This window comes from Burkholderia sp. (assembly GCF_018375725.1).
GTDB lineage: Bacteria > Pseudomonadota > Gammaproteobacteria > Burkholderiales > Burkholderiaceae > Burkholderia.
Window position 1 is genome coordinate 1 of record NZ_JAHACR010000005.1, and the last position, 55,794, is coordinate 55,794.

Consider the following 55,794-nt stretch of genomic DNA (forward strand, 5'->3'; position numbering starts at 1 on the left):
GTCGGCGGCCACGGCTGCATCGGCGAACAGCGACGCGACGGCGATCGCCGCGAGCGCGCGGCGGCCGGACTGCGCGACTGTCATCGATTCAGCTTCCGGATGCGTTCGGACGGCGTGATGATGTCGGTCAGGCGGATGCCGAACTTGTCGTTGACGACGACCACTTCGCCCTGCGCGATCAGGCAGCCGTTGACGAGCACGTCCATCGGCTCGCCGGCCAGGCCGTCCAGCTCGACGACCGAGCCTTGCGCCAGCTGCAGCAGGTTGCGGATCGCGATCTTCGTGCGGCCGAGCTCCACGGTCATCTTGACCGGGATGTCGAGAATCATCTCGATGTCGTTGTGCGTCGACGCCGCCGCCGCCTTCGACAGCGGCTGGAACACGCCGGCGCTCGTCGCATTCGACGCGATCGGCTGTTCGTTCTGTTCGGCGAGCGCGGCCGCCCAGTCGTCCATCGCCGTGTCCGCCTCGGCTGCCGGGGCAGCGGCCGCGAGCGCGGCGTCGGCAAGCGCCTGCGGATCGTCGTCCGGCGTCTGATTCAGCTCAGTCATATCCACTTTCCTTCATCGTGTCGTTCGCGCCGAGCATCTTCTGCACACGCAGCGCATATTGACCATTGAAAATCCCGTAACCGCATTCCATGACCGGCACGCCGTCGACCTTGGCGGTGATCGTGTCCTCGATCGCAAGCGGCAGCACGTCGCCGGCGCGCAGGTTCAGGATCTGCTCGAACGTCGTCGGAATGTCGGCGAGATCCGCCGTCAGCTCGACCTCGGCCGCCTGCACCTGCTGGGACAGCACGCGCACCCAGCGGCGGTCGACTTCGAGCGCCTCGCCCTGGATCGGCGAGCTCAGCACGTCGCGGATCGGCTCGATCATCGAGTACGGCATGCAGATGTGCAGCGTGCCGCCCGTCGGCCCGAACTCGATCGAGAACTGCGTGACGATCACGATCTCGTTCGGCGTCGCGACGTTCGCGAACTGGGTGTGCATCTCCGAGCGCATGAACTCGAACTGCAGCGGCCGCACGCTCTTCCAGGCGGTCGTGTAGTGCTCGAACACGAGGTTCAGCAGCTTGCCGATGATGCGCTGCTCGGTCGCGGTGAAATCGCGCCCTTCGACGCGCGTGTGGAAGCGCCCGTCGCCGCCGAACAGGTTGTCGACGACGAAGAACACGAGGTTCGGATCGAACACGAACAGCGACGTGCCGCGCAGCGGCTTCACGTGCACGAGGTTCAGGTTCGTCGGGATCGGCAGGTTGCGGGTGAACTCGCTGTACTTCTGCACCTTCACCTGGCTGACGGAGATTTCCGCCGTGCGCCGCATGAAGTTGAAGATACCGATGCGCAACAGGCGCGCGAAGCGGTCGTTGATGATCTCGAGGCCGGGCATCCGGCCGCGGACGATCCGCTCCTGCGTCGCGATGTTGTACGGGCGCACGCCCGCCGCGTCGCGCTTTTCGTCGGTCGAGTCGGCTTCGCCCGTAACGCCCTTGAGGAGTGCATCGACCTCCTCCTGGGACATGAACTCTGAGTGGCCCATGCGCGTTCCTTTGCCGGCGGCGTTGCGGTTACTGGACGACGAATTCGGTAAACAGCACGTCGTCCACCTGCGCGCGCTGGTTGCCCGGCTGCGTCGGCTGCTCGATCAGGCCCTTCAGCTCGCCGGCGAGCGCGCGCTTGCCGTCGGGCGTCGCGAGTTCCTCCGGACGCTTGTTCGACAGCGCGAGCAGGACGCGGCTGCGGATTTCCGGCATCCGCGCGGTCAGCTGCTCCTGCGCCTTCGGATCGGTCAGCTTCAGCGACAGGCCGACGCGCAGGTAATGCTGGGCGCCGTCGTCGGACTGCAGGTTCACGGTCAGCGGATCGAGGGCGAAGAACGCGGGCGCGGCGAGCGGCGGCGGTTCGCTGGGCGCGGCGGCATGGCCCAGGCCCGCTCTCGTCAGGAACACATACATGCCGGCCGCGGCGGCGGCCGCCACCCCGAGCACGATGACGGCGAGCAGCGCGAGGCGCTTGGTCTTGCCGGACGATGCCGGCTTGTCGGCGGGATTTGCGGTCGTGGTGGCCATGTGAATGCGTGCGTGATGTCTCGTAGCATGCATTGTTCGGCATCCGGCCGTCAGCCGATGGGTGGAAAAGAGGGGGGAATTGCGGCTATCTCAGCCGATTGTCGAACGGGAATGACAGATGTCCGGCGCGTGCGGGCCGCTCCGGATGGCGGCCGGACGGAACGGGACCGGTGAAGCGGAGGATGTCATGCGGCGCACCGCCCGCCGTGCGCGCACCGGCCCGGTCAGATGGGCAGCAGGGTCAGGAGCGGCGCGATCAGAACCATCGCGACGCCCGCGATCATCATCGTGAGGCTCGACACGACGCCTTCCTCGCGGCCGATTTCGCGCGCCTTCGCGGTGCCGACGCCATGCGCGGCCGCACCGAACAGCGCGCCGCGCGCCAGCCGCGTGCGCATCGGCACGAGCGCGAGCACGATTTCGCCGAGCAGCATCCCGCAGATGCCGGTCGCGATCACGAACAGCGCGGTCAGATCCTTCGGCGCATGGATCTTGTCGGATACCGCGAGTGCGAACGGCGTCGACACCGAGCGGGTCATCAGCGAGCGCTGCAGCTCGGGCGACAGGTGCAGCAGCTTCGCCAGCAGCAGCGAGCCGCAGATCCCCGCGACGATGCCGACCGCGACGCCGACGGACAGCGACAGCCAGTGCCGGCGGATCAGGTCGCGATAGTCGTAGATCGGCACCGCGAATGCGATCGTCGCCGGGCCGAGCAGCCACATCAGCCAGCGCGTGTCGCGAAAGTAGACGGAATAGGGAATGCCCGTCGCCGCGACGAGCGCGACCAGCACGCCGGGCACGAATATGAGCGGCGAGAACAGCAGCGTCTTCTTGTACGCATAGAGGCGTTTCGACGCGAAATACAGCGCGACCGTCAGCACGAAGCAGCCGACGGAAATCGCGGCGTTGACCTGGTCGGCCGACAGATTCGACAGAGAAGCAAACATGAGGCGCGGCTCCGGATCGGGGGACGGGCGGGCGTCAGCCGCGCACGCGGCGGCGTCCGGCGAGCACGCGCTGCGCGGCGAGCTTGCGTTCGAGCTTCGCGGCGAGATCGACCGCGACGGCCACCGCGACCATCACGAACGCGGTGCCGGCCACGACGACGAGCGCGAGCCGCCAGCCGTCTTCGCGGAACAGGCCGCCGTACTGGACGGCAGCGACCGCGGCGGGCACGAAGAACAGCAGCATGTCGGACAGCAGCCAGTTCGCGCCGTCCTTGACCCAGGCCGGGGCGACGCCGCCGCTGAACAGCAGCACGAGCAGCACCGCGAGGCCGATCACGCCGGACGGAATCGGCAGCCCGACTGCGCGCACGGCCCAGTCGACCGCCAGCCACAACGCCGCGAGCGCGGTCGCCTGCAGCACGATCCGGCCGGCATGCGCGACATGCGCCGCGGGGACGGGACGAACGGCAATGGTCGCGATCGACTTGCTCATGGCGGGATTCCCCTACAGATATTTTTCTAACGACGCAAGTATAGGATTCCCTCATCCATAAATAAAATGACTTGTCTCTATCCTAGTCATTCCATTTAGGAATTCACCCCCAACACGCTGCACCAATTCAGGGAGGCGCGGATGGAACTGCGCGCGCTGCGCTATTTCGTCGAGGTGGTCCGCCAGCAGAGCTTCACCGCGGCGGCCGACAAGCTGTTCGTGACCCAGCCGACCATCAGCAAGATGGTGAAGTCGCTGGAAGAGGAGATCGGCTCGCCGTTGCTGCTGCGCGACGGCCGGCAGATGGTGCTGACCGATGCCGGACGGATCGTGTTCCAGCGCGGGCAGGATGTGCTCGCCGCGCAGGCGCAGCTGCAATCGGAGCTGAACGACCTCGGCACGCTCGGCCGCGGCGAACTGACGATCGGCATCCCGCCGCTCGGCGGCTCGCTGTTTACACCGATCATCGCCGCGTACAAGCAGCGCTATCCGAACATCGAGCTGAAGCTGTTCGAGCAGGGCTCGCGGATGATCGAGGCGGCGCTGATGTCGGGCGAACTGGAGCTGGGCGGCTTGCTGGAGCCGGTCGATCCGGACATGTTCGACGTGCTGCCGATGGTGCGCGCGCCGCTGTGGCTCGTCGCGCCGCGCGAATCGCGCTGGGACGAGGATCGCGCGGTGCCGCTCGCCGATCTCGCGCGCGAATCGTTCGTGTTCTACGCCGAAAGCCTCGCGCTGAACGACACCGTGCTCGATGCGTGCCGGAAGGTCGGCTTCACGCCGTCGATCGTGAGCCGCAGCGGACACTGGGATTTCATGGCGGCGCTGGTCCACGCGGGCGTCGGCATCGCGCTGTTGCCCGAGCCGTATTGCCGGCGGCTCGACGCCGGACAATTCACGTGCCGGCCGATCGTCGAGCCGGAAATCACGTGGGCAATCGTGCTCGGCTGGCTGAAGAAGGGCTACCTGTCGCACGCGGCGCGCGCATGGCTCGACGTCGCGCGCGCGACGCTGCCGATCGCGCCCGGCGACGATCTCGCGTTCGGCGCGTTGCGCGCGCGCTGAACCCGGTCAGTGACCGATCGCGGGGCCCGCGCCTTTCCTCGGCTTCGTGATCCAGACGAGCGCCGCGAGCACGACGAATACGATCGCCGACAGGTGGAAGAAGTCATTGGTCGCCATCATGAAGCCCTGCTGGGTGACGATCTGGTTGATCTGCGCGTTCGACATCTGGCCGGCGATGCCGAGTTGCGACAGCGCGCCCTGGTAATCGGCCGTGCTCTGCGCGTAGACGCTCACCGATTCCGACAGCCGCGCATGGTGATAGATCGCGTCGTTCTCCCAGAACGTCGAGCTGGCCGCGGTGCCGATCGCACCCGACAGCGTGCGCAGGAAGTTCGACAGCCCGGACGCGCTCGCGAGCCGGTCGTCGGAAATGCTCGACAGCGTGATCGTCGTCATCGGCACGAAGAAGCACGCGACGCCGATCCCCTGCACGAGCCGCGGCAGGATCACATGGTTGAACGGCACGTCGAGCGTAAACGTCGAGTTCCAGATCGACACGCCGGCGAACACGCAGAACGCGAAGCTCGCGACCATGCGCAGGTCGAGCCGGTGCATGTTGCGGCCGATCAGCGGCGACAGCACGAGCGCGAGCAGCCCGACCGGCGCGATCGCGAGCCCGGCGAGGCCCGCCGTGTAGCCCATCACCGTCTGCAGCCACAACGGGAAGATCACGACCGAGCCGAAGAACGCCATGAAGCCGAACGAGATGATCATCGCGCCCAGCGCGAAGTTGCGGTCCCGGAACAGCGACAGGTCGACGACCGGCTCCGCCTCGGTCGCCTCCCAGACCAGCATGAACGCGAGCGACACAACGGCGATCAGCGCGAGCGACACGATGAACATCGAGTTGAACCAGTCGCGGTCCTTGCCGAGGTCGAGCATCATCTGCAGGCACGACACGCCGATCACGAGCAGCGCCAGGCCGACCGCGTCGATCCGCTGCTTCGTCGTCTTCGTCTCGCGGCCGCGCAGCAGGACAAACGCGCAGGCCGCGGAGAAGAGGCCGATCGGCAGGTTGATATAGAAGATCCACGGCCACGTGTAGTTGTCGCTGATCCAGCCGCCAAGCAGCGGCCCGAAGATCGGCGCGACGATCACCGTCATCGCCCACAGCCCGAGCGCGAGACCGCGTTTCGCGGGCGGATAGCTGCGCATCAGGATCGTCTGCGACAGCGGCACCATCGGCCCCGACACGAGCCCCTGCAGCAGCCGGAACGCAATCAGCGTCTCGAAGTTGGACGCGAGGCCGCATAGTGCGGACGCAAGCGTGAATGCGAGCACCGACAGCGTGAAGAGCCGCACCTCACCGACGCGCCGCGCAAGCCAGCCGGTCAGCGGCACCGCGATCGCGGACGCGACCGAATACGACGAGATCACCCACGTGCCTTCGCTCGTCGCGACGCCGAGGCTGCCGGAGATCGTCGGCACCGCGACGTTCGCGATCGACGTGTCGAGCACTTCCATGAAGGTGCCGAGCGCGAGCCCGACCGTGAGCAGCGCGAGTACGCCGCCGGACAGCGGCGCCGGTTCGGCAGTGCGAGGCATGGTGGAAGTCGTGGTGACGGACATTCAGGTCTCCTGGACGGGGTGCGCGTGGCGCATGCGTCCGAAACGCCGGTACGCGGCGTGGCGCGTGCCGGCGATATCAAAAGCGGGCAGGGCGGGCATAAGAGCATGCCGCATCATCTTCTGCCCAGACAGATAAATAAGCGAGCGTTTAACCTGAACATCGCGGCGCCCGGCATGGTGTCAGGCCGCCGGATCGTGGTCCGGCGCGCCTGCGCCGGCGGGCTGGCAGCCGGGCGAACCCGGCCCGTTCGCGATGAAGCGTTGCAGCAGACCGGTCAGCACGAGGAGTTCGTCGGCCGAAAAGCCGGCCAGTTGCGCATTGAGCGCGTTGGCGATCAGCGCCGGCAGCGCGCGGGCGGCCTGCGCGCCACGTCCGGTCAGCGTCAGTTCGATCACCCGCCGGTCCTGCGCGCTGCGTGCGCGGGCGATCAGGCCCTTGCGCTCGAGGCGGTCGAGCATGCGTGTCATCGAGCCGCTGTCGTACGACAGCTTGCGGGACAGTTCGAACGGCGTGCGTGCGTAGCCGCGCGCGAGCAGCAGGATCACGCTGATCTGCTGCGCGGTCAGGTCGAGCGGCGCAAGCGCGCTGTCCAGCCGCTCGACCATCGCCTGACGCGCTTTCGTCAGGTAATAGCCGAGGCTCGTTTCCAGCTCGATGTGCTCGGGATCGTAAAGGCCGCTGTTCATGTGCTTGCGCGCAAGGGAACCGTTTCGGAAAAAACGCGCCCAGTATCTTGAAAATTGATTGCATAGTCAATCTTGCCTGACGCCTCGCGCGGGGCCCTTTGAACGTGCCCGCCGCAAGCGGGCCGTAATGGCCGGTAAACCGGCCAGCCGCGGCGGTAATACTCCCTGGCCGCCGCGCGGCTTACCCTAACGCCTGCGCGGCATTCCCGCCGTCAGTTACCATTCGGCCAGGCCTGCGGCACATCGGCCGCATCGCGCTCGCCCGGTCGCCGGGCCAGGCGCCCAGACAGGAAACACACCATGCCGTACGTCCCATCCCCGCGCGTTTGCCGACCGCTGAGCGCCGCCGTCGCCTTCGCGACCGCCGTGCTGCTCGCCGGCTGCGTCGGGCCGAACTATCACCGGCCTGCCACGCCGATGCCCGCCGCGTTCAAGGAAGCGCCCGCCGGCTGGAAGGTCGCGCAGCCGGCCGACGGCGTCGACCGCGGCGCGTGGTGGACCGTCTACAACGATCCGCAGCTGGTCACGCTGATCGACAAGCTCAACGCATCGAACCAGACCATCGCGCAATCGGCCGCCGCATACCGGCAGGCGCGCGCGCTCGTCGACGAGGCGCGCGCCGCGTATTTCCCGACCGTCGGCTTCTCGGGCACGAAGTCGCGATCGAGATCGCCGGGCACGACGCTGGCCTCGTCGGGCTCGACCGTCGGGCCGGGCAAGATCAACACCAGCTACAAGGTCGGCGTCGATGCGTCGTGGGAGCCCGACCTGTGGGGCAAGGTGACCCGCAACGTCACCTCGCAGCGCGCCGGCCAGGCGGCGGCGGCGGCCGATCTCGCGAATGCGCGGCTGTCGCAGCAGGCGACGCTCGCGCAGACCTACTTCCAGCTGCGCACCGCCGATGCGCTGCAGAAGCTGCTCGACGACACGGTCGCGTCGTACCAGCGCGCACTGCAACTCACGCAGAACCAGTATGCGCAGGGCACCGTCGCGCGCTCGGACGTGATCCAGGCGCAGACGCAGCTGCAAAGCGCGCAGGCGGCCGCGATCGACAACGGCGTCGCGCGCGCGCAATACGAACATGCGATTGCGACGCTGATCGGCGAACCCGCATCGACGTTCTCGCTGCCGCCGCTTCCGCTCACCGCCGAGCCGCCCGTCGTCCCGGTCGATGTGCCGTCCGCGCTGCTCGAGCGCCGGCCCGATATCGCGGCGGCCGAACGCCGCGCAGCGGCCGCGAACGAACAGATCGGCGTGGCGATCGCGGCGTTTTTCCCGACGCTCACGCTCTCGGCGAACGGAGGCGTGGAAAGTTCGATGTGGTCGCAGCTGTTCATGCTGCCGTCGCGCTTCTGGACGGTCGGCCCGCAGCTCGCGGCGACGCTGTTCGACGCGGGCCTGCGCGCCGCGCAGACCGAAGCGGCGCGCGCCACGTACGACCAGGATGTCGCCGCGTACCGGCTGTCGGTGCTGACGGCATTCCAGGACGTCGAGGACAATCTCGCATCGCAGCGCATCCTCGCGCAGGAAGTCGAGGTGCAGCGTCAGGCGGTGGACAGTGCGCAGCACGCGCTCGCGATCGTGACGAACCAGTACAAGGCCGGCACGGTCTCCTACCAGAACGTGCTGACCGCGCAGACAACCGCGTTCGCCGCGCAGCAGAAGCTCACGTCGATCTCGGGCCAGCGGATGGTGTCGTCGGTCGCGCTCGTGAAGGCGCTCGGCGGCGGCTGGGACGTCTCGCAGATCGCACGCGAGACGGGCGGCGCCGAAGCGCCCGCACCGGCTGGCGCGGCGCCCGAAAACGCGACACCGGTCGCGCAGAAGTAAAAAGCGATGCGGCGTGCGTATCAGCGCGCCGCGTCGCCATAGATCAGCGACACCGCGCCGTTCCCGATCGGGTGGCCGAGCAGGTTCAGCAAGCCGGCGAGATTCGCCTGCTGCTCGGGCGCGGCGTGCGCGGTGCCGCGAAACCCGGCATTGGCCGCGCCGAACGCGCCATGCCCATCGAGGAACAGCGGGCCCTGAATCGTCGTCAGGTCGAGATCCGCGCTCGCGCCCTTCGCCTGCAGCACCGCACGGTACGAACCGAGCGGCTTCACGCGCGACACGCGCGAACTCATCCCGTCGATCGTCACCGTCAGCTGGCCGAACGCATTCTTGCCGAGCAGCCGCCAGTCGCTCCAGCCGAGCCGGACATCGCCTTGCAGGTCGAGCGTATTGAACGGCGTGCCGAGCCCCGCGAGCAGCGACGCCGGCACCGCCATCGTGCCCGCGGACATCACCGCGCCGCGCCACGTCGCATCGAGCGTGACCGGCTCGGGCATCGCCTCGGTCTGCCGCATCCGCATCCGCACGCGGCCCGTCAGCAGCGGCCAGAACTGCGTGCGCCATTCGATCCGGCCCGGCAGCAGCGTTGCCGCGCTGCGTTCCACGCCCGGCGCGAGCATCAGCGTCGCCGAGCCTCGCCAGAGCGACCCTTCCGGATCGACGAGATTCACGTGGCCGTCCGTCGCGTTCGCGAATTGCGGCGCGACCCATGCGGCCGGTGCGAGCGACACGAGCGTGATCGCGCTCGCGAGCCCGCCAGCGGCCAGCCACGGCAATGCGGCGACGAGCCGCTTCGACCATGGTTTCATCGGCCCGCCCGCGGTGCGGTCTGCATCATCGCCGGCCTCACTTCTGCACCGCCGGCTGCATCACGGCCGTCAGGTCGACCTGGCCGTCGTCTTTCAGCGCGCTCACGTGCGCCTCGCCGACCTGCACCTTGAACTGCTTGCGCGCATCGTCGAGCCATTGCGTCCACGCGGGAAACGACACGTTCTTCATCTGGATCTGCACGCCGCTGCCGAGCACCTGCGTCTGCGCGGCAGGCATGCCGTGATCGGACAGCGACGCCGTCAGCGCATCTTTCAGTGCGCCGCCGGTCGGCGCGACGCCTTGCGCCGCCGCGGCGAGCGAACGTGCCTCGTTCGCCTGCGCGGTCATCTGCGCGAGTTCGCTGCGCATCGACGGCAGTTCGCGCGTGATCCGTGCGCGGCCTTCCTGCGCGGGCGCCCACAGCACCGAATAGGCGATCGCGGCCGCCAGCACGGCGCCGCCCCAGCCGAGCAGGGTTTTCTCGCGCGGGGTGCGCTCGCCCCAGAATTGCTTCAGCGTTTCATTCAGTTCAGCCTTCATGACCGGCTCCGGATCGTCCATTTGCCCGTGCTGCTGTCGACTTCGCCCGTCAGCCCGTTGCGCGCGAGACGCTGCGTGAAATCCGGATCGACCTTCACATCGGGCTTGAAGCCGACATCGAGACGCCGGTCGTGATAGTCGAGCGACGCGATGCCGTTTTGCGGCAGCGCGCCGAGCGAGCGCGACAGGCCGCTTGCGAGCGCGAGGAAATCGTTCGGCGACAGTTCGCCCGCCGCGACGCGCAGCTGGTCGAGCTGGCGCGTCATCTGCGCGGACGGATCGAGCACCGTCGTGGTCTTCGGGAACGCGGACAGCAGCGTTTCGGTGATCTGCGCGGACAGCGCATCGCGCTCGCGCGAGAGCTTCCACCACGACAGGTTCATGCCGATCACGGCGACGCCGAGCGTGGCCGCCGCGAGCGCGACCGGCACGCGCAGGCGCTTGACGGTCGCCTGGTCGAAACGCCAGGGCTTCGCCTCGAATTCGAACTGGCACAGGTCGAAGCGCTCGGCAAGCGCACGCCGCGCGAACGTATCGAACGGCAGGGCGGCCGCGTCCGGCATCGACGCGGCATCGCGCAACGCCGGATCGCCGGTCCGCCCGATCGACGCCAGCCGCGGCTCCGCGCCCGGCTCGCCGAGCGCGTACAACTCGACAGGCGCACCGCCCGTCAACGCGGCGAGGGTCGCGGCGGCGCGCTGCGCGGGCGCGGCGAACCCTTCGCCCAGCGCGCCGCGCGCCACCGCCAGTTCGAGACGCGACTCGCCGAGCACGTCCGCCTGCGCGTCCGCTTCGACGAGGACCGCCTCGACCGGCACCGCGACCCCCATCACCGCGGCGACCGCGGGCTGGCGCGGCACGGCCGCCGCAGATGCACCCGCCTCGCCTTCGGCCGGCGGCGCGGAATCGGCCGCCGCCGGCGCGACCGGTGAGGGCAGGCAACGCATCGCGGGCACCGCACGCAGGTTGCGGTGCCCCGCGGCGACGAACGCGTCGCAGATCGTGCGAAACCAGGCGCGATCGACGATTGCCAGCACACGGCGGCCGTCCGGCAGCACGGCCGGATCGAGTGCGATATGACAGGTCTGCGGGTCCTGGATCAGCTGATCCTCGACAATGTTGGGCAGCGCCTGGCGCAGCTTCGGCCCCTTGAGGGGCGGCACGGTCGCCGCCAGCAGCAGCACGTCGCGCGCGGCGACGACCAGCACCGTCGTGACCGCCCGCGGCAGGAGCGCGAGGGCGGCGCGGCCGGCGCGCTGCGTCTGGCCGGCCTTGTCGACGAGCACGAACGGCAGCTCGGGCCATTGCCATTCCTGCAACGGCACGGCGGGCTCGCGCGGCGGCAGTAAAACAATCAATGTGCTCAAGAGCTCCCCTCCCGAATGGCGTCGTTATAGTTGATCGCGGATGCGTACGACCCGCGTCGTGTGGGTGGTCGGATCACGATACACGAGCGAGGTGCGATCCACCTCGGCGCGGTCGTGCTGAATCCGGCCATGCACGATGAAATAGCTCGAATTGACGTCGATCTGGCTCGAGTCGACCGTCGCGTTCGGCGCGCCCGCGCCGCGCAGCGCAAGCTGCACGTCGCCGACATTGCGGAAAAAAACCGTCTCGCGGCGCGACACCAGCGCCTGCGCCGACGCCACGCTCATCCCCGGCACAAGCGACGCGATCACCTCGGCGGGCGCCGTGTTCATGTTCACCGGCGTCGTCGTCGGCAGCACCGTGACGAACGGGCGCAGCCGTTCGACCATGTCCGGCGTCACGCCTTCGATGTCGAGCAGGCTGTCGACGCTCGTCATCAGGAGCGGGGCCGGCCCGCGCTCGCCGCCCGCCAGGCCCGGATCGTCGGTGAACGCGGCGCTGCCCTGCGTGCCGGTGCCGGCTTCCTGCACGGCCGGCGTGCTGGCCGCGCCGGGCAATGCCGCCGTCTGGAAGCGCGTCGCCGAATGCGCGATGCCGGCGCGCACCTGCATCGCGATCCGCTTCGCGAGCGCGCCGTCGTAGCCGAGCGAGGTCAGCAGCCGCTGGAACGCCTGCAGTTGCGCGGCATTGATCTGCAGCGCGCCGGGCGCGGGCGACGCGACCAGGTTGCGGAGATTGAATTTGGCCTGCGCATCCTCGATCGAGCCGGACAGGGAGGTGTCGTCGCCGCCGCTCGGCCCGGCGATCTTGCCGAGAAACTCCGACAGCTTCGTCGTCGCGATCGGCACGGCCCAGATCCCGCCGAGATACGTGATGCCGGGCGCGGTATCGCCTTCGGAGCGCAATACCATGCGCGTCCAGTCGAGCGCGCCGCGCGCGATCCATTGCGCCTGCGCGATCACGCGCTGGTTCTCGATGCGGCGGATCTGCACTTGCTGGCGCCACAGCATGCCCGACACGAGGATCGCCGACAGCGCGACGACGAGCAGCGCGGTGATGATCGCCGCCCCGCGTTGCCGGCGCGCGGTGATGCGATGCAGGGAGCGGGGCGCGCGCATAGTCATTCCCCGACGAGGAAGATGCGCGAGACCGGCACGCGCAGCGACGTCGCGCCGATGCTGACCTGCAGGCCCGTCACCGCCCGCGGCGGCGGCGCGTTGCCGAGCTGCGGCACCTTGAGCGCCTCGTTGTTCTGCGCGAGCGCCGCCTCGGCCGCCGGCATATTGGCCGTCCAGCCGACGCGCGGCACGTACAGCTGCGCGTTGATCGCGCCGACGCCGTTCATCAGCGCCACCGCATGCCAGCCTTCGATGCTGCTGTTCTTGAGCACGTCGCGCAGCCGGTTCGCCTCGTCGATCGGCGGCGACGCGAAGCGCACCACGCGGCCGCCCGCGATCCGGTAGCGGATCACCTGCAAGCGCGGCGCCAGACCCGGCGCGTCGAACTCGCGGACAATCTGCAGCGTGTTGCCGGCGATGCCGATCGCGGGCTGGCCGGCCTCGTCGTCCGTTGCCGCGCGGCGGGCATCGATGCGCATCTGGTCGAACATCTGCGCGAACACGCGCTCGTCCTCCATCGCGGCGGCGACCTTGTCGCGACCGCGCACGATCTGGTCGAGCCCGCGCCACGACAGCACGGCGACCACCGCAAGAATCGCGATCGCGATCATCAGCTCGATCAGCGTGAAGCCGCGTGACCTGCAGGCCGCGCCCGTGGAATACGGCGCAGCAGCCGTCCCCGGAATCCGTCCCGACGAACGTGCGCCTGACGCGCGCGGCGCAGGCGCCCCGGCGCGACGCAGGGAAGCGCCGGTCGAATGCGGCGCGGATGCGTCAGAGTGAGCGGCTGGTTTCATTCGGGATCACCGTCACCATCTGCGCAAGTGAGCCGGGATTTCCCGGCGCGCTCACCGAAATCTCGACACGCCGGAACACCGGGTTCGGCGTGGTGCTGACGCGCTGCGTACAGACGAGCTGCACGTTGCCCTGCGAACAGTCGAAGCTTTGCTCGCCGAGCGGCGGCCACGCGTGCGCGAGGCGCAGCTGGGCAAGCGCATTGTCGGCGCTCCAGCCGGCCAGCAGCCGGCGATGCAGGTCGGATGTGCCGTTCGCCATCGAGCCGACCGCACGGATCGATGCCGCGAGCGCCACGGCGATGATCGCCAGGGCGACCAGCACCTCGATCATCGTGAAACCGCGCGGGACACGGCCTCGGGCCGGGCGCCGCGCGGCGAAAAGCGGGAAGGGCGGCCGCCGGCGCATCGTCATTGCACCTGATAGCGGCCGTTGCCGGTGCCGACGATCGTCGTGCTGCCGGCCGGCGAATGCAGCGTCACGCGCACCGGCGTGTCGATGCTCTCGGTGCCGAACACGACGCGGCTGGCGTGCAGGTCGGAACCCGGATAGTCGATGTCGGCACCGGTGACGCCGCCGTCCCAGTCGCGCGGACGCAGCAGATCGTCGCGCAGTGTGCGCCAGCCGTCGGCGGTGCTCACATCGAACCGGAAGCCGTGTGCGGTCGGCTGCCACGCGATCGGGCGGGCGCGCACCTGAGCCTCGTCGCCCGCGGTCTCGAACAGCAGCGCGAGCCGCTGCGCCTCTTCACGCAGGTCGGTGCGCGGATTGCGCGTCAGCGACAGCGACGCGAGCGACACCAGCAGGCCCGCGATCACCAGCACGACCAGCATCTCGAGCAGCGTGAAGCCGCGCGCCCCGCCGGCCGCGCCTTTCGGATACGGCGCGGCGGACCTGCCCGGAGCACGCGCCGAACGCGGCGCGCCGGGGGCGCGCCCGGAAGGCTGCGCTTCCGGACGGCGGGACGCCGCGAAGCGCTCCCCGAAGCGAAAGGTCATACGGATGGCGGGCATGATCGGAACGGGCGTCGCGCCTGGGAGATCAGCGTCCGGTTACTGCCACGAACCGATATCGGTATCGTTGCCTTCGCCGCCTTCCTTGCCGTCGGCGCCGTAGCTGAACACGTCGATTTCGCCGTGCACGCCCGGGTTCAGATACTTGTAGGCGTTGCCCCACGGGTCGTTCGGCAGACGCTCGAGATAGCCGCCTTCCTTCCAGTTGTTCGGGATCGGATCGGTGGCCGGCTTCTGGATCAGCGCGTTCAGGCCCTGTTCCTGCGACGGATAGCGGCCGTTGTCGAGACGGTACAGCTTGAGCGCCTGCATGACCGTGCCGATGTCCTGCTTCGCGGCGATGCGGCGCGCTTCGTCCGGCCGGCTCATGATCTTCGGCACGATCAGCGCCGCGAGAATGCCGAGGATCGCGATCACCACCATGATCTCGATCAGCGTGAAACCGCGCTGACGGCGGCCGGCCTCGGTGCGGCGAGTGATCCACGTTTGCATGACTGACTACCTCTTTCCAAAAAAATGTCGTCGATTGAGCGAGCGCCCGCCACGATCGAAGGCCGTCCCCGCGGGACGGCGCCCCCGATTGCTCCGGGCGCGGAGCACGCATTGTAAGGGGCGGCCCGACAAGGGCTTTCACTCAACGCAAATTTCACACACATCCGTACAATAACGCGCATGAACGCGCTCTCGATCCGGATCCTCTCCCTCGCACTCTTCGCTGCGTTGTGCGCGACGGCCACGTACTGGGTCGTCACGCTGTCGGCCCGCGAAGCGCCGCTGCCCGCCGCCGTCGCGCGGCCCCCGATCCGCACCGAGGACGCCGCGGCGCTGTTCGGCGGCAAGCTCGACCGCAATGCCGTGCAGGACATCCACCTGTTCGGCATCCTGGCGCTGCAGCGCGGCGCCGCCGCGATCGTCGGCGTCGGCGGCGAGCCGCCGCGCGCGGTGTCGCTCGGGGCCGAGGTCTCGCCCGGCGCGACGCTCGCCGAAGTCCGCGACCGCTCGATCATCGTCGACCGCAACGGCGCCCACGCCGAAATCTTCCTGCCCGTGAACACGCCGTCTCCGGCGATCTACGTCCGCTGAGCCCGCGTTTCGCGACGCCCCCGCGCGGGCCGCGGGTCACTGCACCATGTTGTTCAGCTCGATGATCGGCAGCATCACGGCCAGCACGATCACGAGCACGATGCCCCCCATCGCGAGGATCAGAAGCGGCTCGAGCAGGCTCGTCAGGAACATCGTGCGGCGCTCCAGCTCGCGTGCCTCGCCGTCCGCCGCACGATCGAGCATCGTCGTCACATCGCCGGTCGCCTCGCCCGACCGGATCAGATGCACGAGCACCGGCGGAAACGTCTTCACATTGTTCAGTGCGCGCGACAGCGCGGAGCCTTCGCGCACGCGCACGATCGCGTCGTCGATGTTCGCGCGCATCGCGCGGTTCGACAGCGTTTCGCCGGCCGCCTGCAGCGCGCGCAGGATCGGCACGCCCGCCGCGCTGAGGATGCCGAGCGTGCTCGCGAAACGCACCGTGTTGTAGCCGCGCACCAGCTTGCCGGCCAGCGGCGCGGTGAGCAGCCAGCGGTCGAACGCGAGGCGCGGCCCGTCGCGCGACAGCGTCGCGCGCACCAGATAGACGACGACCGCCGCCGCGATCAGGATCGCCCACCACCAGTGCCGCACGAAAGCCGACAGCGCCATCATCACGAGCGTCAGCACCGGCAGCTGCTGCTTGGTGCTCGCGAACACGTTGACGACCTGCGGCACCACGTAGCTCAACAGGAACGTGACGATGCCGAAGGCGATCAGGGTGACGATCGCCGGATAGGTGAAGGCGAGCAGGATCTTCTGCTTCAGCGCATTGCGCTGCTCGATGTAGTCGGCGAGCCGCGACAGCACGATGCCGAGCTTGCCGGTGTGCTCGCCCGCCGACACCAGCGCACGGTAGATGTCCGGAAAATCGCGCGGATGCTGGGCGAGCGCGTTCGCGAGCGAATGGCCGCCGAGCACCTCCGCGCGGATCTCCGCCATCAGTTCGCGGATGTAGTCGCGCTCGGCCTGTTCGGTCAGCACGCCGAGCGCTTCGTCGAGCGGCAATCCGGCGATCAGCAGGCTCGCGAGCTGGCGCGTGAGGATCGCCTGTTCGCGCTGCGACAGCCTGCGGCCGATCGCGAGACGCTGCGTCCGCGCGCCGCGGCTCGCGCTCGCGGCCGGCTCGACGACGAGCGGCGTCAGCCCCTGCGTGCGCAGCTGGCCGCGCGCGGCCCGCGCGCTGTCGGCTTCGACCACGCCTTTTTGCGCACGGCCCGCGGTATCGATCGCTTCGAAACGGAATGCCGGCATCGCGCTATGCGCCTCCCGTCACGCGCAGCACTTCCTCGAGCGAGGTCGCGCCGGACGCGAGCCAGCGCTCGGCGTCGTCGCGCAGCGTGCGCATCCCTTGCGCGCGGCCGGTCGCGAGGATTTCCGCGTCGGCCGCGTTGCGGTGGATCTGCGAACGGATCGCATCGTCGACCACCAGCAGTTCGTAGACGCCGCGCCGGCCCGTATAACCCGAATGCCCGCACTTGTCGCAGCCGACCGGATGCCAGACGGTGCGGCCGTCCTCGTGCCGAGCTTCCTTGCAGACCGGGCAGAGCTGCCGCACGAGCCGCTGCGCGAGCACGCCGAGCAGCGACGACGCGAGCAGGTACGGCTCGACGCCCATGTCGGTCAGGCGCGTGACCGCCGACGCCGCATCGTTCGTGTGCAGCGTCGCAAGCACGAGGTGGCCGGTCAGCGATGCCTGCACCGCGATCTGCGCGGTTTCGAGGTCGCGGATTTCGCCGATCATGATCACGTCCGGATCCTGGCGCAGGATCGAGCGCAGCGCCCGCGCGAAGGTCATGCCGATCCGCTCGTTCACCTGCGTCTGGCCGATGCCGGACAGGTCGTATTCGATCGGATCCTCGACGGTCATGATGTTGGTGGTCGCGGTTTCGAGCCGCGACAGCGACGCGTACAGCGTCGTCGTCTTGCCCGAACCGGTCGGGCCGGTCACGAGCACGATGCCGTGCGGCCGCGAGATCAGCTTGTCGAACTGCCCGAGCGTGTCCCGGCCCATGCCGAGCGCTTCGAGGTTCAGGCGCTGCGCGTCCTTTTCGAGCAGGCGCAGCACTGCGCGCTCGCCGTGCCCGGTCGGCAGCGTCGAGACCCGCACGTCGACCGGCCGGCCGCCGACGCGCAACGTGATGCGGCCGTCCTGCGGCAGGCGTTTCTCGGCGATGTCGAGCTGCGCCATGATCTTGATCCGCGAGATCAGCGCGCCGTGCAGCGCCTTCTTCGGCCGGACGACGTCGCGCAGCGTGCCGTCGACGCGAAAGCGCACGACCGACGCGTTCTCGAACGGCTCGATATGGATGTCGGACGCCTGCTCGCGCGCCGCTTGTGTCAGGAGCGCATTGATCATCCGGATGATCGGCGCGTCGTCCTCGGATTCGAGCAGATCCTCGACCTCGGGAATGTCCTGCATCAACCGCGACAGATCGACTTCGCCCTCGACCTCGCCGACCACCTGCGCCGCACTGCCGTCCTGGCGCGCGTAGGCCTGGTTGATCGCCTGCGCGAGCGCGTCGGCCGGCATGCGATGCACGGTGATCGCGCCGAAGTTGCGCGCAATCTCGGCGAGCGCCGCGTCGCTGGTGCGATCGCTGATCCACACTTCGAGCGTGTCGTCGTGCTGATGCGCGACGAGCACCTGTCCGCTCTTCGCGAAGCCGTACGGCAAGAGCCGCGCGGCGACGGGAGACGGCGCCGGCCGTTCGCCCGGCGCGCCGTCAGGGGAGGGCGCGAGCGCGTCGGTCACTGCGACGCTCCCGGCGTGGCCGTCAGCGGCAATTGCGGCACCGGCTGCTGCGGCACGGCCTGCGGTTGCGCACCCGGTTGCGCCTGCGCGGGCGAGGACGGTTGCGGCGCCGGCTGCTCCGGCATCCGGCGCATGTCGTCGAGGTTGAACAGGTTCATCGCCGGCACGCCGCCCTGGCTCGGACCCGCGGGCGCGGCCGGCAGCATCGGCGTATCCCTGTCGCGGATCAGCCGGTTGTCCGACTGGTACGCGCCCTGCATGCCGCGCGCATAGTCGTAACGGTTCGCCGCGATCGCTTCGCTCGTCGCGCCGTCGCGCACCACGACCGGCCGCAGGAACACCATCAGGTTGGTCTTCTGGCGGCTCTTGGATTCCGAACGGAACAGCTGGCCGAGCCACGGAATGTCGCCGAGCAGCGGCACCTTGTTCACGCCGGTCGAATAGCTGTCCTGCATCAAGCCGCCGAGCACGATGATCTGGCCGTCGTCGGCGAGCACGGTCGACTGGATCGAGCGCTTGTTGAAGGTCGGGCCGGTCAGGTTGTTCAGCGTGCCGGCCGCGACCGACGAGCTTTCCGTATACAGCTGGAGCTTCAGGATGCCGCCGTCGGTGATGGTCGGCTTCACGTGCAGCGTGATGCCGACGTCGCGCCGGTCGTACGTATTGAACGCCGTGCTGGTGTTGCCGGCCGTCAGGTTCGAGTACGAGCCGGTCGGGATCGGCACGTTCTGGCCGACGACGATCCGTGCTTCCTCGTTGTCGAGCGTGATCAGGTTCGGCGTCGACAGGATGTTCGCGTCGCTCGACTGCGACAGCGCCTGCAACAGGCCGCCCAGGCCCCAGATGTTGCCGAACTTGTGCAGCCAGCCGATGTTGACGCCGTTCTGCAACGCGCCGGTAAGCGCCGCGCCGACCGTACTGGTGCCCGTGTTCAGCGTGTTGCCGAGCACGGTCAGGTCGACGATGCTGTTGCCGTTGCCGACCGTGCCGACACCGAGCGCGGGGATGTTCGAGCCGGCATAGACGGCGTTGTTGCCGGACAGCAGCGCGCCTTGCCACTGGATGCCGAGGTTTGCGCCGGTGTTCGCGCTCAGTTCGACGATCAGCGCTTCGAGGTAGACCTGCGCGCGCCGCGCGTCGAGCTGGTCGATCACCGTGCGCAGATTGCGGTAGACGGGATCGGGCGCGGTGATGATCAGCGAATTCGTCGCCGCATCGGCCTGGATCATGCCGCCCGGCTGGTTGTCCTCGCCGCCCTTGTCCTTGTCGCCGCCGAGCAGGCCCGCGGTGCCGAGGCCGCCGCCTTGCGACGCACCGCCGCCGTACCCCGAGGACGAAGACGAACCGCTCATCGACGACGGCAGCGGCGGGGTGCCCGGCGTCCCGGTCGAGAAGCTGCTGCCCGACGAGGGATTCTGGTTGAATGCGCTCGCATCGTTCGACGTCGCCGATGCGCCGCTTTCGCTGCCGCCCCGTCCCATCATCGCGCGCAGGGTCTTCGCGAGCTTCACCGCATCCGCGTTGCGCAGCGTCACGACATGCATGTTGCCCGGCTTCCCGGTCGGCGCGTCGAGTTGCTGCGCGAGCCGCCTGGCGGCTGCGAGGCGCGACGGATTCGACGCGCGCAGCATCAGCGAGTTGGTGCGCGGATCGGCTGTCACCGAGACCTTGAGCGTCGCGTCGCTGTTGCCGATCGCGCCCGGGTCGAGCAGCTTCGACAGCTGCGTGGCGGTGTCGATCGCGTTCGCGTTCCTGAGCGGCACGACCGCCACCTGCGCGCCCGCCGCGCTGTCGACGCCGGCGATGATCTGCGCGATGCGGCGCACGTTGTCCGCGTAGTCGGTGACGACGATCGTGTTGTTCGCCGGATAGGCGGTGACGGTGTTGTTCGGCGAGATCAGCGGGCGCAGCACCGGCAACAGGTTGTTCGCCGATTCGTTGCGCAGCTCGAACACCTGCGTGACGATCTGGTCGCCGCGCGCCTGCGGCGCGTTGCCGATGTAGGTCGGCACGCCCTGCAGCTTCGCGTCGGCCTCCGGCACGACCTTCAGCACGCCGTGATCCTGCACGAGCGCGAAGCCCTGCATGCGCAGCGCCGACTGCAGCGTCTTCAATGCCTGATCCTGCGGCACCGGACGTTCCGCGACGAGGTTGAGCTGCCCCTTCACGCGGGGATCGACGATGATCGTCTTGCCGGTCGCAGCGCCGATCGCCTTGGCGACCTGATCGATGTCCGCGTTGACGAAATTGAGCGTGACCTGGGCATACGCGGCCTGCGAAATGACGATTCCGGCAACGACGAGCGTCGAGGCGATACGCCGCATAACGAAGCGAGTTCTTGTCATGGATGAATGAGTCGATGCCGGCTCAGGTCGCATCCGGCGGTATTGCAGGATCAATGTCGAAAATAGCGACATTAGCAGTTTTTCATGTCGAAAATGTCACGTCGAGCCGAGGAATGTCTCACTTGCGACATGGATCCAGCCGCGCGTAGGTCATCTGTAAGTTCCGGCGCGCGGGCCCGTTTGTTTATTGCCATCATTTCAGGATGAACCGAAACAGAAATGCGGTATAACCCGGCATTCGCACATCGCACCGGACGCACGATGCTGTCTGTATGATACGAGCCACGCGGTGCACGTCGCGCGAATTCTGGACACGGGTTTTCCCGCCCCCCGTTCACGCGAGTTTCCTTCATTCAGTCAATGAACAGACGGTTCGTTTCGATGGCGCTATTCGCAGCCGGCACGATGCTCGCCGGCGGAAACGCGCATGCCGATTGTTTTGACGAAGCCGCCCGATATCAGAAAGTCAATCCGCTGATCCTGCGCGCCATTGCGTGGCAGGAATCGCGCAACCGCCCCGATGCGCAGAACCGGAATGGGAACGGCTCGGTCGACTACGGGCTCATGCAGATCAATTCGATCCATCTGCCCACGCTGTCGCGGTACGGCATCGGCCGCGATACGCTGATGGAACCGTGCAAGAGCGTCTATATCGCGGCGTGGCACCTGCGCCGGAAAATGGACAAGTACGGCAACACCTGGCAGGCCGTCGGCGCCTATCATTCGGAGACGCCCGCCCTGCGCGACAAGTACGCGAAGCAGATCGCCGCGATCCTGACGCAATGGAAGCTGCTGCCGCCGCAATGACCGCGCGCGGGCAGGCCAGGACGCGTTTGATGCACAATGCGGGCTTACGCTGCGGATTTGCCCCGCGCCCGGCCTGAGCCGAGGCGCCCGATCGGGCAGCGCCGCGCCCGCTTCTCCCTATTTTCGTTGGTGCATAACGCAATGAACCCGCCGTTGCCCGTCACCGTGCTGTCCGGCTTCCTCGGCGCCGGCAAGACCACGCTGCTCAACCATATCCTCGCGAATCGCGCCGGCCTGAAGGTCGCCGTGATCGTCAACGACCTCGCATCGGTCAACATCGACGCGACGCTCGTGCGCGACGCGTCCGCGCTGTCGCATGTCGAGGAACGCCTCGTCGAGATGTCGAACGGCTGCATCTGCTGCACGCTGCGCGACGACCTGCTGGTCGAGATCCGCAAGCTCGCCGCGGAAGGCCGCTTCGACGCGATCCTGATCGAATCGACCGGCATCGCCGAGCCGATGCCGATCGCCGAAACCTTCACCTTCGTCGACGATCACGGCGCATCGCTCGCCGAAATCGCGCGTCTCGATACGCTGGTCACCGTGGTCGACGCGTTCAATTTCCTGCGCGACTACGGCTCGGACGACGCGCTCGCCGAGCGCGGTATCGCCGCGACCGACGAAGACGACCGCACGCTCGTCGAGCTGCTGATCGAGCAGATCGAATTCTGCGACGTCCTCGTGATCAACAAGGCCGACCTCGTCGGCGCGGAGGAACTGGCGCGCCTGCAGCACATCCTCGCGCGACTGAATCCGCGTGCGCACCAGATCGTGTCGACCTTCGGCAACGTGCCGCTCGGCGAAGTGCTGAACACCGGCCGCTTCGATTTCGACGCCGCGGCGAACGCGCCGGGCTGGCTCGCGTCGCTCGAGCACGCGCACGGCGACGGTCACGATCACGCCCATTCGCATGCGCATGGCGAAGCGGACGAGTTCGGCATCGGCAATTTCGTCTATCGCGCGCGCCGGCCGTTCCATCCGGTGCGGCTCTGGGCACTGCTGCATCAGGAATGGCCGGGCGTGCTGCGCAGCAAGGGATTCTTCTGGCTCGCGACGCGCAACGACATCGCCGGGTCGCTGTCGCAGGCGGGCGGCGTCTGCCGGCACGGACCGGCCGGCTTGTGGTGGGCGGCGCAGGATCGCGCGGAATGGCCGGACGACGACGAGCTGCTCGACGAGATCCGCGCGGAATGGCAGGGCGATCTCGACGATCGGTCGATCGGCGATCGACGGCAGGAACTGGTGCTGATCGGCATCGGGCTCGACGATGCCGCATGGCGCGCGAAACTCGACGCGTGTTTGCTGACCGATGCGGAATTCGCACTCGGCGCAGCGCAATGGACGCACTTCGACGATCCGTTCCCGGCATGGGACATCGATGCGCACGACGACGACCACGGCGACGCGCAGATCCTGCAACATTCGTGACAACCGTTAAAGCCTGCAAACGGGACGTTCGGCAGTGAAAAAACCGCGCGCCCACAAAAAACCCGCCAGACGGCGGGTTTTTTTCTGAACAGGCGCTGAATTAACGCTTGTTGACGGCGTCCTTGAACGCCTTGCCTGCGGTGAACTTGACCGTCTTGGCTGCCGGGATCTTGATGGTTTCGCCGGTCTTCGGGTTGCGGCCCGTACGTGCTGCGCGCTTGCCCGAACCGAAGCTGCCGAAGCCGATCAGCTGAACCGCGTCGCCCTTCGACACAGCCTTCTTGATGACTTCGAGCAGCGTGTCCAGCGTTTCGCCGGTTTGAGCCTTGCTGGCGCCCGTCTGAGCGGCGACGGCGTCGATCAGTTCCTGTTTGTTCATTAAGGTTCCTTTTTCAGGTTAGGTTGACACGAACAGCGCGAACGCGCCGATTATACGTGCGCGAACCGTGCCGTCGAGAGTCGATCTCCAACGACACAGCGCCGAATCCTGGCCCGCGCAGTTCGCTCTCCGGCATGCCGGCAGCCACCCCGCGGTACGGCGTTGCTATGATAGCGCAGCGCAAACCCAATAACGACAAGGGTTTCAAAGATTTTCATCGGTATTTCGCCGAATGAATCACTGATTGCGCGTTTTTTGACCCGTGCCGGCCGGACAGGATACGCAACCGGAACCGCCTATGCGCATCGCCGTTGGTTTTTGCCAACGGCCGGGGCGGGCGGTCTCGTGCAAACCCTTGCCAGGCTTGGCCGTCCCATATTTTGTTTCGCATGCCAGACCGACTCGTTCCCGCCACGCTCGCGTTCCGCGACGACGGCATCCTCGTCTCGCCGGAGCACGGCGACATTCGTTCCCGTGACGCCGACGCGCTCGCGCGGGCAAACCGTGTGTTTGTCCAGGGCAACGGCTTGCCGGGACGCTGGCAGGGCAGGCGCACGTTTACGGTCGTCGAGACGGGCTTCGGTGCCGGCAGCCATTTCCTTGCGACCTGGGCCGCGTGGCGCAACGATCCCGAGCGATGCGAACGGCTGCATGTCGTGTCGGTCGAGCAGCATCCGTTTACGCGCGACGACTTGCGCGTCGCCCTCGCGCATATCGTTGCAAACACAACCATATCGGCGGATGTCGATGCGCTCGTCGATACATGGCCGATGCTCGTGCCGGGCCTGCACCGCCTCGAATTCGACGAAGGGCGCGTCGTATTGACGCTCGTATTCGGCGATGCGCTCGCGATGCTGCCGAAGCTCGTCGTGCGCGCCGATGCGTTCTATCTTCACGACGTCGCGCCGACACAAAACGAGGACATGTCGTTGCCCGACGTGTTTCGCGCCATGGCGCGCATCGCCGACGATCACGCGACATTCGCGACCGATGCGAACGCCGACGCCGTCAAGCATGCGCTCGACGAAGCGGGCTTCGCGCATCGGGAAGTCGCCGGTTCAGGCGGCGAGTGCGCGATGCTTGCCGGCGAATTCGCGCCGCGCTGGCGGATGCGCAGGCACGATCCGCCACGCGCGATGAACGTCGGCGAACGCCACGCGATCGTGATCGGCGCGGGCATCGCAGGATGCGCGGTCGTCGAACGGCTCGCTGCACGCGGCTGGGACGTCACGCTGATCGAGCGCCACACGCAGATCGCCACCGAAGCGTCGGGCAATCCCGCCGGCGTATTCCATCCGTTGATGACGCGCGACGACAACGTCGCGAGCCGGCTCACGCGCAGCGGCTTTCTCCATGCGCTCACTCGCTGGCGCGCGCTTGAACGGGCCGGTCATCCGATCGGACGCAGCACGCACGGCATGATTCATCTTGCCGAATCGGACGACGACTTCGAACGGATGCGTGCCGCGTTCGATGCGCTCGGCGTACCGCCCGACTACGCGCAATTGCTCACCGTCGACGCGGCCCGCGCGCACCTGGCGCTGCCGGTGGCGCACGGCGGCCTGCTGTTTCCACACGGCGGATCGGTACAACCCGCCGCGCTGGCCCGCGCGCAATGCGCGGCGTCCGGTGAGCGCGTGACGGTATTGTCGGGCACCGAAGTCGCACGGCTCGAACGCCGCGGTGAACGCTGGCATGCGCTCGACGCGGAAGGCCGTTCGCTCGCCGACGCACCGGTCGTCGTGCTCGCGAATGCGGGCGACGCAGTCCGGCTTGCGGGCTTGCAGCACGTTCCGCTGCAGCCGGTGCGCGGGCAGCTGACGCTGCTGCCGCCCGGCAGCGCGTCGCCGCTCGTCTGTCCGGTGATCGGCGACGGCTATGCGGTGCCGCTCGAAGACGGCACGCTGCTCACGGGTGCAACATTCGAACCCGGCGATATCGATCCGGTCATGCGTGCCGCCGGCCACCAGGAAAATCTCGATCGTGTCGGCCGCTTGCTGCCTGGCCTGCTCGGCCACGTGCCCGACGCCGGGATATTGCACGGCCGCGTCGCATTCCGCTGGGTCGTGGCCGATCGACTGCCCATGATCGGACCGCTCGCCGACGAAGCGCAGGCGGTCGCGCAAGCGAAAGCGCTCAGCGGTGCGAAAGCGCGCGATCTTCCGCGCACCGCCGGTCTTTTTGGCGCTTTCGGCTATGGCTCGCGCGGGCTGACCTGGTCCGCGCTCGGCGCCGAACTGATCGCCTCCCAGCTCGAAGGCGAGCCGTGGCCGCTCGAACGCGAGCTTGCCGAAGCGATCGATCCCGCCCGATTCCTCATCCGTGCGCTGCGCGCCCGACGGGTGAACACCGCAAACTGACGTTTCTCACCTTGCCCGATCCTGCACCACACAGCGGCACAGCATGGTTATCCACGTCACTCTGTGGATAACCGCGCTGAATCCGCACGCATTCCGTGTGCAATCACAGTGGACGTAAACGGGGTAACTCTACACAGCTGTGAAACGCCCCAAAAGTTACTCATCGCAACCTGCTGTGCACAAACAGCCTGTGCAGCGGGTTATGGTTTCGCCAACGCATTGATCCATCGACGTAAACCACAGTTATCCACTGTGCTGTGCGCTGCTTGTTAACTTCTACTACGTATACATACAAGTAAACCTTTGAATTGAAAGGCAGACCGACCTGCCGGCAGGTCAGCCGACCGGACAATCGGCTTTCGTCCCGAAAACCTGTGGCACAATCGGTTTCCTTCGCGTTCGTCCGGACATGCACCGGACATGCTTCAACGGAACGGTCGGCACGATTTCGAATCTGAATCTTCGAGATTGCGCAGTCCATTCACACACCAGGCCGACAATCCAGATCGGCGTATCTGAGCGACATTTCCGCCCGACGGCGGTGCAGGCAGTTCCCATGTCCTGCAGTCGTGCACAACAAACACACTCGGGGCGACCCAGCCGACGCGCAACTCCATCCCCACGCTTGACCGCGCATCGCTGTTGGTTTGCTTCCAAAGGAGAATTCACCACGATGAAGTCGGCGTTCTCATTTCTGCCCAACTGGCCGCTCGCGCCGGATGCCGTGTTCTGGGCCGGCCTCGCGCTGTTCGCCGCAGGCCTGTGCGGCGAACTCTGCTATCGCGCATGGCGGCTGCCGCGCATTACCGGTTATGCGGTGATCGGCCTGATCGCCGGCTCGTTCGGTTTCGGCGTGATCGACGCCAAGACTGACGAAACGTCGCGCCTGCTGATCGATGTCGCGCTCGGTCTGCTGCTGTTCGAACTCGGCAGCCGGCTCGACTTGCGCTGGATTCGCCGCAATCCGTGGCTGATCGCGTCGAGCCTCGCCGAAGCCACGCTCACATTCGTGATCGTACTGTTCGTGCTCCTCGGACTCGGTGTGTCGGGCATGGTCGCGCTCGTGGTGGCGGCCATCGCGATCGCGACGTCGCCTTCGATGGTGATCCAGCTGAAGACCGAATTGCGCGCGGAAGGGCAGGTGTCGCAACGCCTCATCACGCTGACCGCGCTCAACAGCGTCTACGCGGTCGTGCTGACCAAGCTCGTGACGAGCTGGCTGCACCAGGAAGCCTACGGCAACGTGTTCGCGACGATCCTGCAGCCGGTCTACCTGTTGTCGGGTTCGTTCATCGTCGCCTACATCGTCGCGCGCGCCTGCAATTTCCTGTTTCGCCACATGACTGCGACGATGCGCAACGAGCATTCGTTCGTTGCGCTGTTCGGGCTCGTGATGATCGCGATCGCGGTCGCGCAGGCGCTGAAACTGTCGACGCTGCTGACGCTGCTGCTCGCCGGCATCATCGTGAAGAACCTCGAAGTGCGCCCGCAGCTCTGGCCCGAACATTTCGGCACGGCGGGCTGGCTGCTCACGGTGACGCTGTTCGTCCTGACGCTGACGTCGTTTACGTGGGGCGACATCGCGCTCGGCGGCCTGTTCGCGATCGTGCTGATCGTCGCGCGGCTGGTCGCGAAGCTGGCCGGCGCCGTCGCGTTCGCGAAGCCGAGCGGCATCGGGCTCAGGCAGGGCATCGCGCTCGGCGTTGCACTGTCGCCGATGTCCGCGCTCGCATATGTGCTCGTCGACGACACCTACCAGCTGTACCCGAATTTCGATCCGCACCTGCGTGCGATCGTGATGTGCGCGATTGTCGTGCTGCAACTCGTCGGCCCGTTCGTCGTCTACCGCTGTCTGTCGGCGGTCGGTGAGCGCAGCGACAGTAACTGACGCACCGATCTCAACGCGCCTACTATCCGGAAACTGCCATGTCACTCGAAACATTCGTCAATTCCGAGCCGTTCACGTTCGGCGTCGAGCTGGAGATCCAGGTCGTCAACACGCACAACTACGATCTGACGAAAGCGGCGTCCGACCTGATGCGGCTGATTCAGGGCGAAACCTTCCCGGGCAACATCACGCCGGAAATCACCGAAAGCATGATCGAGCTGTCGACCGGCATCTGCCACACGCACGAGCAGGCGGTCGGTGAATTGCGGGCGATTCGCGACGTGCTCGTCAAGGCGGCCGACCAGCTCAACGTCGGTCTGTGCGGCGGCGGCACGCATGCGTTCCAGCAATGGAGCGAGCGGCAGATCTACGATGCGCCGCGCTTCCAGTACATCTCCGAGTTGTACGGCTATCTGGCGAAACAGTTCACCGTGTTCGGCCAGCACGTGCACATCGGCTGTCCGGATCCGGACAGCGCGCTGTTCCTGCTGCATTCGATGTCGCGTTTCATTCCGCACTTCATTGCGCTGTCGGCATCGTCGCCGTTCGTGCAGAACGTCGATACCGGCTTCCAGTCGGCGCGGCTCAATTCGGTGTTCGCGTTCCCGCTGTCCGGACGCGCGCCGTTCGTGCTGACCTGGAGCGGCTTCGAAGAGTACTTCATGAAGATGGTGAACACCGGCGTCGTCAATTCGATGAAGGACTTCTACTGGGATATCCGGCCGAAGCCCGGCTACGGGACGATCGAGGTGCGCGTGATGGACACGCCGCTGTCCGTCGACCGCGCGGCGGCCATCGCGTGCTACATCCAGACGCTCGCACGCTACCTGCTGACCGAACGGCCGCTGAAGCTGTCCGAAGACGACTATCTCGTCTACACGTTCAACCGCTTCGAAGCATGCCGCTTCGGTCTCGAAGGCACGTGCGTGAATCCTCAGACGGGTGAGCGTCGCACGATTGGCGAGGACATCCTCGATACGCTCGACCGGATCGCCCCGCATGCGGCGGCACTCGGTTCGCGCGCGGCGCTCGACGAGATCGGTGCGCTCGCGAAGGCGCGCGTCAACGACGCATCGTGGCTACGCACGGTTTTCAAGCACGAAAAATCGCTGAACGAGACCGTCCGCCAGCAGTGCTTGCGTTGGCGGGAATGAAAATCTGTTTTGCAAATAAAATGCTCGACCGTTTCGTTTTCCGGGCGGCATCGGATTGCCGCATGCCGGCGCCGTCATGGCCGTCTTGGGCTGCGGAATACTGTGGATAACCCGATATTCCGCTGAAAAGTCAACGGCATGCCGACCGGATAACCCGGTGGATTTCAACGCCGCGCCGGTCGGCCGCGCAGGACGGAATAGCGATCGTTCGATTGGTGTGCCGTTGCCCGGTGAATCGGACACAGGCGATTCCTGGGGTTGTTCAGCGGTTTTCCACAGATTCGGGTGAATAACTTAGCTGTACGATTTTCTGCTGTCGCTTAGAATGTCGCCTTTGCGGACACCGGCGGATACGCCCCGTGTCTCACCGGTCGCCGCGATTGTGCGACCGCCGCGCGTGCCTCGCGACGGCCGTGCCGGGTGCGCTCGATCATGCGCATCCGTTCCGAGATGGAAATTCGATCTCCACACTACCGGCTGTCCTCGCGCAGGGCGACGGCAAAGCGAAAAACACTATGAGCGAAGGCGTTTACGGGAATCAGGCTGCAGGGCGTGTCACCCACAGTCTGTTGCGGTTGAGTACGGCCATGCGAAGCCAGGCATGGGATTGGGCGGAAGGTGCAGGCCTGACGCCGACGCAGGGCGAAATCCTGGTGCTGCTGCTTCAGCGCAAGGGCCCGATGCGGCTCGGCGAGATCGCACGCGAGACCCAGCTGACCGCCGCGACGACGAGCGATGCGGTCAGTACGCTCGAAACGAAGGGCCTGGTCGAAAAACGCCGGGCGCTCGACGACGGTCGCGCGCTGGCGGTGCGTCTTTCCGCTCGAGGCCGCACCGCCGCGAAGAAGGCGCTGCAATGGCCGGCGTTTCTGACGAAGGCGGTCGGCACGCTCGGCGCGGACGAGCAGGGCACGTTGTATCGCGCGCTGCTGAAGACGCTGCGCGAACTGCAGGTGTCGGGCACGATCCCGCCGCAGCGCATGTGCCTGACCTGCGCGCATTTTCAGCCGTCGAAGGCGTCGAAGAAGCCCGCGCACTTTTGCACCGCGCTCGACCTGACGCTCACCGATGCGGATCTGCGTCTCGATTGTTCGGTGCACGAAGAAGCCGACGCGGCGACGCAAAAGAAGATCTGGAAGATTTTTGCGTAAGCCTGACGTCCGTCGATCGACCGGGAGGCCGATGATGAACGCTGAAGTCGTGGCGATCCGCCACGTCCATTTCGAAGACCTCGGGAGTTTCGAGCAAGTGCTCGGCGAACGGGGCAGGCGGGTGCGTTACGTCGATGTCGGCGCATCCCGGATCGAGGCGCTCGATGCGTCGGTGCCCGCACTGCTCGTCGTGCTCGGCGGCCCGATCAGCGTCTATGACGACGCGCAGTATCCGACGACCGCGCCGCTCGCGGCGCTCGTCAGGCAGCGCATCGATGCCGGCCTGCCGATCCTCGGCATTTGCCTGGGCGCGCAGTTCATCGCCCGTGCGCTCGGCGCGCGGGTCTATCCCGGCGCGCACAAGGAACTGGGCTGGACGCCGCTGACGCTGACCGATGCGGGCCGCGCGTCCGCACTGCGCCATCTCGACGGCGCGGCCACGTCGATGCTGCATTGGCACGGCGATACGTTCGACCTGCCGGGCGGCGCGATCCATCTCGCGTCGACGCCCGCCTGCCGCAATCAGGCGTTTGCGTGGGGGCAGCACGTGCTGGCGCTGCAATGCCATCCGGAAATCCGTGCCGACCGTTTCGAACCCTGGCTGATCGGCAACGCAGGCGAGATCGCCGAGACGCCGGGCATCGACGCCCGCCAGCTGCGCGACGACACCGCGCGTCACGGTCCGGCGCTCGAAACGGCGGCACGCCGGATGTTCGCCGAATGGCTCGACGGCGTCGGGCTCTGACGCCGACGCATTGTCGGGAGCGGCTTGCCCGGTTTGTTGCGATCCGGGATCCGGGCCGCCGGCCGCACCTCGCCGGCCGCACCTCGCCGGCCGCACCCGACCCGCACCCGACCCGCACCCGACCCGCACCCGACCCGCACCTTTGCATCCATTCCGCTCCCAGCACGCTCTTCAGGCGCATGCTACGCTCGTCCGCTCCTCCCTCTTTTGCGGCGAGCCTCCATGACAACGCTGTTTTCCCCATTCACGCTGCGCGGCGTGACCCTTCCGAACCGGATCGTCGTCTCCCCGATGTGCCAGTATTCCGCCGAGCGCGGCGAGGCAACCGACTGGCACATGATTCATCTCGGCCATCTCGCGCTGTCCGGTGCGGGATTGTTGTGCATCGAGGCGACGGCGGTGGAGCCGGATGGCCGCATTTCGCCCGGCGATCTGGGTCTTTGGGACGACGCGACCGAAGCCGCGCTGCGACCGGTGCTCGATTCAATTCGCAAGTACTCACCGATCCGCATCGCGATGCAGCTGTCGCATGCCGGACGCAAGGCGTCGAGCCGCGCGCCGTGGGACGGCGGCCAGCTGATGGCGGTGGCGGATGGCGGCTGGCTTCCGCACGCGCCGTCGGCGGTGCCGCACAAGGACGGCGAAACGCCGCCGCTCGCGCTCGATACCGCGGGGCTCAACCGGATTCGCGAGGCGTTCGGCGCCGCCGCGAAGCGCGCGGCGCGGCTCGGCATCGACGCAATCGAAGTGCATGCGGCGCACGGCTACCTGCTGCACCAGTTTCTGTCGCCGATCGCGAACCGGCGCACCGACGAATATGGCGGCTCGCGCGAGAACCGGATGCGCTTTCCGCTCGAGATCTTCGAGATCGTGCGGGCCGCGTTTCCAGACGATCGGCCGGTCGGTGTGCGCGTATCGGCGACCGACTGGGTCGAAGGCGGCTGGGAACTCGACGATACGATTGCGTTTGCGCACGAACTGAAGCGGCGCGGCTGCGACTGGATCGACGTATCGTCGGGCGGCGTGTCGCCGCTGCAGAAGATTCCGCTGTCGCCCGGTTATCAGGTGCCGTTCGCGCGGGCAGTGAAGCGTGCGGTCGGGATGCCGACGATGGCGGTCGGCCTCATCGACGATCCCGAGTATGCGAACCGGCTGATCGAAGCGGGCGATGCCGATTTCGTCGCGATGGCGCGCGCGATCCTGTACGACCCGCGCTGGCCGTGGCATGCGGCAGCGCAGCTTGGCGCGCAGGTGACGGCGCCGCCGCAGTACTGGCGCTCGCAGCCGCGCGAACACAAGTCGCTGTTCGGCGACACCGCCTTCGGCCAGCGCTGAACACACGGCGCGCGATGTTGAACGAAACAATCGCGACCGTGTAGGATGCGGATGGTTCGCTGCATGTCCGGGCGCGGCGCCGATCGGCGCCGCGTTTTCATTTGGATTGCCGTTTCAGGTCGTATTCACAAGGATTCGTTCGATGAGTTCACGCAGGATCGCGGTACGCCGCTCGGGAGTACATGGCCGGGGTGTGTTTGCCGCGGCGCCGCTCAAGGCCGGCGAGCGCGTCGTGGAATACAAGGGCGAGCGAATTTCGTGGAAGGAAGCGCTGCGCCGCCATCCGCACGATCCGAACGACCCGAATCACACGTTCTATTTCGCGCTTGAAGAAGGCGGGGTGATCGACGGCAAGGTCGACGGCAACAGCGCGCGCTGGATCAATCATTCATGCGCGCCGAACTGCGAAGCCGAGGAGGTCGAGGGGCGCGTGTTCATCCATGCGCTGCGCGACATCGAGGCGGGCGAGGAACTGTTCTACGACTACGGCCTCGTGATCGACGCGAAGCTGACGAAGAAGCTCAAGCGCGAATATGCGTGCCATTGCGGTGCGCAGACCTGTCGCGGCACGCTGCTCGCGACGTCGTCCGACGGCGATTCGAAAAAGAAGAAAAAGAAGAAGGACGCGTCGAAGGACGCCTCCAAAGACAAGAAGAAAAAGAAGAAATGAGCGCGGCGGCATCCGCCGCCCGCTGCATGACTTCCTCAGTGCGTCGACGCCGTTGCCGGCGCGGCGCTTGCCGGCTTCGCTGCGTCAGCGGCGAGCGGCACCCACACGATGAAGCGCGAGCCGCCGTCCGGCGCGTCCGCATACGACACGCTGCCACCGTGCATCGCGATGATGTCGTGCACGATCGCGAGGCCGAGGCCCGCGCCCGTCTCGACGCCGTTGCCGCTTTGCGCATCGCCGCGGAAGAACCGCTTGAACAGATCTGCCTGCTGGCTTGCCGGCACGCCCGGGCCATTGTCCTCGACGACGATCTGGGCGCCCGGCGCGCCCGATTCGCGGGCCACGCGCGCGACGTTCACCGTGATCCGCGCGCCGTGCGGCCGCCCGAGCGGCACGTACTTCAGCGCGTTGTCGAGCAGGTTCGCGATGACCTCGCGCAGCAGGACAGGATTGCCGCGCACGAGCAGCGGGGACTCGTCGTCCGAAGCATCGCAGCGCTGGAAGCCCAGGTCGACGTGCGCGGCGAGCGCGCGCGGCACCCATTCGGCGCCGGTCTCGAACGCGAGCGCGGCCAGATCGACGTCGACGAAGCGCGCAGCCTGCTCGCCCGGCTCCGCGCGGGCGAGCGACAGCAGCTGGTTCGACAGCCGCACCGCGCGATCGGCGGCGTCGCGCAACTCATGCACCGCGGTGAGCGTCTGTTGCGCATCGCGTGCGACGGCGGCCTGTTCCGCGTGCAGCTTCACCGCGGTGAGCGGTGTCCGCAGCTGATGGGCCGCATCGGCGATGAACTTGCGCTGGGAGTCGAGCGCGGTCTTGAGGCGCCCGAGCAGTGCGTTCATCGCGCTCGTGAGCGGACGGATTTCGAGCGGGACGTCGGTTTCGTCGACCGGCTCGAGCGACGTGTGAGTTTGCCGGTTCAGCGAATCGGCGAGATGCGTGAGCGGGCCGAGCTGCTGGTTCACGACCCGCCAGACGATGCCCCAGCCGGCGAGCAGCAGCAGCAGCAGCGGCATCATGATCGCAACGAGGAATTCGGCGGCGATCCGATAGCGGTGCCGCACCGGCTGCGCAACCTCGACGACCATCGGCTTGGCGCCGTCGATTTCCTCGACGCGCACCTGCGCGACCCGCACCGCGCGGTTGTCGTATTCGGCTTCGAACACGTAGGCGTGGTGCATGCGCCGCACGTTGGTGCCGCGCAGCGGCAACTTGGGATCGCCGGCGATTTCCTGCTCGCCGTCGCTGATCCGGTAGATCAGCGCTTCGGTGGGATCGGAGAACATGGCCTGCGCGAGCGGCGGCACGGTGAACGGCGCGTCGGGGCCGGCGATCTGGATCTGTTTCGAGATCGCCGTTGCGAGATCGGCGAGCGAGCGGTCGATCACATGCTGCGTGTATTGCCACGCGAGCCAGTACGCAATCAGCCCGCTCATCAGCGCGAGCATCGACAGCGGCGCGGCAAGGCGCCGCAACAGCGAGCGGCGCAGGCTGGTCACAGCCGGATCAGAGGACATGTCACGCAAGCAATGAATAAGCGCCGCTCACGGGGAGCGGCGCGGTCGGGCGGGGCAGGCCTGGCGGGCGAAGCGGGCAGGCCCGCGCGCCGGTCACGCGTTCGCCGTCTGGCGGATTTCCTGCAGCAGGTAGCCGAAGCCGCGCACGGTGACGATCTCGACACGGCACTGCTCGAGCTTCTTGCGCACGCGATGCACATAGACTTCGATCGCGGTATCGCCGAGATCGCCGCCGAAGTGCGTCAGGTGATCCTGCAGCTGCGCCTTGCTGACGACGCGGCCGTGACGCATCAGCAGCATTTCGAGCACCGCGAATTCGCGCGGCGACAGTTCGAGCGGCTTGTCGTCGTTGAAGATGCGGCGGTCGACGCCGGACAGGCGCACGCCGCCGAGGGACACTTCCGGACGCGGCATGTCGCTGTGCGGGCCGCTGCGGCGCATGACCGCGCGGATCCGCGCTTCCAGCTCGGCCGGCTCGAACGGCTTCAGAATGTAGTCGTCGGCGCCGGAGTTCAGGCCCTGAATCCGGTCGTTCAGTTCGTCGCGCGCGGTCAGTACGATGACGGGCGTGTGGCGGTTGGTCTGGCGGAAGCGGGTCAGGAGCGTCATGCCGTCGATGCCCGGCAAGCCGAGATCAAGGATGACGAGCTCGTGGCGGTTCTGCGCGAGCGCCTGTTCGGCAAAAATGCCGTCGTGGACCATATCGACGGTAAAGCCAGCCTGTTCGAGGCTGCTCTGGATGCCGCGTGCGATGGGGCGGTCGTCTTCGATCAGAAGGAGTCGCATGAGATTCGCTCAAGTACAATGGGTTGGCGGTTCAGGCACGCGGACAGCACGACACCATTTCCACAGGGGTGCCGCAAAGCATGACGTCAAGCAAGGCGGCCAGCGAACGAATCCATCCAATCATGTCCGATATTTCGATCCACGACCTTGAAGCCGCGATCAATTTCTGGCGCGCCCGCTCGCCGTCCAGCGGCGACGAACTCAAACTCTGCGAAGAGGCTAGCGCGCTATCCAAGCCGTATGCGCTGCTGATTGTACAGCGCGGAAGCGTCCTGCAACTGGAAGGTTTGGACCCCAGGGCGCGGAAAGCGTATGACACTTACATGCGCCTTAAGGATGGCTTGGAAAGCTGAAGGCTTTCGCTGAGTTCATCCTAGGAAACGTTCAGCGAAATGAAAAGTTGACGCGCCGCACGCGGGAACGCGCGCGGCGGTGACGGTCAGGCGGCGGGCTTTGCGTGCGCGCCGGCCTGGTCGATGAATTGAGCGAGCTTGATGTCGCGCTCGGTCAGGCCGTCCGCATCGTGCGTCGAGAGCGTGACGTCGACGCGGTTGTAGACGTTGAACCATTCCGGATGGTGATTCATTTCCTGCGCCTTGATTGCGACGCGCGTCATGAAACCGAATGCCTCGTTGAAATCGGCGAAGCGCAGGCTGCGCTGGATCGCGTCGCGGCCCGGCACGGCAGACCATTGCGGCAGGCGTTCGAGCTGAGTTTTACGTTCTTCTGATGTGAGTTTGTGAATCATCGTGGACCTCGTTTGGAAACGCGGGCCGCGCAATACGAACCGCGCGGCGCCGGCACCGATCATTCTTTCATAGTTGTGTGTCAGACGTCGGCGTCGTCGGGCCAGCCTTCCCCGCTGCCGCGATGCAGGACGCGGTCGGTGCCGAGCACCGCGCCGGCCGGATGCTCGGGGAGGCCGGCGAGACGGTCGGCGAGGGCGCGCGTGTCGACGTGCGCGAGGGCGAACAGCTGCGCGAAGTCGTCGATCACGAAGTAGGTCTTCTGGAACGTGTCGATCCGGTACTTCGTGCGCATCACGCGTTCGAGATCGAAGCCGAGCCGGTTCGGCGCTGCGCTTTCGAGGCTGTACAGGCTTTCGCCCTTGCTCGACACGATGCCCGCACCGTAGATCGACAGGCCGTTCGTGCCGCGTTCGTCGCGGATCAGCCCGAATTCCACCGTGTACCAGTAAAGCCGGGCGAGACGGGCGAGCGCCTGCGGATCGTCGGCGACTGCGAGCGCGGCACGGCCGTACGCGTGCATGTAATCGGCGAAGACGGGGTTGATCAGGAGCGGCACGTGACCGAACAGGTCGTGGAAGCAGTCCGGTTCCTGCAGGTAGTCGAGCTGGTCGGGACGGCGCATCCACCATGTGACCGGGAAGCGTCGGTTCGCCAGATGCTCGAAGAACACGCGGTCCGGCACAAGGCCCGGCACAGCGACGATTTCCCAGCCGGTCGCCGGTTTCAGCTGGCGGTTGACGTCGGCGAACGACGGGACGCGATCCGCGCTGAGCTCGATCTTCGCGAGGCCGGCGACGAAGGCGTCGCACGCGCGGCCCTGCAACAGGGCCGACTGGCGCGCGTAGAGCTGGTTCCACACCGCGTGATCGACCTGGCCGTACTGTTCGAGCGGCTGGTCGATGGTGAAATCGGCGCGGGTTTCGAGGCCCGCGTCGAACTGTTCCTTCAGTTTCGCGGTGACGACGGTGGACATGTTCGGCTCGACGCAAGAGGGGTTGCAATACATGCAAGTGTAGAGCGGCCGATACGCGGATTGGGCGCAAAATTGTCGATGATTCACGTTGTGATGCGATAATCGCGCACCGATATATCAATTCACGCGGAGAATCTTCATGTTGGAACTCGATCACTTCGATCTGGCGCTTCTGGACGTGCTGCAGCGCTTCGGCCGCGCGACCCATCAGCAACTGGGCGAAGAGGTGCCGCTGTCGCCATCGCAGATCGGCCGGCGCCTGCAGCGCCTCGAGGCCGCGGGCGTGATCGAGGGCTACCGGGTGATGCTGCGGCCGGAGAAGCTCGGGCTCGGCGTCACCGCGTTCACGAGCCTGAAGCTCAAGCATCATGGCGATTCGATCATCGAGCAGTTCCAGCAGCAGATCGACGTGCTGCCTGAGGTGCTCGAATGCCATGCGGTCGTCGGCGATGCCGATTATCTGCTGCGCATCGTCGCGCCGGATCTGAACGCGCTGTCGCAGTTCGTGATGAAGAAGCTGATGCGTGTGCCGGGTGTCGACAGCGTGCGGTCGAACATCGTGCTGACGACCTTCAAGCGCAACGGTGCGCTGCCGCTCGCGCACCTTGCGCCGGGCGCGGCTTGAAAAGAAGTGCGGCGCATCGAAAGGTGAGGCAAGCGGCCAGCCGGGACGAACCGCCGCGACGCGCATGCCGGATCAGGTGACGGATCCGGGCCATTGCGCATCGATCAGCCGCAACGCTGCCGCGATCGCCGGCTCGTCGCGGCGCGCCGCGAGCGTCACGAATGTCAGCGTGGTCGGTACCGTCACGCGTTCGACGGTCGTCAGCGCATGCGCGTGTGCTTCGGCCAGCGCGACCGCGTCGCGCGCGAGCGTGAGTCCGATCCCCGATTTGACGAGGTCGAGCATCGACTGCTCCTGATCGACCTCGGCGACCTTGACCGGCTGCGCGTGCGCATCGGCGAAGCGGCGCGACAGCAGCCGGTGATGCGCGGATTCCGGCGGCGTCCAGATCCAGGGCAGCGCGGCGAGCGCGCGCCAGTCGTGCGCCCGCTGCACGCGCTCGTTCCAGCCCGCCGGCGCCAGCACCCGATATTGGAAATGGGTGAGCGTGACGGTATGGAACAACGCACCGTCGCGCGGATCGTCGTCGCCCGGCTGGCCGATGTAGTAGCCGACGTCGAGCGCCTGCGCGCGCACCTGCTCGAGCACCCAGCCCGACATGCCGTGCCGCAGTGCGGGCTCGATCTGCGGATGCGTCTCGACGAGCGTGCGCAGGAAGCCGCCGAGGCGCAGGAAACCCGGATCGAGGATCGTGCCGATCCGCAGCCGTCCGCGCACCTCGTGCCGCAGAGCGGCAGCGGCGCGCAGCACGTCGGCAGCCGATGCGAGCGCGCGTTGCGCATGCGGCAGCAGTGTCTGTCCGTCGCGCGTCAATGCAAGCCCGTGCGACAGGCGCGTAAACAGCACGACGCCGAGCGTGGCCTGAAGATGCTTGATCTGCAGGCTGACGGCAGGCTGCGTCAGGTGCAGCTGCTCGGCGGCGCGTGTCAGGTTGCCTTCGCGGGCCACCGCGACGAATGCGCGGAGCAGGGTGAGATCCATCGTCGTGATATGAGCGCGGCTTATAACGCGCTTCAGCATATCTCATTGGATTGCTGCCGGGCAGTGGAGGTACGCTTCATCGGCGCGGGATCGCCGCAGCGACCGCTATCGTCGGCGGCACGCGGTCGGCGGCGAAGGCGAACGGTGAGTTCGTGAAATTATTCTGACGCACCATGCCGGATGCGCGTCGCACGATGCACAACGGACAACAACCAAGGGGACACGCCGTGAACAGCGAACGGACGCTCGAAGGCGAATTCGATTACGTGATCGTCGGCGCGGGCACGGCGGGCTGCGTGCTCGCGAACCGTCTGACCGAAGATCAGGACGTCAGCGTGCTGCTGCTCGAAGCGGGCGGCAAGGACGACTATCACTGGATCCATATCCCGGTCGGCTATCTGTATTGCATCGGCAATCCGCGCACCGACTGGCGCTACAAGACGCAGCCGGAGGCGGGGCTGAACGGCCGCGCGCTTGCGTATCCGCGCGGCCGCGTGCTCGGCGGCTCGTCGTCGATCAACGGGATGATCTACATGCGCGGCCAGCGCGAGGACTATGACGGCTGGGCGCGCGAGACGGGCGACCCGGGCTGGTCATGGGACAGCGTGCTGCCGATCTTCAAGCGCAGCGAGGATCATCACGCGGGCGCAAGCGACGCGCATGGCGCGGGCGGCTACTGGCGCGTGGAAAAGCAGCGGCTGCGCTGGGAGATTCTCGAATCGTTCGCGCAGGCGGCGCAGGAAACCGGAATCCCGGCGACCGACGATTTCAACCGGGGCGACAATGCCGGCGTCGGCTATTTCGAGGTCAACCAGAAGCGCGGCGTGCGCTGGAATACGTCGAAGGCGTTCCTGCGCCCGGCGTTCGCGCGGCCGAACCTCACGGTGATCACCGGCGCCCAGGCGGAGCACGTGATCTTCGACGGCAAGCGCGCGGCGGGTGTCGCGTATCGCGGCAACGGCACCGCGTTCGTCGCGCGGGCGCGTGCCGAGGTGCTGCTGACGTCGGGCGCGGTCAATTCGCCGCAATTGCTCGAATTGTCCGGCATCGGCGACGGGCGCCGGCTGCAGGCGCTCGGCATCGATGTCGTGCACGACCTGCGCGGCGTCGGCGAAAACCTGCAGGATCACCTGCAGTTGCGCATGACGTTTCGCGTGCAGGGGGTGCGCACGCTCAATACGCTGGCTGCGCACTGGTGGGGCAAGCTCGCGATCGGCGCCGAATATGCATTGCTGCAACGCGGACCGATGTCGATGGCGCCGTCGCAGCTCGGCGCGTTCGCGAAATCCGATCCGGACGATCCGGCACTGACGCGTCCCGATCTCGAATACCACGTGCAGCCGCTGTCGCTCGACCGCTTCGGCGAACCGCTGCACAACTTCAATGCATTCACCGCATCGGTCTGCCATCTGCGCCCGACATCGCGCGGCAGCATCCATATCGCGAGCGCCGACGCGGGCGCGGCGCCCTCGATCGCGCCGAACTATCTGTCGACCGATCATGATCGCCACGTCGCTGCGAACGCGTTGCGACTCACGCGCCGGATCGCGTCCGCGCCGGCACTCGCGCGCTACCGCCCGGAGGAAATCCTGCCGGGCACACGTTACCGGAGCGAAGCGGAACTGATCGAAGCGGCCGGCGCGATCGGCACGACGATCTTTCATCCGGTCGGCACCTGCCGGATGGGACGCGCGGACGATCCCGCTGCCGTCGTCGACAGCCGGCTGCGGGTGCGTGGCATCGCGGGGCTGCGGGTGGTCGATGCATCGGTGATGCCGTTCATTACATCGGGCAACACCAATTCGCCGACGATCATGATTGCGGAGCGCGCAAGCGACATGATTCGTGCGGACCGGCGTGCGACGCGCGATGCGACGCACGCGCAAAGCGACACGACCGTGCCGGCCGCATGACACGCGTATGTCGACATCCATTTGCATCGTTTGCTTGATTGATCAATCAAGCGAACCGATCGCCGATTATTTCGATTCAACCGATATTCGGCGGTTTGCATCGCACTGCAATAGCACGCCCTTTTTGCGTCGCGTGATGACGCGCAAATGGAATGCGTCATTCATCGCGCCATATATCACGCCGCGTTGCGGATGCGCCCGCGCACACTGCGAACCGGCGCGCATTCCGCCTGAAAATGCCTGCGCTAAAGGGATGATTCGATTGCCGATATAGCGGCCAGCCCTATAAGTGCAAATCCCGATGATTGCACTGCACCAATGGCGAGACAATGTCCCGCAGTGTGAATACGCGTCGGCGCGGGAGACCACCCTCGATGCGCGCGACACCAAGCCTTGGGGGGCAGCCCACTCATCCGCTGAACATTTCGTGGCCGCATGCGCGAATCCTCCCGGTGCTTCGCCTGACTTCGTAACGGAAGGGAACATGATTCTCGGCGACACGATTCTCGAAACACGCGGATTGACGAAGGAATTCAAGGGATTCACCGCGGTGAACGGCGTCAATCTGCGCGTGCGGCGCGGTTCGATCCATGCGTTGATCGGGCCGAACGGAGCGGGCAAGACGACCTGCTTCAACCTCCTGACCAAATTCCTGACGCCGACCGCCGGCCAGATCGTCTTCAACGGCATCGACATCACCGACGAGCGCCCCGCGCAGGTTGCGCGCCGCGGCATCATCCGGTCGTTCCAGATCTCGGCGGTCTTCCCGCACCTGACGGCATTGCAGAACGTGCGCATCGGCCTGCAGCGCGCGCTCGGCACCGAATTCCAGTTCTGGCGCAGCGAGCGCACGCTGAAGGTGCTCGACGATCGCGCGATGGATCTGCTGACGCAGGTCGGCCTCACCGATTTCGCGCATGTGCCGACCGTCGAGCTGGCCTACGGACGCAAGCGCGCGCTCGAGATCGCCACGACGCTCGCGATGGAGCCGGAACTGATGCTGCTCGACGAGCCGACGCAGGGCATGGGCCACGAAGACGTCGATCGCGTGACCGCGCTGATCAAGAAGGTGGCGAGCGGCCGCACGATCCTGATGGTCGAGCACAACATGAACGTGATCGCGGGCATCTCCGACACGATTACCGTCCTGCAGCGCGGCGAGGTGCTGGCCGAAGGTTCGTATGCGGAGGTGTCGAAGAATCCGCTCGTCGTCGAGGCCTATATGGGCAGCGCCGACGCGGCGCTCGCGGGAGCGCACGCATGAAGCACAGCGAACGGGAGGAACGCGAATTGAGCGGTATCGAAAGCGGCACGCCCGCGCTGGCGATTTCGGGACTCGAAGCCTGGTATGGCGAATCGCACATCCTGCACGGTGTCGACCTGACCGTGCACCGCGGCGAAGTCGTCACGCTGCTCGGCCGCAACGGCGCGGGCCGCACGACGACGCTGCGCGCGATCATGGGCCTGACGGGCCGGCGCAGCGGCTCGATCAAGGTCGCGGGGAACGAAACGATCGGCCTGCCGACGCATCGCATCGCGCATTTCGGCGTCGGTTATTGCCCGGAGGAGCGGGGCATCTTCTCGAGCCTGTCGTGCGAGGAAAACCTGATGCTGCCGCCCGTGATCGGCGCGAGCGCGAACGCGATGTCGCTCGACGACATCTACACGATGTTCCCGAACCTGGCGTCGCGCCGGCAAAGCCAGGGCACGCGGCTGTCCGGCGGCGAGCAGCAGATGCTGGCCGTCGCGCGGATCCTCCGCACCGGCGCGAACCTGCTGCTGCTCGACGAGATATCCGAGGGCCTCGCACCCGTCATCGTCCAGACCCTCGCGAAGATGATCGTCACGCTCAAGGCGCGTGGCTACACGATCGTGATGGTCGAACAGAATTTCCGCTTTGCCGCGCCGCTGGCCGACCGCTTCTACGTGATGGAGCATGGCCGGCTCGTCGAGCATTTCGGCGCGCGCGAACTCGACAGCAAGATGCCGGTGCTGCACGACCTGCTCGGCGTCTGACGCCATCCCGGGCCGCCTGCCGTGCGGCCGCATAACCACAACGCAGTGAAACAGGAGACGTCAATGAAAATGAAGACCCTCGCACACGCCTGTCTCGCGCTCGCGACCGCCGCGTTTTCCGCCGGCGCCGCGCAGGCCGCGGATGCCGTGAAGATCGGTTTTGTCACCGACATGTCGGGGCTTTATGCGGACATCGACGGCCAGGGCGGTCTCGAGGCGATCCGCATGGCGGTGGCGGACTTCGGCGGCAAGGTGCTCGGCAAGCCGATCGAAGTGATGTACGCGGATCACCAGAACAAGGCGGACATCGCCGCGTCGAAGGCGCGCGAGTGGATGGACCGCGGCGGGCTCGACCTGCTCGTCGGCGGCACGAACTCGGCGACCGCGCTGTCGATGAACCAGGTCGCGGCAGAGAAGAAGAAGGTCTACATCAATAACGGCGCGGGTGCGGACACGCTGACGAACGAGCAGTGCACGCCCTATACCGTCCACTACGCGTACGACACGATGGCGCTCGCGAAGGGCACGGGCTCGGCGGTGGTGAAGCAGGGCGGCAAGACGTGGTTCTTCCTGACTGCCGACTACGCGTTCGGCAAGGCGCTCGAGAAGAACACGTCGGATGTCGTGAAGGCGAACGGCGGTCAGGTGCTCGGCTACGTGCGCCATCCGCTGTCCGCGTCGGACTTCTCGTCGTTCCTGCTGCAGGCGCAATCGTCGAAGGCGCAGATCCTCGGCCTCGCGAACGCGGGCGGCGACACGATCAACTCGATCAAGGCCGCGAAGGAATTCGGCATCACCAAGTCGATGAAGATCGCCGCGCTGCTGATGTTCATCAACGACGTGCACAGCCTCGGCCTCGAGACGACGCAGGGTCTCGTGCTGACCGACAGCTGGTACTGGAACCGTGATGCGGCGTCGCGTCAGTGGGCGCAGCGCTACTTCGGCAAGATGAAGAAGATGCCGTCGAGCCTGCAGGCGGCCGACTATTCGTCGGTGATGACGTACCTGAAGGCGGTGCAGGCCGCAGGCACGACGGATTCCGACAAGGTGATGGCCGAACTGAAGAAGATGAAGATCAACGACTTCTACGCGAAGGGCTATATCCGCGCCGACGGCAGCATGATCCACGACATGTATCTGATGGAGGTGAAGAAGCCGTCCGAATCGAAGGAGCCGTGGGATTACTACAAGGTGCTCGCGACGATTCCGGGCGAGCAGGCGTTCACGACCAAGAAGGAGACGCGCTGCGCGTTGTGGAAGTAAGCAGGGCATGACGGACGGCGCGCACGACGATGCGCGCCGTGCCGGCGGACGGAGCGGGGCGGCATCGCCGCAGGGCCTATCTGCCGCACTCGTCCGTGCCGCACATTTGTTGCGCACGCAACGAACCTCACTCTGACGGCAGAATCGATGGAAATCTTTGGCATTCCGTTGCCGGCGATGCTGAGCCAGCTGTTGCTCGGGCTCGTCAACGGCTCGTTCTACGCGATCCTGAGCCTCGGGCTCGCGGTGATCTTCGGGCTGCTCAACGTGATCAACTTTGCGCACGGCGCGCTGTTCATGCTGGGCGCGATGCTCGCGTGGATGGGGCTGTCGTATTTCGGGTTGCCCTACTGGGCGATGCTCGTGCTCGCACCCGTGGTCGTCGGCCTGTTCGGCGTGCTCGTCGAGCGCACGATGCTGCGCTGGCTGTACAAGCTCGACCACCTGTACGGGCTGCTGCTGACGTTCGGGCTCACGCTCGTCGTCGAAGGCGTGTTCCGCTCGATCTATGGCGCATCCGGCCAGCCGTACGACGTGCCGTCGCAACTCGCGGGCGCAACCAATCTCGGCTTCATGTTCCTGCCGAACTATCGCGCGTGGGTCGTCGTGGCGTCGCTCGCCGTGTGTCTCGCGACCTGGTTCGTGATCGAAAAGACCCGCCTCGGCGCCTATCTGCGCGCCGGCACCGAGAACCCCAAGCTCGTCGAGGCATTCGGGGTGAACGTGCCGATGATGATCACGCTCACCTACGGCTTCGGCGTCGCGCTCGCCGCATTCGCGGGCGTGCTGGCCGCACCGGTGATCCAGGTGTCGCCGCTGATGGGTCAGTCGATGATCATCACCGTGTTCGCGGTGGTCGTGATCGGCGGCATGGGCTCGATCCTCGGCTCGATCATCACCGGCCTGCTGCTCGGCGTGGTCGAGGGCTTGACGCGCGTGTTCTATCCGGAGGCGTCGGCGACGGTCGTATTCGTGATCATGGCGATCGTGCTGCTGATCCGCCCGGCAGGTCTCTTCGGCAAGGAAAAATGATGCAGAGAAAAGTGCTTTATGGCGTGCTGCTCGCCGCACTGCTCGTCGCGCCGTTCGTCGGCGCGTATCCGGTGTTCGTGATGAAGGTGCTGTGTTTCGCGCTCTTTGCCGCGGCATTCAACCTGTTGATCGGCTATACGGGGCTGCTGTCGTTCGGCCACGCGATGTTTCTCGCGACGGCCGGCTACCTGACGGGCTACTCGCTGCAGACGCTCGGCTTTACGCCCGAACTCGGCGTGCTCGCGGGCACGGCGGCCGCGACGCTGCTCGGCCTGATCGTCGGCCTGTTCGCGATCCGCCGGCAGGGGATCTACTTCGCGATGATCACGCTCGCGTTTGCGCAGATGGTCTACTTCATCTACCTGCAGGCGCCGTTCACGCACGGCGAGGACGGCCTGCAGGGCGTGCCGCGCGGCAAGCTGTTCGGCGTGATCGACCTGTCGTCGGATCTCACGCTCTATTACGTCGTGCTCGCGGTCATCGTCGCCGCTTGCGCGTTTATCGTGCGGATCGTCCATTCGCCGTTCGGACAGGTGCTCGTCGCGATCAAGGAGAACGAGGCGCGCGCGATCTCGCTCGGTTACGACACCGATCGCTTCAAGCTGCTCGCGTTCATCCTGTCGGCGGGCCTCGCCGGGCTGGCCGGGTCGCTGAAGGTGCTGGTGCTCGGCTTCGAGACGCTGAGCGACGCGTACTGGACGATGTCCGGCCTCGTCGTGCTGATGACGCTGGTGGGCGGGATGGGGACGCTGTTCGGGCCGCTGCTCGGCGCGGCGCTGATCGTCGCGCTCGAGGACCGGCTCGGCGACATCGGCGAATGGATCGCATCGCTGACCGGCGTGGGCTGGTTCCGCTCGCTCGGCGAATCGGCGACGATCGTGACCGGGCTGATCTTCATTGCCTGCGTGCTTGCATTCCGGCGCGGGATCGTCGGCGAGATGGTGGCGCGGGTCAAACCGCTGCGGGCGTCCTGACGGCGTGCCGGCGGGGTGATGCGCCGCGCCGTCGGTGCGCCGGCATGTTCCGGATCGATTGGGGGCCGGCGTGATACGGCATGCCTGATGCCCCATTTTCGTGCGGCGATGCACCATAGGGGTAAATGCTAGGTTGCCGTGACACATAAGGTTCTTTAATCTTCGTAGCAGTTCTGATGCACCGCGAAACGAATTTTGCAGGTGGAGAACGAGGAGACAATCGAGGCACAAAGTGCCCGAACCCAAAGCGCTGTTGGATGGAATCCAACAGCGCTTTTTCATTGGTGCATCCGGTTCTTCTCGGTGGTGCATCGCCGGAACCTTCCTTTCGTGCGTCCGCCGTCCGGTTCGTGCGCATTTCCCCCGCATCCTCCAGCATTCCCGCGCAGTCATGCGTGGTGCGTTTCCGCGTCCGCGTTCTCCGGGCTTTCCCGGCTGTGGAGCGGCGAACGCGTCCGTTACACTCAGCTTTCACCGACCGATCGGTCGGGAAATATGGCCGGCAGTCCTCGAATAAACAGAATGCAGTCGACGGAGAACGGTTTGATGAGAAGTGCACGGCAAAGCGCCGGACAACGGCGGCTCCATCCTTCGGCTATCCATCTGGATCACGCAAGCGGGCGCCACGCATTCACGCGTACGACATGTTCACGATGCATCCGCTGCGTTGCGGGCGAAACGGTTCGCCTGAACGGTCGCGTCGGCGGTGGATTCTCCGCGAAACCTGTTGTCGAATCGGCCGGACGACAGACGGTGTTCATCCGGGTAACAGGGCGGATCGCCGCCGGTCAGCCTCTGCCGGTGCATGCGAATCGACCTGCCGGCGCGTGGGCTGCCCCGGACGTTTCACGGGAAAACCAGCGTAGGCGCTGCAGTGCGGCATAGATAAATTCTTAAGATGTTTTGGGGTACGGGAGTCGCATGGGCGATTCACGGATTTTTCGAGCAGCGTTTGGAGACACGTAATGAAAATGAATCGATGGATGGAGGCCGTGCTTGCGGCGAGCCTGGTGTGTGCCGCGACGGCGGCGTCGGCGCAGGTGAAGATCGGCGTGACGCTGTCGGCCACCGGGCCGGCCGCGTCGCTCGGTATCCCCGAAAAGAACACGATCGCGCTGCTGCCGAAGGAAATCGCGGGCAAGAGCGTGCAGTACATCGTGCTCGACGATGCGTCCGACACGAGCCGCGCAGTGCAGAACGTGCGCAAGCTGATCGACGAGGATCACGTCGATGCAATCATCGGTTCATCCGTGACGCCGAATTCGCTGGCGATGCTCGACCCGGTCTCGCAGGGCAAGACGCCGACCGTCTCGCTCGCCGCAAGCGCGCAGATCATCTCGCCGATGGATGCCAAGCGCGCATGGATGTTCAAGGCGCCGCAGAACGACCGCCTGATGGCCGATGCGATCGCCGGCTACATGGCCAGGCATGGCGTGAAGACGGTCGGCTTCATCGGCTTCGCCGACGCATACGGCGACAGCTGGTACAACGCATTCAGCGCAGCCGCGGCGGCGAATGGCCTCAAGCTCGTGTCGAACGAGCGCTACGCCCGCACCGACGCTTCGGTGACGGGGCAGGTACTGAAGCTGCTCGGCTCGAATCCCGACGCGGTGCTGATCGCCGGTTCCGGCACGCCGGCGGCATTGCCGGCCAAGACGTTGAAGGAGCGCGGCTACAAGGGCAAGGTGTACCAGACGCACGGCGTCGCGAACAACGATTTCCTGCGCGTATGCGGCAAGGATTGCGACGGCGAGATCCTGCCGGCCGGCCCGGTGCTCGTCACCGACCAGCTGCCTGATTCGAACCCGGTGAAGAAGTCGTCGCAGGCCTACAAGGCCGCCTACGAGAAGGCATACGGCGCGGGCTCGCTGTCGACGTTCGGCGCCCATGCGTGGGACGCGGGGATGCTGCTGCAACGTGCGATTCCCGAGGCGCTGAAGAAGGGCCAGCCGGGCACCGAAGCATTCCGCGATGCGCTGCGCACATCGCTCGAGAATGTGAAGGATCTGTCCGTGTCGCAGGGCGTGATCAACATGACGCCGACCGATCACAACGGCTTTGACTCGCGTGCGCGCGTGATGGTGCAGATCGCCGACGGCAAGTGGAAGCTGCTGGCTGACTGAGTTTCACACGGCGGCGGGTGCGGCCGCACGTGCGCTGGCTTGAGGCTGCGATGGGCGTGACGGCCCGCGCAGCGTCTGGCGCAACGGCGCGCGTGATGGCCCGCGTCGTGACGCAGCCGCCGCGCGCGCCGTCGTCGGGCTGCTGAATGCTCGATCGCACGGTGCCAATCGTCAAAGCACATGCGTGCGCCGCCGCGTGATGTCCGGGCCACACATCGTCGCACCGATCCACGGCCGCAGTTTTCCTCGCAGTCTCTCGATACAAGAAACATATGGATCTCTCTATTGCGGCGATCCTCGCGCAAGACGGCATCACGACGGGCGCAATCTATGCATTGCTGTCGCTGGCGCTCGTGCTGGTGTTTTCCGTCACGCGGGTGATCTTCATTCCCCAGGGCGAGTTCGTCGCCTATGGCGCACTGACGCTCGCTGCGTTGCAGGCGCAGAAATTCCCCGCCACCTGCTGGCTGCTGTTCGTGCTGGGCATCGCGTGCTTCATGCTCGAAGTCGGCGGACTGATCCGCCATCGCGAGCGGCGCCATCAGCTCGGCCGAACGCTTACGACGCTCGGCAGCCGCTATGTGCTGCTGCCGCTCGCGGTATTCGCCATCACGCGCAGCTTTGCCGCGCAGCCGATGCCGATGCTCGCGCAGATCGCATTGACACTCGCGATCGTGGTGCCGATGGGGCCGTTCGTCTACCGGCTCGCCTACCAGCCGATTGCGGAGGCGACGACGTTGCTGCTCCTGATCGTATCCGTCGCCGTGCATTTCGCGATGGTCGGCCTCGGGCTCGTGATGTTCGGCGCCGAAGGCTCGCGCACGGCGGCGTTCTCCGATGCGTCGCTGTCGGTCGGCAGCCTCACGATCTCGATGCAGAGCGTCTGGGTGGTCGTCACGGCGCTCGTGATGATTGCGGCGCTGTACATGTATTTCGGCCGGACGATCGCCGGCAAGGCGCTGCGCGCGACGTCGGTGAACCGGCTCGGTGCGCGTCTCGTCGGTATCGGGACGACGGAAGCAGGGCGGCTCGCGTTCACGCTCGCCGCAGGGCTTGGCGTCCTGTCCGGCATTCTCGTCGGGCCGCTGACGACGATCTACTACGACTCCGGCTTCCTGATCGGGCTGAAGGGTTTCGTCGGCGCGATCATCGGCGGCCTCGTCAGTTATCCGCTCGCGGCGGCCGGGTCGCTGCTCGTCGGGGTGCTCGAATCGTATTCGTCGTTCTGGGCGAGTTCGTACAAGGAAGTGATCGTGTTCACGATGATCATTCCGGTGCTCCTGTGGCGCAGCTTCGCGACGCCGCATGCGGAAGAGGACGAGGAGTGACGCGATGAAGACAATACTGCGCAACAAGGCATTCTGGCTGTTTCTCTTGGTGCTGTTCGCGCTGCCGGTGCTGCCCGGCGCGCTGCGCGTGCCGGAGTACTGGATCACGCTGCTGAACTATATCGGGCTGTACTCGATCGTCGCGATCGGACTCGTGCTGCTGACGGGCATAGGCGGGATGACGAGCTTCGGTCAGGCGGCGTTCGTCGGCGTCGGTGCGTACGCGACCGCTTATCTGACGACGCGCTACGGCGTGTCGCCGTGGCTCGCGCTGCCCGTCGGCGTCGCGCTGACGGCGCTCGTCGCACTCGTGCTGGGTGCGGTCACGATGCGCCTGTCCGGGCATTTTCTGCCGCTCGGCACCATCGCGTGGGGGCTCGCGCTGTTTTATCTGTTCGGCAATCTCGAGTGGCTCGGCAAGTACGACGGGATCAACGGCATTCCCGCGCTGAACCTGTTCGGCGTCGTGCTGGACAGCGGGCGGAGCCTGTATTTCCTGATCTGGGTGGTCGTGTTCGGGGCGGTGGTGTCGGTTCAGAATCTGTTGAACAGCCGGCCGGGCCGCGCGATCCGCGCGCTGCGCGGCGGCGGTGTGATGGCCGAGGCGATGGGCGTGAATACCGCCTGGATGCGCGTCGTGATCTTCGTCTACGCGGCCGTGCTCGCGGCGATTTCCGGCTTCCTGTACGCGCATTTGCAGCGCGCAGTGAATCCGACGCCGTTTGGTCTGAACCACGGAATCGAGTTCCTGTTCATGGCGGTGGTCGGCGGCGTCGCGCACGTGTGGGGCGCGGTGCTTGGCGCGGCGATCCTCACCGTGCTGCAGGACTACCTGCAGACATTGCTGCCGAAGCTGCTCGGCTCGGACGGCAACTTCGAGATCATCGTGTTCGGCGTGCTGATGGTGCTCCTGCTGCAGTACGCGCGGCAGGGCGTATGGCCATTCGTCGCCAGGCTGTTCCCGCGCGGCCCGCGCGCACACGTGCCGCACCACGCGGATCCGTTGCCGCAACGCGCCAAACCGGCGACCGGAGAATCGCTGCTGGTGGTGGACAACGCACGCAAGCAGTTCGGCGGACTGGTGGCCGTCAATGACGTCAGCTTCGAGGTCAAAGCCGGGCAGATCGTCGGCTTGATCGGCCCGAACGGTGCAGGGAAGTCGACGACGTTCAACCTGGTGACCGGCGTGCTGCAGCCGACGAGCGGTGAGATCACCTTCCGCGGAGAGCGGATCGACGGCCTGACGTCGCGCGAGATCGTCGGGCGCGGCATCGGCCGCACGTTCCAGCACGTGAAGCTGTTGCCGGGAATGACGGTGCTGGAGAACGTCGCGATCGGCGCGCACCTGCGTGGCAGAACCGGCGTATGGCGCAGCATTGTGCGGCTCAATGCGCACGAGGAAGCGCAACTGCTGGCCGAGGCGGCGCGCCAGATCCGGCGTGTCGGCCTGGAAAGCCATATGCATGACGAGGCGGGCAGCCTTGCGCTGGGTCAGCAGCGGATTCTGGAAATTGCCCGCGCGCTGTGCTGCGATCCGACATTGCTCCTGCTCGATGAACCGGCCGCCGGCCTGCGCTACAAGGAAAAGCAACAGCTGGCGGAGTTGTTGCGGCGCCTGAAAAGCGAAGGGATGAGCGTGCTGCTGGTCGAGCACGATATGGATTTCGTGATGAACCTCACCGACCGGCTGGTGGTGATGGAGTTCGGCACGCGGATCGCCGAAGGACTGCCGCAGGAAGTGCAGCAGGATCCGGCGGTGCTGGAAGCGTATCTCGGTGGGGTGGAGTGATGACGGAAACGACGATGCCGATTCTCGACGTGCATGGACTGTCGGTGAGATACGGCAAGGTGGAGGCGCTGCATGGCGCGGCGATCAAGGTCGGGGCGGGACAGATCGTCAGCGTGATCGGGCCGAACGGGGCCGGCAAATCGACACTGCTCAACGCGATCATGGGCGCGCTGCCGGTCACGGGCCATGCATCGGGGGCGGTCGTGTATCGCGGTGCGGATGTGGGGGCGCTGCCGATCGAACAGCGTGTCGCGCGCGGGATGTGTCTCGTGCCTGAAAAGCGCGAGCTGTTCGGCACGATGTCGGTCGAGGACAACCTCGTGCTGGGCGCATACCGGCGCAAGCAGGCCGGCGAGGCGAACTTCCTCGACCAGCTCGATCATGTGTTCGCGCTGTTCCCGCGTCTGCGAGAGCGGCGCAATCAGGCGGCCGGGACGCTGTCCGGCGGCGAGCGGCAGATGCTCGCAGTTGGCCGGGCGCTGATGGGGAAGCCCGACCTGCTGATGCTCGACGAACCCAGCCTGGGCCTGGCGCCGCTGATCGTGAAGGAGATTTTTCATATCATCAGTGCGCTACGCAGCACAGGCGTGGCGACCCTGCTGATCGAGCAGAACGCCCGGGCGGCGCTGCAAATCTCCGACTATGGGTATGTGCTCGAAACCGGAGAGTTTGCGCTTGAAGGGCCGGCGGCCGAGCTGGCACAGAATCCGCGCGTGATTGAAACCTACCTCGGCCTGACGAAAAAGACGGCTTGATCCGGTTTCGGGCAAGCAACGAACGGCGTGTTTCACGTGAAACACGCCGTTTTTGTTTGTCTATAACGATCGGACGGGATTCGGGTCAAATGCGAACCCGTTATAATTCGCCGCATACATTTCTCTAAAGGTTCGTGCGTGGTTCTGCACGAAGTCCGCCATGCTTTATCCCACTGAATTTGACGTAATCGTCGTCGGCGGCGGCCATGCCGGCACGGAAGCCGCTTTGGCTTCCGCTCGCATGGGCGCAAAGACGCTGCTGCTGACGCACAACATTGAAACCCTGGGCCAGATGAGCTGCAATCCGTCGATTGGCGGCATTGGCAAGGGCCATCTGGTCAAGGAAGTCGACGCTCTGGGCGGCGCGATGGCCGCTGCGACGGACGAGAGCGGAATCCAGTTCCGAATCCTCAATTCGTCGAAAGGGCCGGCTGTCCGTGCGACGCGTGCGCAGGCCGACCGCATCCTGTACAAGGCCGCGATCCGTCATCGCCTCGAGAATCAGCCCAATTTGTGGTTGTTCCAGCAGGCGGTTGACGACCTGATCGTCGAGGGCGATCGGGTGGTGGGCGCCGTGACGCAGATCGGCATCCGCTTCCGTTCCCGGGCTGTGGTGCTGACCGCCGGTACGTTCCTGGACGGAAAGATTCACGTCGGGCTGAACAATTACACGGGCGGCCGCGCTGGTGACCCGGCCGCGGTTTCACTGTCGGCGCGTCTGAAGGAGCTGAAGCTGCCGCAAGGGCGGCTGAAGACCGGTACGCCGCCGCGGATTGACGGCCGTTCGATTGATTTTTCCAAGATGGAAGCACAGCCGGGCGATCTCGATCCGATCCCGGTTTTCTCGTTCCTCGGGCGTGCGGATCAGCATCCGCAGCAATTGCCGTGCTGGGTCACGCATACGAACGAGCGCACGCACGACATCATTCGTGGCGGGCTCGACCGCTCGCCGATGTATACCGGCGTGATCGAGGGCGTCGGCCCGCGCTATTGCCCGTCGATCGAGGACAAGATTCATCGGTTCGCATCGAAGGAGTCGCACCAGATCTTCCTGGAGCCGGAAGGGCTGACGACGAACGAGTTTTATCCGAACGGGATCTCGACGAGCTTGCCATTCGACGTTCAGCTGGAGCTGGTGCATTCGATGCGCGGGCTCGAGCAGGCGTACATCCTGCGCCCGGGTTATGCGATCGAGTACGACTATTTCGATCCGCGCGCGCTGAAATCCTCGCTGGAAACCAAGGCAATCAACGGTCTGTTTTTTGCGGGCCAGATCAACGGCACGACCGGCTACGAAGAGGCGGCGGCACAGGGCCTGCTGGCCGGTATCAATGCAGGCCGGTACGTGCAGGAGAAGGACGCATGGTGCCCACGCCGCGATCAGGCGTATCTGGGCGTGCTGGTCGACGATCTGGTGACGCGCGGCGTCTCCGAGCCATACCGGATGTTTACAAGCCGTGCCGAGTACCGCCTGAGCCTGCGCGAGGACAATGCCGATATGCGTCTGACCGAAATCGGGCGCGAATTGGGCGTGGTGGACGACGAGCGCTGGGACGCGTTCTGCCGGAAACGCGACGCTGTTTCACGTGAAACCGAACGTCTGAAGTCGACGTGGGTGACGCCGAAGACGCTCCCCGCTGAGGAAGCGACTGCATTGCTCGGCAAGGCGATCGACCACGAGTACAGCCTGGCCGAATTGCTGCGTCGTCCCGGCGTTGGCTACGACGGCGTATGCGGCCTGCGCGGGGGGGAATGCGGTCCTGCGGAACCGTTGTCCGACGATCCGGTGCTGCTCGAACAGATCAAGGAGCAGGTCGAAATCGGCATCAAGTATCAGGGCTATATCGAACGTCAAGCCAACGAGATCGAACGCAACGACGCAAACGAAAATACGCGCCTGCCGGAAAACATCGACTATCGCGAGGTGCGCGGTCTTTCGTTCGAGGTGAGCCAGAAGCTGAACCAGTTCCGGCCGGAGACGATCGGTCAGGCGTCACGCATTTCAGGCGTCACGCCGGCTGCCATTTCGTTGCTGATGGTGCATCTGAAGCGTCGGGGCCTCGGTCGTCGCAAGGGCGAGACCGCTGGCGCGGTAGAGCAGGGGGATGGCAACGTCCCGACGCAACAATGACGGCGCGCCGCGCGCCGGCAATCAGCCGAGACACCCTTGAGACGATGCTCGTCGCGGGCGCAAAGGCCCTCGACGTTGCATTGACGGATACACAGCGCAATCAGCTGCTCGACTACGTCGCATTGCTCGGGAAGTGGAATGCGGTCTACAACCTGACCGCGATCCGCGATCCGCAGCAGATGCTGATCCAGCACATTCTCGATTCCTTGTCGATCGTTCCGCACCTGCGCGGGCGCGGGCCGATCCGCGTGCTGGACGTGGGCTCCGGTGGCGGTTTGCCGGGCATCGTGCTGGCGATCGTGTTTCCGGAGTGGCAGGTTACGCTGAACGATATCGTCCAGAAGAAGTCGGCATTCCAGATGCAGGCGCGGGCGGAGTTGAAGCTGACGAATCTGTCGGTTGTCACGGGCCGCGTCGAAACACTGCAGCCGGGCGTCGAGGTGCCGGAAAAATTCGACGTGATCGTTTCACGTGCATTCGCGGATCTCGCCGACTTCGTTACACTTGCCCGGCATCTGGTCGCCCCAGGCGGCGCGATCTGGGCGATGAAGGGTGTGCGCCCGAACGAGGAAATTTCGCGGCTGCCCGAAGGCAGTCACATGAAGCAGGCAATTCGTCTGGCGGTGCCGATGCTCGATGCTGAACGGCATCTGATCCAGGTCACAGTCGACGAAGCGATTTGATGGCGTCCACGCGGCCGCCAATTGTTTGAAGGAAAGAAGGACACACCAACGATGGCAAAGATCTTCTGCGTTGCGAACCAGAAGGGGGGCGTCGGCAAGACGACGACCACGGTCAATCTCGCCGCAAGCCTTGCAGCACATGGGCAACGTGTCCTGTTGATCGATCTCGACCCACAAGGCAACGCGACGATGGGTAGCGGGATCGACAAGGCGGAATGTGAAGCGACCGTCTACGAGGTGCTGGTCGACGGCGTGCCGGTCGCCGATGCTCGCATCCGTCCCGATGCGCTCACCTACGACGTGCTGCCCGCCAACCGCGAGCTGTCCGGCGCGGAAATCGAACTGATCGGCATCGAAAACCGCGAGCGCCAGTTGAAAGCGGCGCTCGAACGCGTCGCCGACGATTACGATTTCGTGCTGATCGATTGTCCGCCGACGCTGTCGCTGCTGACGCTGAACGGATTGTGCGCGGCGAACGGCGTCGTGATCCCGATGCAGTGCGAGTATTTCGCGCTGGAGGGCTTGTCTGACCTCGTCAACACGATCAAGCAGGTGCACGCGAACCTGAACCGCGACCTGAAGGTCATCGGCCTCCTGCGCGTGATGTTCGATCCGCGCATTACGCTGCAGCAGCAGGTTTCCGATCAGCTGAAAGCGCACTTCGGCGACAAGGTGTTCGACGTGGTGATTCCCCGCAACGTGCGTCTTGCGGAAGCGCCGAGTTACGGGCTGCCGGGTGTCGTATTCGACCGCGCGTCGCGCGGTGCGCAAGCGTATCTCCAGTTCGGCGCCGAAATGATCGATCGCGTGCGCGGACTGGATGCGTAACCCGGACGACACGAGCGAAGCGAGGAAGAAAGACATGAACGCTGTGCCAAAGAAGAAAGGGTTGGGGCGAGGCCTCGAAGCGCTGCTCGGCGGCAGTGCCGATATCACCGAAGCGGTGAAGATCGACGGCGCGCCGAACACGCTCGCGCTTGGGAAGCTGCAGGCGGGCAAATACCAGCCGCGAACCCGCATGGACGAGGGCAACTTGCAGGAGCTGGCGGCAAGCATTCGCGCGCAGGGCGTGATGCAGCCGATCCTGGTTCGTCCGATTTCGGACGATAAATACGAAATCATCGCGGGTGAGCGCCGCTTCCGCGCGGCGCGGCTGGCTGGCCTCGGCGAAGTGCCGGTGCTGGTGAAGGACGTGTCCGACCAGGTCGCCGCCGCAATGGCGCTGATCGAGAATATCCAGCGCGAAGACCTGAACCCGCTTGAAGAAGCGCACGGGATTCAGCGTCTGCTCGACGAATTCAATTTCACGCACGAGCAGGCGGCGGAATCGGTCGGCCGTTCGCGCAGCGCGGTGTCGAACCTGTTGCGTCTGCTGAACCTGGCGGCGCCGGTACAGACGATGCTGCTCGCCGGCGATCTCGACATGGGCCATGCGCGCGCGTTGCTGGCTGTCGATGCGGCGACGCAGATCACGCTCGCGCACGAGGTGGTCAACAAGCGCTTGTCGGTTCGCGAAACCGAGAAGCTCGTCGCCCAAGCGACGAAAGAAGCGCCTGCCGTGAAGGTGCGCGCGAAGGACGACGGCGGACGCGACACGCGCCGTCTCGAAGAGCAGCTGTCGGATCTGCTCGCATCGACGGTGAAGATCAAGCTGGGCCGTCGCGGGCGAGGGCAGGTCACGATCGATTTCGGCGATCTCGATGCGCTCGAGGGCATCCTTGCGCGCCTGCGCGGCAACGTGGCCGCGGAA

Annotated in this window: 52 protein-coding genes; 28 read left to right on the forward strand and 24 right to left on the reverse strand. The window is 66.1% G+C overall.

The window, feature by feature from the left end:
• Nucleotides 1-80 precede the first annotated feature (80 nt).
• From fliN to KH616_RS02455, 5 genes are all read right to left on the reverse strand, one after another.
• Nucleotides 81-551, reverse strand: a complete 471-nt coding sequence (fliN, locus tag KH616_RS02435; RefSeq protein ID WP_292234861.1) for a flagellar motor switch protein FliN — start codon at nucleotides 549-551, stop codon at nucleotides 81-83.
• Nucleotides 544-1,542, reverse strand: coding sequence for a flagellar motor switch protein FliM (fliM, locus tag KH616_RS02440; protein WP_292234862.1), 999 nt, complete (start codon nucleotides 1,540-1,542; stop codon nucleotides 544-546). Before fliM ends, fliN begins: the two co-directional genes overlap by 8 nt.
• 28 nt (nucleotides 1,543-1,570) lie before the next feature.
• Nucleotides 1,571-2,104 (reverse strand): flagellar basal body-associated protein FliL, encoded by a 534-nt coding sequence (gene fliL / locus KH616_RS02445; RefSeq protein WP_292234864.1) that lies wholly within the window; start codon nucleotides 2,102-2,104, stop codon nucleotides 1,571-1,573.
• 191 nt (nucleotides 2,105-2,295) lie between these two features.
• Nucleotides 2,296-3,018, reverse strand: coding sequence for an LrgB family protein (locus tag KH616_RS02450; protein WP_292234868.1), 723 nt, complete (start codon nucleotides 3,016-3,018; stop codon nucleotides 2,296-2,298).
• A 34-nt stretch (nucleotides 3,019-3,052) separates the two neighbouring features.
• Complete coding sequence (locus tag KH616_RS02455) at nucleotides 3,053-3,511, reverse strand: CidA/LrgA family protein (protein ID WP_292234870.1); 459 nt, start codon at nucleotides 3,509-3,511, stop codon at nucleotides 3,053-3,055.
• Between the two features lie 141 nt (nucleotides 3,512-3,652).
• Here KH616_RS02455 and KH616_RS02460 point away from each other — a divergent pair, with 141 nt between their 5' ends.
• Nucleotides 3,653-4,576: a LysR family transcriptional regulator gene (locus KH616_RS02460; protein WP_292234871.1), complete on the forward strand. Its 924-nt coding sequence runs from the start codon at nucleotides 3,653-3,655 to the stop codon at nucleotides 4,574-4,576.
• Nucleotides 4,577-4,582: 6 nt separating this feature from the next.
• On the opposite strand, the gene KH616_RS02465 is transcribed toward KH616_RS02460, so the two are convergent.
• Both KH616_RS02465 and KH616_RS02470 read right to left on the reverse strand, forming a co-directional pair.
• Nucleotides 4,583-6,145 carry a DHA2 family efflux MFS transporter permease subunit gene (locus KH616_RS02465; RefSeq protein ID WP_292234873.1) on the reverse strand — a complete coding sequence of 521 codons (1,563 nt, stop codon included), beginning with the start codon at nucleotides 6,143-6,145 and terminating at the stop codon, nucleotides 4,583-4,585.
• A gap of 180 nt (nucleotides 6,146-6,325) precedes the next feature.
• Nucleotides 6,326-6,832, reverse strand: a complete 507-nt coding sequence (locus KH616_RS02470; protein ID WP_292234876.1) for a MarR family transcriptional regulator — start codon at nucleotides 6,830-6,832, stop codon at nucleotides 6,326-6,328.
• A 300-nt stretch (nucleotides 6,833-7,132) separates the two neighbouring features.
• Here KH616_RS02470 and KH616_RS02475 point away from each other — a divergent pair, with 300 nt between their 5' ends.
• Nucleotides 7,133-8,662, forward strand: a complete 1,530-nt coding sequence (locus KH616_RS02475) for an efflux transporter outer membrane subunit (RefSeq protein WP_292234877.1) — start codon at nucleotides 7,133-7,135, stop codon at nucleotides 8,660-8,662.
• Between the two features lie 20 nt (nucleotides 8,663-8,682).
• Here KH616_RS02475 and KH616_RS02480 read toward each other — a convergent pair whose 3' ends face one another.
• Genes KH616_RS02480 through gspG form a run of 8 tightly spaced genes read right to left on the reverse strand, consistent with a single transcriptional unit; the run spans nucleotide 8,683 to nucleotide 14,798 of the window.
• Nucleotides 8,683-9,471 carry a type II secretion system protein N gene (locus KH616_RS02480; RefSeq protein ID WP_292234878.1) on the reverse strand — a complete coding sequence of 263 codons (789 nt, stop codon included), beginning with the start codon at nucleotides 9,469-9,471 and terminating at the stop codon, nucleotides 8,683-8,685.
• 37 nt (nucleotides 9,472-9,508) lie between these two features.
• Nucleotides 9,509-10,012, reverse strand: a complete 504-nt coding sequence (locus KH616_RS02485; RefSeq protein ID WP_292234880.1) for a type II secretion system protein M — start codon at nucleotides 10,010-10,012, stop codon at nucleotides 9,509-9,511.
• Nucleotides 10,009-11,379: a type II secretion system protein GspL gene (gspL, locus tag KH616_RS02490; protein WP_292234881.1), complete on the reverse strand. Its 1,371-nt coding sequence runs from the start codon at nucleotides 11,377-11,379 to the stop codon at nucleotides 10,009-10,011. The genes KH616_RS02485 and gspL overlap by 4 nt, the downstream gene beginning before the upstream one ends.
• 24 nt (nucleotides 11,380-11,403) lie before the next feature.
• Complete coding sequence (gene gspK, locus KH616_RS02495) at nucleotides 11,404-12,498, reverse strand: type II secretion system minor pseudopilin GspK (protein ID WP_292234882.1); 1,095 nt, start codon at nucleotides 12,496-12,498, stop codon at nucleotides 11,404-11,406.
• A gap of 2 nt (nucleotides 12,499-12,500) precedes the next feature.
• Entirely contained in the window at nucleotides 12,501-13,295 is a 795-nt protein-coding gene (locus KH616_RS02500; RefSeq protein WP_292234884.1) for a prepilin-type N-terminal cleavage/methylation domain-containing protein, read from the reverse strand.
• The gene (gene gspI, locus KH616_RS02505) at nucleotides 13,273-13,701 is read right to left on the reverse strand and encodes a type II secretion system minor pseudopilin GspI (RefSeq protein ID WP_292236145.1); all 429 of its coding nucleotides are present in this window, start codon (nucleotides 13,699-13,701) and stop codon (nucleotides 13,273-13,275) included. The genes KH616_RS02500 and gspI overlap by 23 nt, the downstream gene beginning before the upstream one ends.
• Nucleotides 13,702-13,703: 2 nt before the next feature.
• Nucleotides 13,704-14,306 (reverse strand): GspH/FimT family pseudopilin, encoded by a 603-nt coding sequence (locus tag KH616_RS02510; protein ID WP_292234885.1) that lies wholly within the window; start codon nucleotides 14,304-14,306, stop codon nucleotides 13,704-13,706.
• A gap of 39 nt (nucleotides 14,307-14,345) precedes the next feature.
• Nucleotides 14,346-14,798: a type II secretion system major pseudopilin GspG gene (gspG, locus tag KH616_RS02515; RefSeq protein WP_292234886.1), complete on the reverse strand. Its 453-nt coding sequence runs from the start codon at nucleotides 14,796-14,798 to the stop codon at nucleotides 14,346-14,348.
• Between the two features lie 180 nt (nucleotides 14,799-14,978).
• Here gspG and KH616_RS02520 point away from each other — a divergent pair, with 180 nt between their 5' ends.
• Complete coding sequence (locus KH616_RS02520) at nucleotides 14,979-15,389, forward strand: type II secretion system protein N (RefSeq protein WP_292234889.1); 411 nt, start codon at nucleotides 14,979-14,981, stop codon at nucleotides 15,387-15,389.
• A gap of 36 nt (nucleotides 15,390-15,425) precedes the next feature.
• Here KH616_RS02520 and gspF read toward each other — a convergent pair whose 3' ends face one another.
• The 3 genes from gspF to gspD are packed head-to-tail and all read right to left on the reverse strand — an operon-like array spanning nucleotide 15,426 to nucleotide 20,489.
• Complete coding sequence (gspF, locus tag KH616_RS02525; RefSeq protein ID WP_292234892.1) at nucleotides 15,426-16,643, reverse strand: type II secretion system inner membrane protein GspF; 1,218 nt, start codon at nucleotides 16,641-16,643, stop codon at nucleotides 15,426-15,428.
• A gap of 4 nt (nucleotides 16,644-16,647) precedes the next feature.
• On the reverse strand, nucleotides 16,648-18,144 hold the full coding sequence (gspE, locus tag KH616_RS02530; protein ID WP_292234894.1) for a type II secretion system ATPase GspE: 1,497 nt from the start codon (nucleotides 18,142-18,144) through the stop codon (nucleotides 16,648-16,650).
• Nucleotides 18,141-20,489 carry a type II secretion system secretin GspD gene (gene gspD / locus KH616_RS02535; protein ID WP_292234895.1) on the reverse strand — a complete coding sequence of 783 codons (2,349 nt, stop codon included), beginning with the start codon at nucleotides 20,487-20,489 and terminating at the stop codon, nucleotides 18,141-18,143. Before gspD ends, gspE begins: the two co-directional genes overlap by 4 nt.
• Nucleotides 20,490-20,849: 360 nt before the next feature.
• On the opposite strand from gspD, the gene KH616_RS02540 reads away from it, so the two are divergent.
• A complete protein-coding gene (locus tag KH616_RS02540; RefSeq protein WP_292234897.1) occupies nucleotides 20,850-21,296 on the forward strand; it encodes a lytic transglycosylase domain-containing protein in 447 nt (148 codons plus the stop codon).
• Nucleotides 21,297-21,425: 129 nt separating this feature from the next.
• A complete protein-coding gene (locus tag KH616_RS02545) occupies nucleotides 21,426-22,724 on the forward strand; it encodes a GTP-binding protein (protein ID WP_292236147.1) in 1,299 nt (432 codons plus the stop codon).
• Between the two features lie 100 nt (nucleotides 22,725-22,824).
• Here the strand turns inward: KH616_RS02545 and KH616_RS02550 are convergent, their stop codons facing one another.
• Complete coding sequence (locus tag KH616_RS02550) at nucleotides 22,825-23,103, reverse strand: HU family DNA-binding protein (protein ID WP_006401505.1); 279 nt, start codon at nucleotides 23,101-23,103, stop codon at nucleotides 22,825-22,827.
• A 389-nt stretch (nucleotides 23,104-23,492) separates the two neighbouring features.
• Here KH616_RS02550 and mnmC point away from each other — a divergent pair, with 389 nt between their 5' ends.
• The 7 genes from mnmC (at nucleotide 23,493) to KH616_RS02585 (ending at nucleotide 32,406) form a co-directional block, all read left to right on the forward strand.
• The gene (mnmC, locus tag KH616_RS02555; RefSeq protein WP_292236026.1) at nucleotides 23,493-25,463 is read left to right on the forward strand and encodes a bifunctional tRNA (5-methylaminomethyl-2-thiouridine)(34)-methyltransferase MnmD/FAD-dependent 5-carboxymethylaminomethyl-2-thiouridine(34) oxidoreductase MnmC; all 1,971 of its coding nucleotides are present in this window, start codon (nucleotides 23,493-23,495) and stop codon (nucleotides 25,461-25,463) included.
• Nucleotides 25,464-26,136: 673 nt separating this feature from the next.
• Nucleotides 26,137-27,351 carry a cation:proton antiporter gene (locus tag KH616_RS02560; RefSeq protein ID WP_292236028.1) on the forward strand — a complete coding sequence of 405 codons (1,215 nt, stop codon included), beginning with the start codon at nucleotides 26,137-26,139 and terminating at the stop codon, nucleotides 27,349-27,351.
• A 38-nt stretch (nucleotides 27,352-27,389) separates the two neighbouring features.
• A complete protein-coding gene (locus KH616_RS02565) occupies nucleotides 27,390-28,505 on the forward strand; it encodes a YbdK family carboxylate-amine ligase (protein WP_292236030.1) in 1,116 nt (371 codons plus the stop codon).
• A gap of 515 nt (nucleotides 28,506-29,020) precedes the next feature.
• On the forward strand, nucleotides 29,021-29,656 hold the full coding sequence (locus KH616_RS02570) for a MarR family winged helix-turn-helix transcriptional regulator (RefSeq protein ID WP_292236031.1): 636 nt from the start codon (nucleotides 29,021-29,023) through the stop codon (nucleotides 29,654-29,656).
• A 34-nt stretch (nucleotides 29,657-29,690) separates the two neighbouring features.
• Complete coding sequence (locus KH616_RS02575) at nucleotides 29,691-30,401, forward strand: glutamine amidotransferase (RefSeq protein ID WP_292236033.1); 711 nt, start codon at nucleotides 29,691-29,693, stop codon at nucleotides 30,399-30,401.
• 222 nt (nucleotides 30,402-30,623) lie between these two features.
• Nucleotides 30,624-31,736, forward strand: a complete 1,113-nt coding sequence (locus KH616_RS02580; RefSeq protein ID WP_292236035.1) for an NADH:flavin oxidoreductase/NADH oxidase — start codon at nucleotides 30,624-30,626, stop codon at nucleotides 31,734-31,736.
• A 142-nt stretch (nucleotides 31,737-31,878) separates the two neighbouring features.
• Complete coding sequence (locus tag KH616_RS02585; protein WP_292236036.1) at nucleotides 31,879-32,406, forward strand: SET domain-containing protein-lysine N-methyltransferase; 528 nt, start codon at nucleotides 31,879-31,881, stop codon at nucleotides 32,404-32,406.
• 35 nt (nucleotides 32,407-32,441) lie between these two features.
• On the opposite strand, the gene KH616_RS02590 is transcribed toward KH616_RS02585, so the two are convergent.
• Together KH616_RS02590 and KH616_RS02595 are read right to left on the reverse strand one after the other, a co-directional pair.
• Nucleotides 32,442-33,923 (reverse strand): sensor histidine kinase, encoded by a 1,482-nt coding sequence (locus KH616_RS02590; RefSeq protein ID WP_292236038.1) that lies wholly within the window; start codon nucleotides 33,921-33,923, stop codon nucleotides 32,442-32,444.
• Between the two features lie 93 nt (nucleotides 33,924-34,016).
• Nucleotides 34,017-34,709, reverse strand: a complete 693-nt coding sequence (locus KH616_RS02595) for a response regulator transcription factor (RefSeq protein WP_292236040.1) — start codon at nucleotides 34,707-34,709, stop codon at nucleotides 34,017-34,019.
• A 122-nt stretch (nucleotides 34,710-34,831) separates the two neighbouring features.
• Between KH616_RS02595 and KH616_RS02600 the strand changes: the two genes are divergently transcribed.
• Nucleotides 34,832-35,062: a DUF3717 domain-containing protein gene (locus tag KH616_RS02600; RefSeq protein ID WP_292236041.1), complete on the forward strand. Its 231-nt coding sequence runs from the start codon at nucleotides 34,832-34,834 to the stop codon at nucleotides 35,060-35,062.
• Between the two features lie 86 nt (nucleotides 35,063-35,148).
• Here the strand turns inward: KH616_RS02600 and KH616_RS02605 are convergent, their stop codons facing one another.
• Together KH616_RS02605 and phhA are read right to left on the reverse strand one after the other, a co-directional pair.
• Nucleotides 35,149-35,520 (reverse strand): 4a-hydroxytetrahydrobiopterin dehydratase, encoded by a 372-nt coding sequence (locus KH616_RS02605; RefSeq protein ID WP_292236043.1) that lies wholly within the window; start codon nucleotides 35,518-35,520, stop codon nucleotides 35,149-35,151.
• A gap of 17 nt (nucleotides 35,521-35,537) precedes the next feature.
• Nucleotides 35,538-36,431, reverse strand: a complete 894-nt coding sequence (gene phhA, locus KH616_RS02610; protein WP_292236044.1) for a phenylalanine 4-monooxygenase — start codon at nucleotides 36,429-36,431, stop codon at nucleotides 35,538-35,540.
• Between the two features lie 139 nt (nucleotides 36,432-36,570).
• On the opposite strand from phhA, the gene KH616_RS02615 reads away from it, so the two are divergent.
• Nucleotides 36,571-37,056 carry an Lrp/AsnC family transcriptional regulator gene (locus KH616_RS02615; RefSeq protein ID WP_006408082.1) on the forward strand — a complete coding sequence of 162 codons (486 nt, stop codon included), beginning with the start codon at nucleotides 36,571-36,573 and terminating at the stop codon, nucleotides 37,054-37,056.
• A 72-nt stretch (nucleotides 37,057-37,128) separates the two neighbouring features.
• On the opposite strand, the gene KH616_RS02620 is transcribed toward KH616_RS02615, so the two are convergent.
• On the reverse strand, nucleotides 37,129-38,037 hold the full coding sequence (locus tag KH616_RS02620) for a LysR family transcriptional regulator (RefSeq protein WP_292236116.1): 909 nt from the start codon (nucleotides 38,035-38,037) through the stop codon (nucleotides 37,129-37,131).
• Between the two features lie 227 nt (nucleotides 38,038-38,264).
• Here KH616_RS02620 and KH616_RS02625 point away from each other — a divergent pair, with 227 nt between their 5' ends.
• From KH616_RS02625 to KH616_RS02690, 14 genes are all read left to right on the forward strand, one after another.
• Nucleotides 38,265-39,950, forward strand: coding sequence for a GMC family oxidoreductase N-terminal domain-containing protein (locus KH616_RS02625; protein ID WP_292236118.1), 1,686 nt, complete (start codon nucleotides 38,265-38,267; stop codon nucleotides 39,948-39,950).
• A gap of 484 nt (nucleotides 39,951-40,434) precedes the next feature.
• Nucleotides 40,435-41,214 carry an ABC transporter ATP-binding protein gene (locus tag KH616_RS02630; protein ID WP_292236120.1) on the forward strand — a complete coding sequence of 260 codons (780 nt, stop codon included), beginning with the start codon at nucleotides 40,435-40,437 and terminating at the stop codon, nucleotides 41,212-41,214.
• Nucleotides 41,211-41,966, forward strand: a complete 756-nt coding sequence (locus tag KH616_RS02635; protein WP_292236122.1) for an ABC transporter ATP-binding protein — start codon at nucleotides 41,211-41,213, stop codon at nucleotides 41,964-41,966. Before KH616_RS02630 ends, KH616_RS02635 begins: the two co-directional genes overlap by 4 nt.
• A 63-nt stretch (nucleotides 41,967-42,029) precedes the next feature.
• Nucleotides 42,030-43,229, forward strand: a complete 1,200-nt coding sequence (locus tag KH616_RS02640; RefSeq protein WP_292236124.1) for an ABC transporter substrate-binding protein — start codon at nucleotides 42,030-42,032, stop codon at nucleotides 43,227-43,229.
• A 147-nt stretch (nucleotides 43,230-43,376) separates the two neighbouring features.
• The gene (locus KH616_RS02645; protein WP_292236126.1) at nucleotides 43,377-44,261 is read left to right on the forward strand and encodes a branched-chain amino acid ABC transporter permease; all 885 of its coding nucleotides are present in this window, start codon (nucleotides 43,377-43,379) and stop codon (nucleotides 44,259-44,261) included.
• The gene (locus KH616_RS02650) at nucleotides 44,261-45,235 is read left to right on the forward strand and encodes a branched-chain amino acid ABC transporter permease (RefSeq protein WP_292236128.1); all 975 of its coding nucleotides are present in this window, start codon (nucleotides 44,261-44,263) and stop codon (nucleotides 45,233-45,235) included. The genes KH616_RS02645 and KH616_RS02650 overlap by 1 nt, the downstream gene beginning before the upstream one ends.
• 965 nt (nucleotides 45,236-46,200) lie before the next feature.
• On the forward strand, nucleotides 46,201-47,358 hold the full coding sequence (locus KH616_RS02655) for an ABC transporter substrate-binding protein (protein WP_292236130.1): 1,158 nt from the start codon (nucleotides 46,201-46,203) through the stop codon (nucleotides 47,356-47,358).
• A gap of 272 nt (nucleotides 47,359-47,630) precedes the next feature.
• The gene (locus tag KH616_RS02660) at nucleotides 47,631-48,686 is read left to right on the forward strand and encodes a branched-chain amino acid ABC transporter permease (RefSeq protein ID WP_292236132.1); all 1,056 of its coding nucleotides are present in this window, start codon (nucleotides 47,631-47,633) and stop codon (nucleotides 48,684-48,686) included.
• Nucleotides 48,687-48,690: 4 nt separating this feature from the next.
• A complete protein-coding gene (locus KH616_RS02665; protein ID WP_292236134.1) occupies nucleotides 48,691-50,475 on the forward strand; it encodes a branched-chain amino acid ABC transporter ATP-binding protein/permease in 1,785 nt (594 codons plus the stop codon).
• Nucleotides 50,475-51,230 carry an ABC transporter ATP-binding protein gene (locus KH616_RS02670; protein ID WP_292236136.1) on the forward strand — a complete coding sequence of 252 codons (756 nt, stop codon included), beginning with the start codon at nucleotides 50,475-50,477 and terminating at the stop codon, nucleotides 51,228-51,230. Before KH616_RS02665 ends, KH616_RS02670 begins: the two co-directional genes overlap by 1 nt.
• Before the next feature lie 160 nt (nucleotides 51,231-51,390).
• Complete coding sequence (gene mnmG, locus KH616_RS02675) at nucleotides 51,391-53,361, forward strand: tRNA uridine-5-carboxymethylaminomethyl(34) synthesis enzyme MnmG (protein WP_292236138.1); 1,971 nt, start codon at nucleotides 51,391-51,393, stop codon at nucleotides 53,359-53,361.
• Entirely contained in the window at nucleotides 53,358-54,044 is a 687-nt protein-coding gene (gene rsmG, locus KH616_RS02680) for a 16S rRNA (guanine(527)-N(7))-methyltransferase RsmG (protein WP_292236139.1), read from the forward strand. The genes mnmG and rsmG overlap by 4 nt, the downstream gene beginning before the upstream one ends.
• A 51-nt stretch (nucleotides 54,045-54,095) precedes the next feature.
• A complete protein-coding gene (locus KH616_RS02685) occupies nucleotides 54,096-54,872 on the forward strand; it encodes an AAA family ATPase (protein WP_292236142.1) in 777 nt (258 codons plus the stop codon).
• A 34-nt stretch (nucleotides 54,873-54,906) separates the two neighbouring features.
• Nucleotides 54,907-55,794, forward strand: an 888-nt coding sequence (locus KH616_RS02690; protein WP_292236143.1) for a ParB/RepB/Spo0J family partition protein, incomplete at its 3' end; no start/stop codon positions are given.

Bases quoted from the DNA above. Each gene is read 5' to 3' on its own strand.
- fliN (WP_292234861.1), bottom strand. From the start codon at position 551: ATGACTGAGCTGAATCAGACGCCGGACGACGATCCGCAGGCGCTTGCC.
- fliM (WP_292234862.1), bottom strand. From the start codon at position 1,542: ATGGGCCACTCAGAGTTCATGTCCCAGGAGGAGGTCGATGCACTCCTC.
- fliL (WP_292234864.1), bottom strand. From the start codon at position 2,104: ATGCATGCTACGAGACATCACGCACGCATTCACATGGCCACCACGACC.
- KH616_RS02450 (WP_292234868.1), bottom strand. From the start codon at position 3,018: ATGTTTGCTTCTCTGTCGAATCTGTCGGCCGACCAGGTCAACGCCGCG.
- KH616_RS02455 (WP_292234870.1), bottom strand. From the start codon at position 3,511: ATGAGCAAGTCGATCGCGACCATTGCCGTTCGTCCCGTCCCCGCGGCG.
- KH616_RS02460 (WP_292234871.1), top strand. From the start codon at position 3,653: ATGGAACTGCGCGCGCTGCGCTATTTCGTCGAGGTGGTCCGCCAGCAG.
- KH616_RS02465 (WP_292234873.1), bottom strand. From the start codon at position 6,145: ATGTCCGTCACCACGACTTCCACCATGCCTCGCACTGCCGAACCGGCG.
- KH616_RS02470 (WP_292234876.1), bottom strand. From the start codon at position 6,832: ATGAACAGCGGCCTTTACGATCCCGAGCACATCGAGCTGGAAACGAGC.
- KH616_RS02475 (WP_292234877.1), top strand. From the start codon at position 7,133: ATGCCGTACGTCCCATCCCCGCGCGTTTGCCGACCGCTGAGCGCCGCC.
- KH616_RS02480 (WP_292234878.1), bottom strand. From the start codon at position 9,471: ATGAAACCATGGTCGAAGCGGCTCGTCGCCGCATTGCCGTGGCTGGCC.
- KH616_RS02485 (WP_292234880.1), bottom strand. From the start codon at position 10,012: ATGAAGGCTGAACTGAATGAAACGCTGAAGCAATTCTGGGGCGAGCGC.
- gspK (WP_292234882.1), bottom strand. From the start codon at position 12,498: ATGCGCGCGCCCCGCTCCCTGCATCGCATCACCGCGCGCCGGCAACGC.
- KH616_RS02500 (WP_292234884.1), bottom strand. From the start codon at position 13,295: ATGAAACCAGCCGCTCACTCTGACGCATCCGCGCCGCATTCGACCGGC.
- gspI (WP_292236145.1), bottom strand. From the start codon at position 13,701: ATGCGCCGGCGGCCGCCCTTCCCGCTTTTCGCCGCGCGGCGCCCGGCC.
- KH616_RS02510 (WP_292234885.1), bottom strand. From the start codon at position 14,306: ATGCCCGCCATCCGTATGACCTTTCGCTTCGGGGAGCGCTTCGCGGCG.
- gspG (WP_292234886.1), bottom strand. From the start codon at position 14,798: ATGCAAACGTGGATCACTCGCCGCACCGAGGCCGGCCGCCGTCAGCGC.
- KH616_RS02520 (WP_292234889.1), top strand. From the start codon at position 14,979: ATGAACGCGCTCTCGATCCGGATCCTCTCCCTCGCACTCTTCGCTGCG.
- gspF (WP_292234892.1), bottom strand. From the start codon at position 16,643: ATGCCGGCATTCCGTTTCGAAGCGATCGATACCGCGGGCCGTGCGCAA.
- gspD (WP_292234895.1), bottom strand. From the start codon at position 20,489: ATGACAAGAACTCGCTTCGTTATGCGGCGTATCGCCTCGACGCTCGTC.
- KH616_RS02540 (WP_292234897.1), top strand. From the start codon at position 20,850: ATGAACAGACGGTTCGTTTCGATGGCGCTATTCGCAGCCGGCACGATG.
- KH616_RS02550 (WP_006401505.1), bottom strand. From the start codon at position 23,103: ATGAACAAACAGGAACTGATCGACGCCGTCGCCGCTCAGACGGGCGCC.
- mnmC (WP_292236026.1), top strand. From the start codon at position 23,493: ATGCCAGACCGACTCGTTCCCGCCACGCTCGCGTTCCGCGACGACGGC.
- KH616_RS02560 (WP_292236028.1), top strand. From the start codon at position 26,137: ATGAAGTCGGCGTTCTCATTTCTGCCCAACTGGCCGCTCGCGCCGGAT.
- KH616_RS02565 (WP_292236030.1), top strand. From the start codon at position 27,390: ATGTCACTCGAAACATTCGTCAATTCCGAGCCGTTCACGTTCGGCGTC.
- KH616_RS02570 (WP_292236031.1), top strand. From the start codon at position 29,021: ATGAGCGAAGGCGTTTACGGGAATCAGGCTGCAGGGCGTGTCACCCAC.
- KH616_RS02575 (WP_292236033.1), top strand. From the start codon at position 29,691: ATGAACGCTGAAGTCGTGGCGATCCGCCACGTCCATTTCGAAGACCTC.
- KH616_RS02580 (WP_292236035.1), top strand. From the start codon at position 30,624: ATGACAACGCTGTTTTCCCCATTCACGCTGCGCGGCGTGACCCTTCCG.
- KH616_RS02585 (WP_292236036.1), top strand. From the start codon at position 31,879: ATGAGTTCACGCAGGATCGCGGTACGCCGCTCGGGAGTACATGGCCGG.
- KH616_RS02590 (WP_292236038.1), bottom strand. From the start codon at position 33,923: ATGTCCTCTGATCCGGCTGTGACCAGCCTGCGCCGCTCGCTGTTGCGG.
- KH616_RS02595 (WP_292236040.1), bottom strand. From the start codon at position 34,709: ATGCGACTCCTTCTGATCGAAGACGACCGCCCCATCGCACGCGGCATC.
- KH616_RS02600 (WP_292236041.1), top strand. From the start codon at position 34,832: ATGTCCGATATTTCGATCCACGACCTTGAAGCCGCGATCAATTTCTGG.
- KH616_RS02605 (WP_292236043.1), bottom strand. From the start codon at position 35,520: ATGATCGGTGCCGGCGCCGCGCGGTTCGTATTGCGCGGCCCGCGTTTC.
- phhA (WP_292236044.1), bottom strand. From the start codon at position 36,431: ATGTCCACCGTCGTCACCGCGAAACTGAAGGAACAGTTCGACGCGGGC.
- KH616_RS02615 (WP_006408082.1), top strand. From the start codon at position 36,571: ATGTTGGAACTCGATCACTTCGATCTGGCGCTTCTGGACGTGCTGCAG.
- KH616_RS02620 (WP_292236116.1), bottom strand. From the start codon at position 38,037: ATGGATCTCACCCTGCTCCGCGCATTCGTCGCGGTGGCCCGCGAAGGC.
- KH616_RS02630 (WP_292236120.1), top strand. From the start codon at position 40,435: ATGATTCTCGGCGACACGATTCTCGAAACACGCGGATTGACGAAGGAA.
- KH616_RS02635 (WP_292236122.1), top strand. From the start codon at position 41,211: ATGAAGCACAGCGAACGGGAGGAACGCGAATTGAGCGGTATCGAAAGC.
- KH616_RS02640 (WP_292236124.1), top strand. From the start codon at position 42,030: ATGAAAATGAAGACCCTCGCACACGCCTGTCTCGCGCTCGCGACCGCC.
- KH616_RS02645 (WP_292236126.1), top strand. From the start codon at position 43,377: ATGGAAATCTTTGGCATTCCGTTGCCGGCGATGCTGAGCCAGCTGTTG.
- KH616_RS02650 (WP_292236128.1), top strand. From the start codon at position 44,261: ATGCAGAGAAAAGTGCTTTATGGCGTGCTGCTCGCCGCACTGCTCGTC.
- KH616_RS02655 (WP_292236130.1), top strand. From the start codon at position 46,201: ATGAAAATGAATCGATGGATGGAGGCCGTGCTTGCGGCGAGCCTGGTG.
- KH616_RS02660 (WP_292236132.1), top strand. From the start codon at position 47,631: ATGGATCTCTCTATTGCGGCGATCCTCGCGCAAGACGGCATCACGACG.
- KH616_RS02665 (WP_292236134.1), top strand. From the start codon at position 48,691: ATGAAGACAATACTGCGCAACAAGGCATTCTGGCTGTTTCTCTTGGTG.
- KH616_RS02670 (WP_292236136.1), top strand. From the start codon at position 50,475: ATGACGGAAACGACGATGCCGATTCTCGACGTGCATGGACTGTCGGTG.
- mnmG (WP_292236138.1), top strand. From the start codon at position 51,391: ATGCTTTATCCCACTGAATTTGACGTAATCGTCGTCGGCGGCGGCCAT.
- rsmG (WP_292236139.1), top strand. From the start codon at position 53,358: ATGACGGCGCGCCGCGCGCCGGCAATCAGCCGAGACACCCTTGAGACG.
- KH616_RS02685 (WP_292236142.1), top strand. From the start codon at position 54,096: ATGGCAAAGATCTTCTGCGTTGCGAACCAGAAGGGGGGCGTCGGCAAG.